At 60.2% G+C, this 55,023-nt stretch carries 57 protein-coding genes (2 of these 57 cut by a window edge); 27 read left to right on the top strand and 30 right to left on the bottom strand.

The window, feature by feature from the left end; translation table 11 throughout:
* The 3 genes in view from greB to AB4N53_RS11470 are tightly spaced (at most 34 nt apart) and all read right to left on the bottom strand, a layout consistent with a single transcriptional unit that may run on beyond the window.
* Positions 1-185, bottom strand: partial view of a transcription elongation factor GreB gene (greB, locus tag AB4N53_RS11480; RefSeq protein ID WP_016770885.1) — the start only. The gene continues 313 nt to the left of window position 1, outside the view; only the first 185 of its 498 coding nucleotides appear in the window; the start codon lies at positions 183-185; its stop codon lies beyond the left edge, outside the window.
* Between the two features lie 34 nt (positions 186-219).
* Positions 220-2,724 carry an ABC transporter permease gene (locus AB4N53_RS11475; protein WP_460120574.1) on the bottom strand — a complete coding sequence of 835 codons (2,505 nt, stop codon included), beginning with the start codon at positions 2,722-2,724 and terminating at the stop codon, positions 220-222.
* Positions 2,724-3,407, bottom strand: coding sequence for an ABC transporter ATP-binding protein (locus tag AB4N53_RS11470; protein WP_016770883.1), 684 nt, complete (start codon positions 3,405-3,407; stop codon positions 2,724-2,726). Before AB4N53_RS11470 ends, AB4N53_RS11475 begins: the two co-directional genes overlap by 1 nt.
* A gap of 10 nt (positions 3,408-3,417) precedes the next feature.
* Here AB4N53_RS11470 and AB4N53_RS11465 point away from each other — a divergent pair, with 10 nt between their 5' ends.
* From AB4N53_RS11465 to AB4N53_RS11455, 3 genes are all read left to right on the top strand, one after another.
* A complete protein-coding gene (locus AB4N53_RS11465; RefSeq protein ID WP_460120573.1) occupies positions 3,418-4,023 on the top strand; it encodes an arylesterase in 606 nt (201 codons plus the stop codon).
* 57 nt (positions 4,024-4,080) lie between these two features.
* Entirely contained in the window at positions 4,081-4,374 is a 294-nt protein-coding gene (locus tag AB4N53_RS11460; RefSeq protein ID WP_039759936.1) for a hypothetical protein, read from the top strand.
* Between the two features lie 195 nt (positions 4,375-4,569).
* Positions 4,570-5,541, top strand: coding sequence for a L,D-transpeptidase family protein (locus AB4N53_RS11455; protein ID WP_024013783.1), 972 nt, complete (start codon positions 4,570-4,572; stop codon positions 5,539-5,541).
* Between the two features lie 126 nt (positions 5,542-5,667).
* On the opposite strand, the gene oprI is transcribed toward AB4N53_RS11455, so the two are convergent.
* The gene (gene oprI / locus AB4N53_RS11450) at positions 5,668-5,919 is read right to left on the bottom strand and encodes an outer membrane lipoprotei OprI (protein WP_003183784.1); all 252 of its coding nucleotides are present in this window, start codon (positions 5,917-5,919) and stop codon (positions 5,668-5,670) included.
* Between the two features lie 640 nt (positions 5,920-6,559).
* On the opposite strand from oprI, the gene AB4N53_RS11445 reads away from it, so the two are divergent.
* Positions 6,560-6,841 carry a GNAT family N-acetyltransferase gene (locus AB4N53_RS11445; protein WP_016770879.1) on the top strand — a complete coding sequence of 94 codons (282 nt, stop codon included), beginning with the start codon at positions 6,560-6,562 and terminating at the stop codon, positions 6,839-6,841.
* A 60-nt stretch (positions 6,842-6,901) separates the two neighbouring features.
* Here the strand turns inward: AB4N53_RS11445 and AB4N53_RS11440 are convergent, their stop codons facing one another.
* Positions 6,902-7,978, bottom strand: coding sequence for a 3-deoxy-7-phosphoheptulonate synthase (locus AB4N53_RS11440; protein WP_016770878.1), 1,077 nt, complete (start codon positions 7,976-7,978; stop codon positions 6,902-6,904).
* 129 nt (positions 7,979-8,107) lie between these two features.
* Positions 8,108-8,551: a PilZ domain-containing protein gene (locus tag AB4N53_RS11435; RefSeq protein WP_039759926.1), complete on the bottom strand. Its 444-nt coding sequence runs from the start codon at positions 8,549-8,551 to the stop codon at positions 8,108-8,110.
* On the opposite strand from AB4N53_RS11435, the gene AB4N53_RS11430 reads away from it, so the two are divergent.
* The 5 genes from AB4N53_RS11430 to cysB all read left to right on the top strand — a co-directional run bounded on the left by AB4N53_RS11430 (position 8,550) and on the right by cysB (position 12,507).
* Positions 8,550-8,936: a thioredoxin family protein gene (locus AB4N53_RS11430; protein WP_460120570.1), complete on the top strand. Its 387-nt coding sequence runs from the start codon at positions 8,550-8,552 to the stop codon at positions 8,934-8,936. The genes AB4N53_RS11435 and AB4N53_RS11430 overlap by 2 nt on opposite strands.
* The gene (locus AB4N53_RS11425; RefSeq protein WP_460120568.1) at positions 8,933-9,889 is read left to right on the top strand and encodes a putative 2-dehydropantoate 2-reductase; all 957 of its coding nucleotides are present in this window, start codon (positions 8,933-8,935) and stop codon (positions 9,887-9,889) included. Before AB4N53_RS11430 ends, AB4N53_RS11425 begins: the two co-directional genes overlap by 4 nt.
* A 22-nt stretch (positions 9,890-9,911) precedes the next feature.
* Positions 9,912-10,817 (top strand): 5'-nucleotidase, encoded by a 906-nt coding sequence (locus AB4N53_RS11420; protein ID WP_039759920.1) that lies wholly within the window; start codon positions 9,912-9,914, stop codon positions 10,815-10,817.
* 98 nt (positions 10,818-10,915) lie between these two features.
* The gene (locus AB4N53_RS11415; RefSeq protein ID WP_016770874.1) at positions 10,916-11,419 is read left to right on the top strand and encodes a universal stress protein; all 504 of its coding nucleotides are present in this window, start codon (positions 10,916-10,918) and stop codon (positions 11,417-11,419) included.
* Positions 11,420-11,532: 113 nt separating this feature from the next.
* Entirely contained in the window at positions 11,533-12,507 is a 975-nt protein-coding gene (gene cysB, locus AB4N53_RS11410; RefSeq protein ID WP_016770873.1) for an HTH-type transcriptional regulator CysB, read from the top strand.
* A gap of 9 nt (positions 12,508-12,516) precedes the next feature.
* Here cysB and AB4N53_RS11405 read toward each other — a convergent pair whose 3' ends face one another.
* Together AB4N53_RS11405 and AB4N53_RS11400 are read right to left on the bottom strand one after the other, a co-directional pair.
* Positions 12,517-12,999 carry a GreA/GreB family elongation factor gene (locus AB4N53_RS11405; RefSeq protein ID WP_042607891.1) on the bottom strand — a complete coding sequence of 161 codons (483 nt, stop codon included), beginning with the start codon at positions 12,997-12,999 and terminating at the stop codon, positions 12,517-12,519.
* A 2-nt stretch (positions 13,000-13,001) separates the two neighbouring features.
* Positions 13,002-13,415 carry a hypothetical protein gene (locus AB4N53_RS11400; protein ID WP_460120565.1) on the bottom strand — a complete coding sequence of 138 codons (414 nt, stop codon included), beginning with the start codon at positions 13,413-13,415 and terminating at the stop codon, positions 13,002-13,004.
* A 125-nt stretch (positions 13,416-13,540) separates the two neighbouring features.
* Here AB4N53_RS11400 and earP point away from each other — a divergent pair, with 125 nt between their 5' ends.
* Positions 13,541-14,683 carry an elongation factor P maturation arginine rhamnosyltransferase EarP gene (earP, locus tag AB4N53_RS11395; RefSeq protein WP_460120563.1) on the top strand — a complete coding sequence of 381 codons (1,143 nt, stop codon included), beginning with the start codon at positions 13,541-13,543 and terminating at the stop codon, positions 14,681-14,683.
* 48 nt (positions 14,684-14,731) lie between these two features.
* Positions 14,732-15,301, top strand: a complete 570-nt coding sequence (locus AB4N53_RS11390; protein WP_003226785.1) for an elongation factor P — start codon at positions 14,732-14,734, stop codon at positions 15,299-15,301.
* Between the two features lie 184 nt (positions 15,302-15,485).
* On the opposite strand, the gene AB4N53_RS11385 is transcribed toward AB4N53_RS11390, so the two are convergent.
* The 4 genes from AB4N53_RS11385 to AB4N53_RS11370 all read right to left on the bottom strand — a co-directional run bounded on the left by AB4N53_RS11385 (position 15,486) and on the right by AB4N53_RS11370 (position 18,771).
* Complete coding sequence (locus AB4N53_RS11385; RefSeq protein ID WP_460120561.1) at positions 15,486-16,496, bottom strand: alpha/beta hydrolase; 1,011 nt, start codon at positions 16,494-16,496, stop codon at positions 15,486-15,488.
* Positions 16,497-16,532: 36 nt separating this feature from the next.
* Positions 16,533-16,952: an organic hydroperoxide resistance protein gene (locus AB4N53_RS11380; RefSeq protein ID WP_007940002.1), complete on the bottom strand. Its 420-nt coding sequence runs from the start codon at positions 16,950-16,952 to the stop codon at positions 16,533-16,535.
* A gap of 331 nt (positions 16,953-17,283) precedes the next feature.
* Positions 17,284-17,739 (bottom strand): MarR family winged helix-turn-helix transcriptional regulator, encoded by a 456-nt coding sequence (locus tag AB4N53_RS11375; protein WP_460120559.1) that lies wholly within the window; start codon positions 17,737-17,739, stop codon positions 17,284-17,286.
* Positions 17,740-17,814: 75 nt separating this feature from the next.
* A complete protein-coding gene (locus tag AB4N53_RS11370; protein WP_460120558.1) occupies positions 17,815-18,771 on the bottom strand; it encodes a LysR family transcriptional regulator in 957 nt (318 codons plus the stop codon).
* A gap of 112 nt (positions 18,772-18,883) precedes the next feature.
* Between AB4N53_RS11370 and AB4N53_RS11365 the strand changes: the two genes are divergently transcribed.
* Positions 18,884-19,630, top strand: a complete 747-nt coding sequence (locus tag AB4N53_RS11365; RefSeq protein WP_460120556.1) for a sulfite exporter TauE/SafE family protein — start codon at positions 18,884-18,886, stop codon at positions 19,628-19,630.
* Here the strand turns inward: AB4N53_RS11365 and AB4N53_RS11360 are convergent.
* Positions 19,620-20,474: a LysR substrate-binding domain-containing protein gene (locus AB4N53_RS11360; RefSeq protein ID WP_172667885.1), complete on the bottom strand. Its 855-nt coding sequence runs from the start codon at positions 20,472-20,474 to the stop codon at positions 19,620-19,622. The genes AB4N53_RS11365 and AB4N53_RS11360 overlap by 11 nt on opposite strands.
* Positions 20,475-20,571: 97 nt before the next feature.
* Here AB4N53_RS11360 and AB4N53_RS11355 point away from each other — a divergent pair, with 97 nt between their 5' ends.
* Both AB4N53_RS11355 and AB4N53_RS11350 read left to right on the top strand, forming a co-directional pair.
* A complete protein-coding gene (locus AB4N53_RS11355; RefSeq protein ID WP_460120553.1) occupies positions 20,572-20,793 on the top strand; it encodes a DUF1127 domain-containing protein in 222 nt (73 codons plus the stop codon).
* A 64-nt stretch (positions 20,794-20,857) separates the two neighbouring features.
* Positions 20,858-22,084 (top strand): winged helix-turn-helix domain-containing protein, encoded by a 1,227-nt coding sequence (locus AB4N53_RS11350; protein ID WP_460120550.1) that lies wholly within the window; start codon positions 20,858-20,860, stop codon positions 22,082-22,084.
* Positions 22,085-22,173: 89 nt separating this feature from the next.
* Here the strand turns inward: AB4N53_RS11350 and AB4N53_RS11345 are convergent, their stop codons facing one another.
* On the bottom strand, positions 22,174-23,520 hold the full coding sequence (locus AB4N53_RS11345; RefSeq protein ID WP_038861070.1) for a class II 3-deoxy-7-phosphoheptulonate synthase: 1,347 nt from the start codon (positions 23,518-23,520) through the stop codon (positions 22,174-22,176).
* A 151-nt stretch (positions 23,521-23,671) separates the two neighbouring features.
* Here AB4N53_RS11345 and AB4N53_RS11340 point away from each other — a divergent pair, with 151 nt between their 5' ends.
* Complete coding sequence (locus tag AB4N53_RS11340) at positions 23,672-24,427, top strand: spermidine synthase (RefSeq protein ID WP_217878617.1); 756 nt, start codon at positions 23,672-23,674, stop codon at positions 24,425-24,427.
* Positions 24,428-24,536: 109 nt separating this feature from the next.
* On the opposite strand, the gene AB4N53_RS11335 is transcribed toward AB4N53_RS11340, so the two are convergent.
* A complete protein-coding gene (locus tag AB4N53_RS11335) occupies positions 24,537-25,328 on the bottom strand; it encodes a crotonase/enoyl-CoA hydratase family protein (RefSeq protein WP_460120546.1) in 792 nt (263 codons plus the stop codon).
* Between the two features lie 420 nt (positions 25,329-25,748).
* On the opposite strand from AB4N53_RS11335, the gene AB4N53_RS11330 reads away from it, so the two are divergent.
* Positions 25,749-27,422, top strand: coding sequence for a DEAD/DEAH box helicase (locus AB4N53_RS11330; protein ID WP_039759894.1), 1,674 nt, complete (start codon positions 25,749-25,751; stop codon positions 27,420-27,422).
* Positions 27,423-27,538: 116 nt separating this feature from the next.
* Here AB4N53_RS11330 and AB4N53_RS11325 read toward each other — a convergent pair whose 3' ends face one another.
* Positions 27,539-28,306: a DODA-type extradiol aromatic ring-opening family dioxygenase gene (locus AB4N53_RS11325; protein ID WP_460120543.1), complete on the bottom strand. Its 768-nt coding sequence runs from the start codon at positions 28,304-28,306 to the stop codon at positions 27,539-27,541.
* Between the two features lie 104 nt (positions 28,307-28,410).
* Between AB4N53_RS11325 and AB4N53_RS11320 the strand changes: the two genes are divergently transcribed.
* Positions 28,411-29,067 carry a thiopurine S-methyltransferase gene (locus AB4N53_RS11320; RefSeq protein WP_460120541.1) on the top strand — a complete coding sequence of 219 codons (657 nt, stop codon included), beginning with the start codon at positions 28,411-28,413 and terminating at the stop codon, positions 29,065-29,067.
* A gap of 172 nt (positions 29,068-29,239) precedes the next feature.
* Here AB4N53_RS11320 and htpX read toward each other — a convergent pair whose 3' ends face one another.
* Positions 29,240-30,127 carry a protease HtpX gene (gene htpX / locus AB4N53_RS11315; RefSeq protein ID WP_460120539.1) on the bottom strand — a complete coding sequence of 296 codons (888 nt, stop codon included), beginning with the start codon at positions 30,125-30,127 and terminating at the stop codon, positions 29,240-29,242.
* Between the two features lie 303 nt (positions 30,128-30,430).
* On the bottom strand, positions 30,431-31,642 hold the full coding sequence (locus AB4N53_RS11310) for a pyridoxal phosphate-dependent aminotransferase (RefSeq protein ID WP_016770856.1): 1,212 nt from the start codon (positions 31,640-31,642) through the stop codon (positions 30,431-30,433).
* A 224-nt stretch (positions 31,643-31,866) separates the two neighbouring features.
* On the opposite strand from AB4N53_RS11310, the gene msrB reads away from it, so the two are divergent.
* The 3 genes from msrB (at position 31,867) to AB4N53_RS11295 (ending at position 33,308) form a co-directional block, all read left to right on the top strand.
* The gene (gene msrB / locus AB4N53_RS11305) at positions 31,867-32,262 is read left to right on the top strand and encodes a peptide-methionine (R)-S-oxide reductase MsrB (RefSeq protein WP_460120537.1); all 396 of its coding nucleotides are present in this window, start codon (positions 31,867-31,869) and stop codon (positions 32,260-32,262) included.
* A gap of 105 nt (positions 32,263-32,367) precedes the next feature.
* Positions 32,368-32,853, top strand: coding sequence for a glutathione peroxidase (locus AB4N53_RS11300; RefSeq protein WP_460120535.1), 486 nt, complete (start codon positions 32,368-32,370; stop codon positions 32,851-32,853).
* Positions 32,850-33,308 (top strand): MarR family winged helix-turn-helix transcriptional regulator, encoded by a 459-nt coding sequence (locus AB4N53_RS11295; protein ID WP_460120533.1) that lies wholly within the window; start codon positions 32,850-32,852, stop codon positions 33,306-33,308. Before AB4N53_RS11300 ends, AB4N53_RS11295 begins: the two co-directional genes overlap by 4 nt.
* Here AB4N53_RS11295 and AB4N53_RS11290 read toward each other — a convergent pair.
* The gene (locus AB4N53_RS11290; RefSeq protein ID WP_460120531.1) at positions 33,292-35,613 is read right to left on the bottom strand and encodes a hybrid sensor histidine kinase/response regulator; all 2,322 of its coding nucleotides are present in this window, start codon (positions 35,611-35,613) and stop codon (positions 33,292-33,294) included. The genes AB4N53_RS11295 and AB4N53_RS11290 overlap by 17 nt on opposite strands.
* A gap of 165 nt (positions 35,614-35,778) precedes the next feature.
* Here AB4N53_RS11290 and AB4N53_RS11285 point away from each other — a divergent pair, with 165 nt between their 5' ends.
* Both AB4N53_RS11285 and AB4N53_RS11280 read left to right on the top strand, forming a co-directional pair.
* Positions 35,779-36,669: an ATP-binding protein gene (locus AB4N53_RS11285; RefSeq protein ID WP_041478431.1), complete on the top strand. Its 891-nt coding sequence runs from the start codon at positions 35,779-35,781 to the stop codon at positions 36,667-36,669.
* The gene (locus tag AB4N53_RS11280; protein WP_039759879.1) at positions 36,666-37,148 is read left to right on the top strand and encodes a GAF domain-containing protein; all 483 of its coding nucleotides are present in this window, start codon (positions 36,666-36,668) and stop codon (positions 37,146-37,148) included. Before AB4N53_RS11285 ends, AB4N53_RS11280 begins: the two co-directional genes overlap by 4 nt.
* Here AB4N53_RS11280 and AB4N53_RS11275 read toward each other — a convergent pair whose 3' ends face one another.
* From AB4N53_RS11275 to AB4N53_RS11240, 8 genes are all read right to left on the bottom strand, one after another.
* The gene (locus AB4N53_RS11275) at positions 37,149-40,094 is read right to left on the bottom strand and encodes an HD domain-containing phosphohydrolase (protein ID WP_460120529.1); all 2,946 of its coding nucleotides are present in this window, start codon (positions 40,092-40,094) and stop codon (positions 37,149-37,151) included.
* 49 nt (positions 40,095-40,143) lie between these two features.
* The gene (locus AB4N53_RS11270; protein ID WP_460120527.1) at positions 40,144-43,785 is read right to left on the bottom strand and encodes a transporter substrate-binding domain-containing protein; all 3,642 of its coding nucleotides are present in this window, start codon (positions 43,783-43,785) and stop codon (positions 40,144-40,146) included.
* Between the two features lie 8 nt (positions 43,786-43,793).
* A complete protein-coding gene (locus AB4N53_RS11265; RefSeq protein WP_460120525.1) occupies positions 43,794-44,420 on the bottom strand; it encodes a response regulator in 627 nt (208 codons plus the stop codon).
* A 393-nt stretch (positions 44,421-44,813) separates the two neighbouring features.
* Entirely contained in the window at positions 44,814-46,142 is a 1,329-nt protein-coding gene (locus AB4N53_RS11260; protein WP_150742504.1) for a deoxyguanosinetriphosphate triphosphohydrolase, read from the bottom strand.
* Between the two features lie 69 nt (positions 46,143-46,211).
* Positions 46,212-47,375, bottom strand: a complete 1,164-nt coding sequence (locus AB4N53_RS11255; RefSeq protein ID WP_460120523.1) for an EAL domain-containing protein — start codon at positions 47,373-47,375, stop codon at positions 46,212-46,214.
* Positions 47,376-47,495: 120 nt separating this feature from the next.
* Positions 47,496-47,834, bottom strand: coding sequence for a hypothetical protein (locus AB4N53_RS11250; protein WP_016770844.1), 339 nt, complete (start codon positions 47,832-47,834; stop codon positions 47,496-47,498).
* The gene (locus AB4N53_RS11245; protein WP_008079909.1) at positions 47,831-48,217 is read right to left on the bottom strand and encodes a phage holin family protein; all 387 of its coding nucleotides are present in this window, start codon (positions 48,215-48,217) and stop codon (positions 47,831-47,833) included. Before AB4N53_RS11245 ends, AB4N53_RS11250 begins: the two co-directional genes overlap by 4 nt.
* 2 nt (positions 48,218-48,219) lie before the next feature.
* The gene (locus AB4N53_RS11240; protein ID WP_016770842.1) at positions 48,220-48,534 is read right to left on the bottom strand and encodes an ElaB/YgaM/YqjD family protein; all 315 of its coding nucleotides are present in this window, start codon (positions 48,532-48,534) and stop codon (positions 48,220-48,222) included.
* 300 nt (positions 48,535-48,834) lie between these two features.
* Between AB4N53_RS11240 and AB4N53_RS11235 the strand changes: the two genes are divergently transcribed.
* Positions 48,835-50,043: an ammonium transporter gene (locus tag AB4N53_RS11235; protein ID WP_460120521.1), complete on the top strand. Its 1,209-nt coding sequence runs from the start codon at positions 48,835-48,837 to the stop codon at positions 50,041-50,043.
* Here the strand turns inward: AB4N53_RS11235 and AB4N53_RS11230 are convergent.
* Positions 50,040-51,752 (bottom strand): cation:proton antiporter, encoded by a 1,713-nt coding sequence (locus AB4N53_RS11230; protein ID WP_460120519.1) that lies wholly within the window; start codon positions 51,750-51,752, stop codon positions 50,040-50,042. The two genes, AB4N53_RS11235 and AB4N53_RS11230, sit on opposite strands and share 4 nt — an antisense overlap.
* A gap of 198 nt (positions 51,753-51,950) precedes the next feature.
* Here AB4N53_RS11230 and AB4N53_RS11225 point away from each other — a divergent pair, with 198 nt between their 5' ends.
* From AB4N53_RS11225 to AB4N53_RS11215, 3 genes are all read left to right on the top strand, one after another.
* A complete protein-coding gene (locus tag AB4N53_RS11225) occupies positions 51,951-52,187 on the top strand; it encodes a glutaredoxin family protein (protein WP_039759867.1) in 237 nt (78 codons plus the stop codon).
* Positions 52,188-52,301: 114 nt separating this feature from the next.
* Complete coding sequence (locus AB4N53_RS11220; RefSeq protein ID WP_016770837.1) at positions 52,302-52,619, top strand: hypothetical protein; 318 nt, start codon at positions 52,302-52,304, stop codon at positions 52,617-52,619.
* Between the two features lie 70 nt (positions 52,620-52,689).
* Entirely contained in the window at positions 52,690-53,580 is an 891-nt protein-coding gene (locus tag AB4N53_RS11215) for a pseudouridine synthase (protein WP_460120517.1), read from the top strand.
* An 82-nt stretch (positions 53,581-53,662) separates the two neighbouring features.
* Here the strand turns inward: AB4N53_RS11215 and AB4N53_RS11210 are convergent, their stop codons facing one another.
* A complete protein-coding gene (locus tag AB4N53_RS11210) occupies positions 53,663-53,884 on the bottom strand; it encodes a YgdI/YgdR family lipoprotein (RefSeq protein WP_016770600.1) in 222 nt (73 codons plus the stop codon).
* A 78-nt stretch (positions 53,885-53,962) separates the two neighbouring features.
* Complete coding sequence (gene mobA, locus AB4N53_RS11205; RefSeq protein WP_460120515.1) at positions 53,963-54,565, bottom strand: molybdenum cofactor guanylyltransferase MobA; 603 nt, start codon at positions 54,563-54,565, stop codon at positions 53,963-53,965.
* Positions 54,566-54,646: 81 nt separating this feature from the next.
* Between mobA and moaB the strand changes: the two genes are divergently transcribed.
* Positions 54,647-55,023: the 5' portion of a molybdenum cofactor biosynthesis protein B gene (gene moaB, locus AB4N53_RS11200; RefSeq protein ID WP_460120513.1), read on the top strand. Its footprint extends 163 nt past the window's final position; the window shows 377 of its 540 coding nt (coding positions 1-377); it begins with the start codon at positions 54,647-54,649; its stop codon lies off the right edge, out of view.

Below are 55,023 nucleotides of genomic sequence, written 5' to 3'. Positions count from 1 at the left end.
TTCTTGCCGTAGGTGTATTCGGCGTTTTCCGAACGATCGCCCTGGGCCGCCGCTTCACTCACAGCCTGGGTGACCTGCGGGCGACGCACATGCCACAACTCATGGAATTCGGCGCGCATCCGCGCTTCACCCTCGGGGGTGATCAGCGCGGTGCCGGCGGTGCGGGGAGGGCGATAACGGCTCATGGCGACTTCTTGTGATTAAGACCGCGTGAGTCTATCAACCCTCGCGCAACACTGTCAGCGGGCTGGCGTTCAGTGCCCGACGCGTGCCGAATACGCCGGCGCCACCGATCAACGCGGCGCCAATCAGCGGTAGCACCAGCAACCACGGATGCGGATGCCATGGCAGGTCAAAGGCGAAGCGGTACAGCACCAGACTCACCACCTCCGAACCGATCGCCGCGAGCAAGCCGCTGACCGCGCCCAACAAACCGAATTCGATCCGCCGCGCCTTGATCAGCAACTGCCGCTCGGCGCCCAGCGCGCGTAACAGCGCACCCTGACGAATGCGTTCATCCAGCGTCGCTTGCAGGCCCGAGAACAGCACTGCCATCCCCGCCGCCAGAACAAACAACAACACATATTCCACCGCCAGGGTGACCTGAGCGAGGATGCTGCGCAGCTGTTCGAGCAATGCTTCTACCTGCAGGATGGTCACCGCCGGGAAGGTCCGCGACAGCTCGACGATCTGCTGATCATGCCCCGGCGCCAGGTAGAAACTGGTCAGGTAGGTCGCCGGCAGATCCTTCAAGGTGCCGGGCTGGAAGATCATGAAGAAGTTCGGCTGGAAGTTGTCCCAGTTGATCTCGCGCAGGCTGGTGACCTTCGCTTCCCGGTTGACCCCGCCGACACTGAACACCATGTGATCGCCGAGTTTGAGTTTCAGGCTTTCGGCAACCTTGCCTTCCACCGAAACCCCCGGCACGTCGTCGGACGGCTGACCGCTCCACCACGAGCCGGCGGTGAGCTTGTTGCCGGCCGGCAGATCCGCCGCCCAGGTCAGGCTCAGGTCACGCTGGATGGCGCGGTCACCGGCCGAGTCCTTGCTGACGATCTGTTGTACCGCTTCGCCATTGATGCTGATCAACCGACCCGGCACCACCGGATACAACGGCGCCGCTTGCGCCGACACCTTGATCAGGTGATCGGCGAAGGCCTGTTTGTCCGCCGGGAGGATATTCAGCGCGAAGTAGTTCGGCGCATTTTTCGGCAACTGGTTCTGCCAGGTGTCGAGCAGTTCGCCGCGCAGCAAGGCGATCAGCGCCATCGACAACAGGATGAGACCGAACGCCAGCGACTGCCCGGCCGCTGCCAATGGATGCCGCAACAACTGGCCCAGGCCCAACCGCCATGGCAACGAGGCGCGGGCCAGCATGCGGCGCAGGCTTTGCAGCAGCAACAAGAGCAGGCCGCCCAGCACCAGCGCGGCGACCACACCGCCGCCGAGCAGGGCGAAGGTCAGCAGCAGGTCGAGGCTCAGACGCCACATGATCAGGCCCAGCGCACCCAACGCCGCGCCATAGACCATCCACGTACTCGAGGGAATCGGCAGCATGTCGCGGCGCAACACTCGCAGCGGTGGCACGCGACCCAGTGCAGCCAATGGCGGCAAGGCAAAACCGGCTAGCGCCACCAGTCCTGTGCCAATCCCGGCCATCGCCGGAAACAGGCCTCCCGGTGGCACGTCACTTGGTAGCAAATCATGCAGCAACGCGAACAGACCCAGCTGCGCCAGCCAACCGAGCAGGGCGCCGCTGACTGCCGCCACCAGTCCAAGCACAGTCAGTTGCAGGCTGAACAGCACCATGGTTTCCCGGCGCGATAAGCCGAGGCAGCGCAGCAAGGCACTGGCGTCGAAACGCCGACTGGCGAAACGGTTGGCCGACAATGCCACTGCTACCCCGGCCAACAACACCGCTACCAGGCTGGCCATATTCAGATAACGTTCAGCCTTGCCCAGCGCACCGCCGATTTGCCGGTTACCGTCACGGGCATCCTGAATTCTCTGGTTTGCAGCAAGGCCCGGTTTGATCAGCTCGCGATAGGTTTCCAGCGCCTGCGTTTCGCCGCGCCAGAGTTCGCGATAACTCACCCGGCTGCCCGGTTGCACCACGCCGGTAGCGGCGAGGTCATCGAGGTTGATCAGCACCCTTGGCGTCAGGCTGTAGAAGTTGCCGGCGCGATCCGGCTCGTAGGTCAGCACGCGGGTCAGCTTCAAGGTCTTCATGCCGACATCGATGCTGTCGCCGATTTTCAGATCCAGCGCGGCCAACAGGCGCGCCTCGACCCAGGCTTCACCGGGTTGCGGTTCGCCGCCGATTTCTTCCTGGGCAAAGGGTGCGGGCGCGCTTTTCAGCTCGCCACGCAATGGATAGGCACGATCGACGGCTTTGATGCTGGACAACTGAATGCCGTTGTCAGTGGCAATGACACTGGAGAACTCCACCACTTGCGCATGATTGAGGCGCAGTTCCGTGCCGCTGCGGATTTGCTCCTCGCGGGCTGGCGAGCTGCCTTCCAGTACCAGATCAGCGCCAAGAAACTCGGTAGCGCGCAGCATCATTGCGCCATTGAGGCGGGCGCCGAAATAGCCGATTGCGGTGCTCGCCGCGACGGCCACCACCAGCGCAAAGAACAACACGCGCAGCTCACCGGCGCGGGCATCGCGCATGAGCTGGCGCAGGGCAAGGCTGAACAGACGCAACAGCGGCAGACGTGCCATCAAGGCTCCAGAGGGGCGACCAGCAGCCCGGCTTCAAGACGGATCAGGCGCCGGCAGCGATGGGCCAGGCGCTCGTCGTGGGTCACCAGCACCAGGGTGGTGCCGCGTTCCTTGTTCAGCTCGAACAGCAAGTCGCTGATGCGCTCGCCGGTGTGGCTGTCGAGGTTGCCGGTCGGCTCGTCAGCGAACAGCACGTCCGGTTCGGCAGCGAAGGCGCGGGCGATGGCTACACGTTGCTGTTCACCGCCGGAGAGCTGGCGCGGCGAATGGGTCAGGCGCTGGCCGAGACCGACGCGCTGGAGCAATTGCGTAGCGCGCTCGCGGGCATCTTTGCGGCCGTCGAGTTCAAGCGGCAGCATGACGTTTTCCAGAGCATTGAGGCTGTCGAGCAACTGAAACGACTGGAAGACAAACCCCACGTGCTCGGCGCGGATTCGTGCACGCTGGTCTTCATCGAGATTGCTCAGGCCCTGGCCAGCGAGGGTGACTTCGCCGCTGCTCGGCAGGTCGAGGCCGGCGAGCAGGCCGAGGAGGGTGGATTTGCCGGAACCGGACGCGCCGACGATGGCCAGGCTGTCGCCCTTGTTCAGTTCCAGGCTGAGTTCGTGCAGGATAGTCAGTTCACCTTCCGCGCTAGGGACCACTTTGCTGAGGTTCTTCGCGGTGAGAATGCTTGCGCCCATGGAGAATCCGATGCGTGTATGGTTTTTGAGTGCTGGCCTGGCCTTGATGTGCATGGCCCAGAACGCAGCGGCGGGTACTGTCCTGATCGTTGGCGATAGTATCAGCGCCGGTTTCGGCCTGGATACCCGTCTGGGGTGGGTGTCGCTGCTCGAGCAGCGGCTCAAACAGGAGGGTTTTGACGATAAAGTGGTCAACGCCTCTATAAGTGGCGACACCAGCGCCGGAGGCCAGGCGCGGCTGCCGGCGCTGCTTGCAGAGCATCAGCCGGAGCTGGTAATCCTCGAGTTGGGTGGCAACGACGGCCTGCGCGGGATGCCGCCAACACAATTGCAACAAAATCTTGCCTCGATGATCGACAGCTCACGCCAGAGCGGCGCAAAAGTGCTGCTGCTCGGCATGCAGCTGCCACCCAACTATGGCAAGCGTTACACCGATTCGTTCGCCGAGGTTTACGGCAAGCTCGCCGAAGAGAAAAACATCCCGCTGGTGCCGTTTTTTCTCGAAGGTGTCGGTGGTCATCCGGACCTGATGCAGGCTGATGGTCTGCACCCGGCTGCCGGGGCTCAGGGCAAGTTGCTGGAAAATGTCTGGCCGACGCTAAAACCGCTGTTATGAGGCTTTTCTAGAGGCAGGCTTTCGGCTAATGTGGCGCCCCCTAATTTGGAGCCCCCGATGCCGCGTCCTGCCTGGTCCCTGTTTGCCTACCAACTGATCGAGCCTGACGAGCAGCTGGACCTGTTCGCCTGCCAGGAAGTGCGAGTGCATCTGGTGACGCGTCAGCTGGAACTCGGTGGCTCGGCTGACCGCACGCTCTGCGGCAGTCTGTTGCCGGCGCAACCGCGCTGGTCGAATGTTGATCGGCGGGTGTTCCAGGATCAGCGCCTGTGCTCGCTGTGCCGGGCGATTCTCGAGTCGCAGAAGCGCGGTACGTCGCCGATCTGGCCTGAGCTGCGATTCGAACTTTAAGATCAAAAGATCGCAGCCTCGTTGCACTCGTCAGCTCCTACAGGGAATGCGTTGCAAATGTAGGAGCTGACGAGTGCAACGAGGCTGCGATCTTTCAGGGCGCGACACGGTCTATCGGCGTGTCTCCCGAATCCCCAGGCCGCAGTGTACAATCGCGCCCTTATACCCTTGATGATCATGCGAAGGATTTTCCGGATGTTGCCGCGCTTTCCTGCCGTCACCCGCTGCCTGTCACTTGCCGCCCTGTGTGTGGCCGGTCCCGTTGCTGCATTGGAGCTTCCCCTGCCACCGCCCGGCGAGGACATCGTCGGCCAGGTGCAGGTGATCAAAGCCAAGTACGAAGACACCTTCGCCGACCTGGGCACTACCTACGATCTGGGCTATTCGGAAATGGTTGCGGCCAATCCGGGCATTGATGCCTGGCTGCCGGGCGCCGGTACCGAGATCGTCCTGCCGACGCGCTTCATCCTGCCGCCGGGCCCGCGTGAAGGCATCGTCATCAATCTTGCCGAATACCGTCTCTATTACTACCCGAAAGGCCGCGACGTGGTGTACACCTTCCCGCTGGGTATCGGCCGCGAGGGTTGGGGCTCGCCGATCGCGCACACGTCGATCATCGCCAAGACACCGAACCCGACGTGGACGCCTCCGGCTTCGATCAAGGCCGAACACGCCGCTGACGGTGATCCGCTGCCGAATGTGGTGCCGGCCGGTCCTGACAACCCGCTGGGGCCGTTCAAGTTCACCCTCGGCACACCGGGCTACCTGATCCACGGTTCGAACAAGAAGTTCGGCATCGGCATGCGCACCAGCCACGGCTGCTTCCGCATGTTCAACAACAACGTGCTGGAAATGGCCGGCATGGTCCCGGTGGGCACCTCGGTGCGCATCATCAACGACCCGTACAAGTTCGGTCGCAGCGGCGGCAAGGTCTATCTGGAAGCGCACACGCCGCTCGACGACAAGGGTAATCCGTCGGTGGTCGACAAGCACACGGCGGTGATCAACGCGATGCTCAAGCGTGAAGACATCACCAGCAACCTGCGCATGAACTGGGATGTGGTGCGTGATGTGGTTGCGGCCGAAGACGGCCTGCCGGTAGAGATCGCCGTGCCGAATACTTCGGCGCCGATGGTCAGCAGTGCGCCGATCGATCTGCAACAGTAAGCGCTGACAGGAAACCCGCCGATGCGAGCAGCGCCGGCGGGTTTTTTAGTGCCCGAAGAAAAGCACCGGGCACAAAAAAGCCGACCCGGAAAACCGGATCGGCTCGATAACAATCCCGAGGGATTATTACTTGCGGCTAGCTTTTTCCAGCATGCGCAGAGCACGCTCGTTAGCTTCGTCAGCAGTCTGTTGTGCTTTTTGAGCAGCAGCCAGAGCTTCATCAGCTTTACGGTAAGCTTCGTCTGCACGAGCCTGGGAGCGAGCAGCTGCGTCTTCAGTAGCGGTCAGACGTGCTTCGGTTTCTTTCGATGCGCTGCTGCAACCGGTAGCCAGAACTGCGGCCAGAGCCAGAGCAGAGAATTTCAGAACGTTGTTCATCGTGTTCCCCTTCAAGGACTTTCAAATTAAGTGGCTGTCTCCTCACGATTGAGGAAATAGCCGGCGTACATACTACCCATTACTTGTAGTAAGTAAACTGACGTAGCGCAAGAAGCAAAAAAAATTGTAGGCGTTGATTCTTTTTCGAGCAACTTTTAACTGCGCTGTATAAAAAATATCCAGCTGCAAGCCCCGGCGTGAGCGACTCAAACGAAAAAAGTTCCCGCCCTCGCGCGCTGTTTTTGCGACTTTGGCTAAAGTCTTTCTAAATGAATTCGTCCACACTTTTGTTCAGGTTCTGCGAAGCGCTTCGCGTATCTTTGTTGATGTTCAGGTGACTTTAAAAAAGGTTGCACGTCTTAAGTCTCAACATTCCCGGCAATGTACAGGCAAGCGGCACGCAAAGATTGTCTTGCGACCGAACATGCGAGCATCGAAGCCCTTGAACGCAAACCGTCCGATGACGAGCGTACCTTGAGCATTTTCGCCAATGGAGCCTACTATTCAGCAGGTGTCAGATTGCGCGAGATCGGTGTGGCTCTTCTCGGTGTCCATCAGACACGGGGTGGCGTAGATGTTCCTTCGCCGGGAAAACATCGGTAAGGTAGGGGTCACAATCCAAGACCCGCGAGGAGTAGTGATGAGCGAGGCGTTGTCCATCCACCATGACCAGGCTGGTCATCAATTCGAGACCACTGTGGACGGTCATCGTGCTTACCTGACCTACATGGATCTGGGCAAGCAGACCCTGGATATCTATCGCACCTTCGTGCCCAATGCCCTGCGCGGCCGTGGCATTGCCGCAGCGCTGACCGAACGCGCGCTGCAATACGCTGAAGAAATGGGCTACACGGTGATTCCGTCATGCTCCTACGTCGAGCGCTATATGGAACGCCATCAGCGTCGCGCCGCGAAGATCTGAACCGCACACACGAAAACGCCGGACAATGTCCGGCGTTTTTTTATGCGCGCAAAACGCAGCTTACGTGCGCTGACGCTTCGGCAATACGTCCTTGAGCTTGGCGTGCATGCTGCGCAAGGTGTTTTCGGTAGCGGACCAATCGATGCAGGCATCGGTGATCGACACGCCGTATTGCAGGTCGGCGAGGTCTTTCGGAATTGCCTGGCAGCCCCAGTTCAGATGGCTTTCGACCATCAGGCCGATGATCGACTGGTTGCCTTCGAGGATCTGGTTGGCGACGTTTTCCATCACCAGCGGTTGCAGGGCCGGGTCCTTGTTGGAGTTGGCGTGGCTGCAATCGACCATGATGTTCGGCTTGATCTTCGCCTTGTTCAGCGCCTGCTCGCACAGGGCCACGCTGACCGAATCATAGTTAGGCTTGCCATTGCCGCCACGCAGCACCACGTGACCATAGGCGTTGCCTTTGGTGGTGACGATCGACACGCCACCCTCCTGGTTGATGCCGAGGAAACGGTGCGGGCTGGACACCGACTGCAAGGCGTTGATCGCCACGGTCAGGCCGCCATCGGTGCCGTTCTTGAAGCCGACGGCCGAAGACAGGCCGGAAGCCATTTCGCGGTGAGTCTGCGATTCGGTGGTGCGTGCGCCAATGGCCGACCAGCTGATCAGATCCTGCAGGTACTGCGGAGAGATCGGGTCGAGGGCTTCGGTCGCGGTCGGCAGGCCTTTCTCGGCCAGGTCGAGCAGCAACTGACGACCGATGTGCAGACCGTCCTGGATCTTGAACGAGTCGTCCAGATACGGATCGTTGATCAGACCTTTCCAGCCGACGGTGGTACGCGGCTTTTCGAAATACACGCGCATGACCAGGTAGAGGGTGTCGGAGACTTCCTCGGCGAGCACCTTGAGGCGATCGGCGTATTCGTGGGCAGCCTTGATGTCGTGAATCGAGCACGGGCCAATCACGACGAACAGACGGTGGTCGGTGCCATCGAGAATGTTGCGAATGACTTCGCGGCCCTTGGTGACGGTGCGCAGGGCAGCGTCGCTCAGGGGGATATCACGCTTGAGCTGATCGGGAGTGATCAGGGTCTCGTTAGAGGCGACGTTTAGGTCGTTGATCGGTAAATCAGCCATCGTTTACTCGTCAGGTCACGGGTGCCGGCCGCCAGCGATCCCCGCGCGGCGGAGCACAGCAGATTTAGCGCGTCGGGGGAGCCGAACCTTAGCGCGTCAGAGGCGGCTCGACAATGGGCAAACCGTGCTTTAGTCCAGCGCTGGCTGCGCAAAAGCCTTGCGCAGGTTGTCGTGGGAGAACTCTTCGGCGTGCTCCTCGACCCATTGCAGGGCCAGCGCCTGAATATCCTGCAAGTCATCGTGGCTATCCTGCATGCGTGAATAGCGTTCGATCTGACACACCTGCTCACCCATTCGCGCGCTGAACAGGGTCTGTTCGTCAGTGAAGGCAATGCCCACCAGATAGCCTTTTTTGCGGCGCAGACACCAGGCCACATAGCCCGGATAGCAGAAGTCGGCATTCAGCGTCGGCATGCGCACTTGCAGTGCAGTGCCATGGCGCCAGGCGCGGTGGTAATTGCAAGCGATGCCGCCGAGGCTGATAGTGTGCAGCTGTTGTCTGGAAATGCATTCAGGCTTGAGTAACGTCAATTCAACCGGCACTTCGTCCGGATGAGGAATGAAACGTCCCATGAGCACAGACTCCCTGTGTCGGCCATCTGACATTGTTTCTCCCAGTATAGTGGTCGAATCCGAGCTGACCGACTTCGACGCCGACCAGCGGCTGCTGGCGATGCGCGGGGTTTCTCTGGTTATCTTCACCAGCGTCGGCTGCGCCAGTTGTCGCTATGCCCGTGAAGTGTTGCCGGGCATGCCGCTGGCGATCGATCGGCTGTGCTGGATCGACGCCGGCAACAACGGCGGCCTGGTCGAGCGTTATCAGGTGTTTCATTTGCCGGCGCTGTTTGTGGTGCGCGACGGTGAGTTCTTTGGTGCGGTGCACGCTCGCCTGACGGTTGAGGAACTCAACCAGGCAGTGGCGCAGGCGCTGGGACGTACAGCAGAGGAGTTGCCATGAGCGAGACAGTCAGCAAACCGGTGGTGGGGATTATCGGTACCGGTGCGATCGGTGGGTTTTACGGGGTGATGCTGGCGCGTGCCGGTTTCGATGTGCATTTCTTGTTGCGCAGCGAATTTTCCGCAGTGGCTGAGCGCGGTTTGCAGATCAACAGTGCGGTGCACGGCCCGATGACGCTGCATCCGGCCAATGCCTATAGCGCCGCCGAAGACATGCCGCCGTGTGACTGGCTGCTGGTCGGCACCAAGACCACCAGTAATGCCGGTCTGGCCCCGGCGATCATTCAAGCCGCTAAACCCGATGCAAAAGTGCTGTTGCTGCAAAACGGTCTGGATGTCGAAGACAGCCTGCGGCCGCTGTTGCCGGATTCGCTGCATCTGCTCGGTGGTCTGTGCCTGATCTGCGTGCATCGCGAAGGCCCGGGGCAGATTACCCATCAGGCCCTTGGCGCGGTCAATGTCGGCTACCACAGCGGCTCGGCCATCGATGAAGTAGCGCGCATGGCGATTGTCGAGGAGGGCGCCGGGCTGTTCCGTGCCGCCGGCATCGACTCTCAAGCGATGGTCAACCTGCATCAGGCACGCTGGCAGAAACTGGTGTGGAACATTCCCTACAACGGACTCTCAGTATTGCTTGGCGCGGGTACTGAAGCGCTGATGAGCGACGCCGACAGCCGCGTGTCGATTCAGGCATTGATGGCCGAAGTGGTGCAGGGTGCCAAGGCCTGTGGTTACGAGATCCCGCCAGGATATGCCGAGTACCTGTTCACCATGACGGAAAAAATGCCCGACTACTGGCCGAGCATGTACCACGACTTTGCACACAAGCGTCCGCTGGAACTGCAGGCGATCTACGCCCGGCCACTGGCGGCGGCGAAAGCGGCGGGGTGCGAGTTGCCGCGCATTGAGGCGTTGTATCGCCATTTGGGGTTTATCGACCGACGCAATAGATAAGTCGGTTGTTCTGGGGGAAGGCATGGCCAATAACATCGATGACAAACTGGTGCTGGCGATTTCCTCGCGCGCCTTGTTCGACCTGAGCGAAAGCCACAAGGTCTACCTGTCGAGCGGCGTAGAAGCGTATCGGCAATATCAGATCGAGCACGAAGACGAAATCCTCGCGCCGGGCGATGCGTTCCCGCTGGTGGAAAAACTCCTGAGCCTGAACAGCCGTCTCGGCCGTGCGCGGGTCGAGGTGATTCTGGTTTCCCGTAACAGCGCCGACACCGGGCTGCGGGTGTTCAACTCGATTCATCATTACGGCCTGGCGATTTCTCGCGCGGCGTTCGTCGGCGGGCGCAGTCCGTATCCGTATCTGAAAGCGTTTGGCTGCGACCTGTTTCTCTCGACTCACGCCGAAGACGTGCGTGCAGCACTGGACGCCGGGTTCGCCGCTGCAACGATTCTGTCCGGTGGCGCCAGTCGCGCCGCCAGTGATGAATTGCGCATCGCCTTTGACGGTGACGCGGTGATTTTTTCCGACGAGTCCGAGCGCGTCTATCAATCCGGAGGGCTGGAAGCGTTTCAGGCAAAGGAGCGCGAGTCGGCGCGTGAGCCATTGCGTGGCGGCCCGTTCAAAGGCTTCCTCGCTGCGCTCAATCTGTTGCAGCGCGAGTTTCCCGATGACGACTGCCCGATCCGCACCGCGCTGGTCACTGCGCGTTCGGCACCGGCGCATGAGCGGGTCATCCGCACACTGCGCGAATGGGATATCCGTCTCGACGAGTCATTGTTTCTCGGTGGCCTGACCAAATCGGCGTTCCTCGAAGCCTTCGCCGCTGACGTGTTCTTCGATGACCAGACCGGCCATTGCGAACTGGCGCGCGAAGTGGTCGCGACCGGCCACGTGCCCCATGGCATCAGCAACGAACCGTCGATCTAGGGCCTTTTTATTCAGGACGTTGCGTCGCACGTCGTACTCGCCAAGGCACTGCTAAGCTGAATCAATCTCCGCCATCGTTGGCTTGCGAGGAGGTCCCGATGATTCGCTCAATGCTGTATGCCACCGACCTCGGTCTGTACGCACCGTTCGTGATGCAGCATGCTCTGGCGTTGGCGCGCACCTTCAATGCCGATCTGTATGTAGTACACGCGGTGGAACCCATGGGGCTGTTTGCCGAGTCGGTGCTGCAAAGCTATCTCGACGAACAGGCATTGAACGAATTTCATAGTCAGGGTCTGAAAACAGTCATCGCCAATATCGAGCAACGGGTGCTCGACAGCTTTCGCGAAGAACTGGGGGACGACGGTGAGCAGGATCTGCAGCGCATTCGCGCGGTGCGCGTGCTGCAGGGCGATCCGTCGCAGGTGATTCTCGATCAGGTGCACAAGCTTTCGGTCGATCTGCTGATTGTCGGCAGTCACAGCCATGGCGTCGGCGCGGAAACACCGTTGGGGCGCACGGCGGCGCGGGTCCTGCAATTGGCCAAGGTGCCGGTTTATCTGGTGCCCTTGATGGAGCGCCGGCGGCGTGAGGATCGCTGAACCAGGAATAATGGCGTTTTGATAAAAAAGTTCTAGATTTATTATTCAAACCATTAATATAGTTATATACCGTCGCTGATGCCCGTGGCGTCTACCTGCTTTGAGGGATTGATATGAAGCTTCAACAACTGCGCTACATCTGGGAAGTGGCGCACCACGACCTCAACGTTTCCGCTACCGCTCAAAGCCTGTACACCTCGCAACCGGGTATCAGTAAGCAGATCCGCCTGCTGGAAGACGAACTGGGCGTCGAAGTCTTCGCCCGCAGCGGCAAGCACCTGACCCGCGTCACCCCGGCCGGCGAGCGCATCATCACCACCGCCGGTGAAATCCTGCGCAAGGTTGAAAGCATCAAGCAGATCGCCCAGGAATTCTCCAACGAGAAAAAGGGCACCCTGTCGATCGCCACCACTCACACCCAGGCCCGTTACGCGCTGCCGCCGGTGATCAGCAATTTCATCAAGCAATACCCGGACGTGGCGCTGCACATGCATCAGGGCTCGCCGATGCAGATCGCCGAAATGGCCGCTGACGGCACCGTCGATTTCGCCATTGCCACTGAAGCGCTGGAGTTGTTCGGTGATCTGGTGATGATGCCGTGCTACCGCTGGAACCGCTGCGTGGTCGTACCCCACGGCCACCCGCTGACCAAGCTGCCGAAGCTGACCCTCGAAGCGCTGGCCGAATACCCGATCGTTACTTACGTGTTCGGTTTCACCGGCCGTTCCAAGCTCGACGAAGCCTTCAGCCATCGCGGCCTGACGCCTAAAGTGGTGTTCACCGCTGCTGACGCCGACGTGATCAAGACTTACGTGCGTCTGGGTCTGGGCGTGGGCATCGTCGCTAAAATGGCGGTCGATACCAAACTCGATAACGACCTGGTGGTGCTGGATGCCAGCGAGCTGTTCGAGTCGAGCATCACCAAGATCGGTTTCCGTCGCGGCACTTTCCTGCGTGGCTTCATGTGCGACTTCATCGAGAAATTCGCCCCGCACCTGACCCGCGAAGTCATGGCGAAGGCCATTCAGTGCCACAACAAGCAAGAGCTGGAAGAGCTGTTCGACGGCGTTGAACTGCCCGTTCACTAAGCTCCCGCTTCAGAGCACCTCGGTGACAGCAAACTGTTGCCGGGTGCCCGCCACCAGAATCTCCACCTCATCGCCCTCGAACTTGCCCAGCAGGCTTTTGCCCAGCGGCGAGCGCGGGGTGATGACGGTGATCGGCTGACCCACCACGTCGACTTTCAGTCCCGCCGCATCCGGCGCCAGAAACAGCCATTGCTCGCGACCCTTTTCGTCCTCCAGACCGAGCAGGGCGCCGACTTCGATGCCGCGATTTTCATCGTAGGCACGCAACGTCAGGTTCTGGCACAGCGCCAGTGACTGACGAATCTCCTCAACCCGTTTCGCCTGACCCGCCGCCAGATACGACGCTTCCAGCCCCAGCGTGTCGTACTTGTTTTCGGCGATATTTTCTTCGTGGGTCGCGGTTTCGTAAGCGGTTTGCGCGGCGCGTTCGGCGATGTCGAGGTCGATGCGCAGCTTGTCGAGAATCAATTGGTGGACGCTGTGTTTGTTCATGATCAATCGCAGAATTGCAAAACGTTGGCGCGGCTCTTTTCGGTCGGCGCGGTCTGGTCCTGCTGCAGCCAGAACTGGCATTTCGGATTGGACGCATTGCGCGAATTGGCGCGCGCCTGATCCAGTCGGGCTTGCTGTTCATTCTTGCGCAGGTTTTCTTCGTACTGTTGGAACATTGGCGTTGGCGGCGGCGCAACGTCTGGCTGTGGCTGGATGGTTGCTGGCGGATTGGTCGATTGCTGCACCGCTTGAGCCACCTGGGCCAGTTGCTCGGGGAAGATGAAGCGCGAAAACAGCCAGCAGGTCAGCGCAATGGCGAGGAAGCCCAGCCACAGGCCCAGCGCAATGCTGCCGGTCAGCTGCAGCACGCTAAGCTGAACAGGCAATGGACGACGCGAATTCGGGCGATAGGGCATGGCGGCCTCCTGGCGGATGGTTGCGGGCAAGTGGCGATTGTCGCACGAAGATTAATCGCCGTCGGCTCTTCTGCGCGAGCGCATTTATGCGGACAATCGAGGTTTTTTGCCAACGGGAGAACGGCATGCCTGAAGCGAAACCCCGCTGGGATATTTTCTGCACCGTAGTCGACAATTATGGCGACATCGGTGTGACCTGGCGCCTGGCCCGGCAACTGGTGGCCGAACATGCCTTGCCGGTGCGCCTGTGGGTGGATGATCTGCGCGCGTTCGAGCGCATTTGCCCAGAGATCGATATCGATCTTGCGCAGCAGTGGCAGCAGGGGGTCGAGGTGCGTCAGTGGCCGAGCGAATGGCTGCACGCCGACGCTGCCGATGTCGTCATCGCCGCCTTCGCCTGTCAGTTGCCCGCCGACTACATGGACAGCATGGCCGTGCGTGAAACGCCACCACTGTGGCTCAACCTCGATTATCTCAGCGCCGAAGACTGGGTCACCGGTTGCCACGGCTTGCCGTCGGTGAAATACAAATCGGTGCAGAAGTTCTTCTTCTTTCCGGGCTTCAAGCCGGGCACCGGAGGCCTGCTGCGCGAACGCGGACTGCTCGAACAGCGTCGGCAGTTTCAGCAGGATCGGCCGGCCCAGCGACATTTCCTGCAAGCCTTGGGTATCGATCCTGCTCCGAACGCGCAACTGATCTCGCTGTTTGCTTATGAAAACCCCGGGTTGGCCAGTTGGCTGGATGTGCTGGCGGCCGATGCACGGCCGACCCACCTGCTGGTGCCCGAAGGGCGGATTCTCGGCGATGTGGCGCGCTGGCTGGAGGTGGACACCCTGGCGGTCGGCGCGATTCACGTGCGCGAGTCTCTGACCGTGCAAGTGCTGCCGTTCGTCCGTCAGGACCAATACGACCATCTGCTGTGGTGCTGCGATTTCAACGCGGTGCGCGGTGAAGACTCGTTCGTTCGCGCGCAATGGGCGGGGCGGCCGATGCTGTGGCACATCTATCAGCAGGACGACGACATCCATCTGGACAAGCTCGATGCTTTTCTTGCGCTCTACACTCACGGCCTTTCGCCCGCTGCGGCGCAGGCGATGAACGGTCTGTGGCGAGCGTGGAGCGCCGGGCAACCGATCGGCGAGCACTGGCTGGCGGTGCGAAATCATTGGCCTGAACTCGAGGAGAACGCCGAAGCATGGTGTCTGGAACAGGCCTTGCAGGCTGATCTTGCCACGGCGCTGGTACAGTTTTATGTAAATTGGATATGATACGCGGCCTAGATTTTTGTAAATCCCATCCAAATTCGGATATTCGCAATGAAAACTGGTAAAGAACTCAAACCCGGTACCGTGATCCGTATCGACAACGATCCTTGGCTGGTTCAGAAAGCTGAATTCACCAAGTCGGGCCGTAACAGCGCGATCATGAAGACCAAGCTGAAGAACCTGCTGACCGGTTACAAGACCGAAACCGTTTACGGTGCGGACGACAAACTGGACGACGTGATCCTGGATCGTAAAGAAGCCACCCTGTCGTTCATCAGCGGTGACACCTACACGTTCATGGACACCACTGACTACACCATGTACGAACTGAACGCCGAAGACATCGAAAGCGTTCTGCCTTTCGTTGAAGAAGGCATGACCGACGTTTGCGAAGCCGTGTTCTTCGAAGAGCGTCTGGTTTCCGTAGAACTGCCGACCACCATCGTGCGTCAGGTTGACTACACCGAAGGTTCCGCTCGCGGTGACACTTCCGGCAAGGTGATGAAGCCTGCCAAACTGAAGAACGGTACCGAGCTGTCGGTTGCCGACTTCATCGAAATCGGCGACATGATCGAGATCGATACCCGCGAAGGCGGTTCCTACAAAGGCCGTGCCAAATAAGCACTGCTTTTTGCGGAAAGAAAAAACCCGACCATTGAGTCGGGTTTTTTTGTGCCTGCGCTTTGCGTTTCACACCGATCCGATGTGGGAGCGAGCCTGCTCGCGAATGCGGTGTGTCATTCAATCAAGCGCTGTCTGACTGGACGCTTTCGCGAGCAGGTTTGCTCCCACAATGGGACTGTGGTTATTTCAAGTGTTGCTTCAGTTCTTCAGACGCCTGCAACATCGCCGAACGCACCGCCGGTACCTGGCTGACCACGTTGAGCAAACCGTAATCGTGGATCATGCCGTTGTAGCGCACCGACGTTACCGGAACCCCGGCCTCATCGAGTTTGCGCGCATAGGCTTCGCCTTCGTCACGCAACACGTCGGCGCTGGCAGTCTGCACCAGTGCAGGCGGCAGACCTTTGAGTTGCGCGGTGGTGGCGCGCAGTGGTGAGGCGTAGATCTCGTTGCGCTGCCTGGCGTCGGTGGTGTAGTTGTCCCAGAACCACTTCATCATGTTGCGGGTGAGGAAGTGCCCTTCGGCGTACTGGTTGTACGAACCGGTGTCGAAGTTGGCATCGGTCACCGGCCACAGCAACACCTGGAATTTGATCGCCGGTGTGCCTTTGTCCTTGGCCATCAGCGCTACCACTGCGGCCATGTTGCCGCCGACGCTGTTGCCGGCCACGGCCAGGCGCTTGCCGTCGACATTGATCTCTTTACCGTGTTCCGCCACCCATTTGGTCGCAGCGTAGGCCTGGTTGATCGCCACCGGGTAATGCGCTTCCGGCGAAGGCGTGTAATTGACGAAGACCGCCGCTGCCCCCGAACCGACCACCAGATCGCGCACCAGACGTTCGTGAGTCGGGAAGTCCCCCAGCACCCAGCCGCCGCCGTGGAAGAACATGAACACCGGTAGCTCACCCTTGGCCCCGGCCGGCCGGACGATGGTCAGGCTCAGCGGTTGACCATCGACCTGGATGGTCTTCTCGCTGACATCGGCTTTGGGCAGCGTCAGTTTGACCCCGGACTGCGCGCCGACCAGCACGGCGCGAGCATCCTTGGGCGACAGTTGCTCAATCGGCTTGCCGCTGCCTGAATTCAGCGCATCGAGGAATGCCTGGGTGTTGTGTTCGACGTCACCGGCAAAAGCGCTGTGCACCGACAGGGCGAGAAGGGTACCGGTCAAGACTTTGCTGAAAGTGTTCATGTTCAATTTCCTTGTTCGGGCCGGGGGCTTGAGTGATTACACGGTCACGTGCAGGCGCACATCGACGTTGCCACGGGTGGCGTTGGAGTACGGGCAGACCTGGTGAGCGGCGTCGACCAGCGACTGCGCGTCGGCTTGTTCCAGACCCGGCAGGCTGATGTGCAAATCGATGTCCAGACCGAAACCGCCAGGGATCTGGCCGATGCCGACATGGGCGGTAATCGACGCGTCGTCAGGAATCTTGCGCTTGGTCTGGCTGGCGACGAATTTCAGTGCGCCGATGAAGCAGGCCGAGTAACCGGCAGCGAACAGTTGCTCAGGGTTGGTCGCCGCGCCGCCAGCACCGCCGAGTTCTTTCGGGGTGGCCAGTTTGACGTCGAGTACGTTGTCGCTGGAGATCGCACGACCGTCACGGCCGCCAGTGGAAGTTGCGATTGCGGTGTAGAGAGTTTGCATGGTGTGAGCCTCATTGGTTGTGGTTTTGCGCGCTAATTGTTTGCGCGCTAAGTAGGTGTGAAGAGAATGTATAGCGCTAATGTTTAGTGCGCAAGATAAATTTTCGAAAAGAAGCGCGTTTTGCTTAAAGGCAGGGTATGGAAGGGGAGCGTGAGGCTTGATTTAGAGCGCTTGGCGAGGAAATTCAGGCGTGAAAAATATTTTTTGTTGGCGTTGAAATCAGTGTGGGAGCGAGCTTGCTCGCGAAGGCGCCGTTTCAGGCGACATCCGCTTCGACTGATGCACCGCTTTCGCGAGCAGGCTCGCTCCCGCAGGGGGGATGTGGTGGGGCTTAATTCAGGCTGTCTTGCAGATGTCCGCGCAGCGCTTGCAGCTCGGCCTGCAACTTCTGCAGACGCTCCAGGGTGAAACCACTGGCGCCAAGAATGCACTGCGGCACGCTCTGTGCCTTGTCGCGCAAGGCGCGGCCCGCTGCGGTCAGTTCGACAATCACCACCCGCTCATCTTCACGACTGCGGGTGCGGCTGAGCAGGCCTTCGGCTTCCAGGCGTTTGAGCAATGGCGTCAGGGAGCCCGGATCGGTCAGCAGGCGTGCGCTGATTTCTCCGACAGTCAGACCGTCCTTCTCCCACAACACCATCATCGCCAGATACTGCGGATAGGTCAGGCCCAGCGCCTGCAACAGCGGCTTGTAGACCTTGGTCATCATCAGCGAGGTCGAGTGCAGGGCGAAGCACGCCTGATTGTCGAGGAGAAGGTCGTCGCAGTTGTCGCTTTCGGAAGTCATGTCAAAGCCTTGATCGTTGATCGTTTTTTAATCTAGCGCTCGAATCTTTAAGGCGCCAGATAAATATGTCCGGTGTCAGTGCCGGGCGAATTGCCGTTGCAACGCCAGATCCCATGGCGGCACCGGGCTGAAGCGGCTTTTCAGGTATTCCAGCAACAACCGACTGCGCGAATGGACCTGCTGTTCCATGCGCAGCGCGTAAATGCCGGTGGACTCCGGCGGCGGCAGGCCATTTTCACAAAACAGCGGCACCAGTTCGCCACGCAGCAGGTATTCGCTGGCCAGCCAGGTTGGCAAGTGTGCGACGCCCAGACCCGCCGCCGCGCCACACGCAAGGGCTTCGGCATTGTTGGCGCTCAGGCGCACCCGCGATGGCCGGTGCAGTTGCATTTGTCCGTCCACTTCGAATTTCCAGGCAAAGGGCGGCGCAAGGCCTTCCCAGTCGAGCCCGTCGTGTTCACTCAACTGCGCCGGATGCTCAGGCACGCCACGCTGCTTGAGATAGTCAGGGCTGGCGCAGGCCACGCGGACCATGCTCGCCAGTGGCGTGGCGACCAGGCGCGAATCAGCCAACTGCCCGGTACGCAGCACCAGATCGACCTTGCCCAAGCTGCTGCCGGCCATGTCGCTGAAGCTGTCGATCAGATGCATCTGCACATCCAATCCCGGATACAGCAAGAGAAAGTCGGCAATCACCGGCGCCAGATGTCGCCGCCCGAAGGCTGCTGGCGCATCGATGCGGATCAGGCCTCCCGGTGCGCTGCTCAACGACACCGCCTCGGCACGCGCCAGTTGCAACTCGGCGATGATCCGCCGCGCCCGTTCGGCAAAGGCCAGTCCGGCCGAAGTCGGCAGTACGGCGTGGGTGCTGCGTACGAACAGCTGGCTGCCAACAGCACTTTCCAGGCTGTCGATGCGTCGCGCCACGGCGGAAGGTGTCAGCGGATGACGGCGCGAAGCGGCAGAAAAGCTGCCACTCTCCAGCACATCGAGGAACAGACCGAGTTGATCGGTCAATTGATTGGGATTCATGCGAAACCACGCTTGTGCAAAATCGGCACAGCCATTGTGCGTTGCTGTGCGTTTCCCCGCTAGGCGCGAGTGCGTAGCATTGGTTGCCTGTCGTTAGAGGATTACCGTTGTGATGGATTTTCTGTTGTACCTGCTGTTCGGCGCTGCCCTTGGCACATTGGGCGGGATCTTTGGCATTGGCGGTGGCTTGATTGCGATTCCGTTGCTCGGCGTGTGGTTTGGGCTTGATCAACAGATCGCCCAAGGCACGGCGCTGGTGATGGTCGTACCGAACGTGATGCTGGCGCTGTGGCGTTATCACCAGCGCATTCGCATCGAATTGCGCCACGCACTGCCGCTGGCGGTGATGGGTTTCTGCTTTGCCTGGCTCGGCTCGATCTGGGCGGTGGGCATCGATGCGCAGACCATGCGCATCGGCTTTGTTGCCTTTCTGGTGGCGCTGTCGGCTTACAACCTGTTGAAGATGTTCGGCCCGCGCCCAGCGCCGACTGCCGAGATGCGCTATTCGTGGCCGTGGCTGGGCGTGCTCGGCGCCGCCTCGGGAACCATGGGCGGTTTGTTCGGCGTCGGCGGCGCAGTGGTGGCCACACCGGTACTGACCAGCCTGTTCGGTACCAGCCAAGTGGTCGCTCAAGGATTGTCGCTGGCGCTGGCCCTACCGAGCACCGGGGTCACACTGGTGACTTACGCCGTACACCACGAAGTAGACTGGATGATCGGCCTGCCTCTGGCGGTCGGTGGTCTGCTCAGCATTAGTTGGGGCGTGAAAGTGGCCCACGCCATGCCGGAAAAAATTCTGCGTGGGCTGTTCTGCGGGTTCCTGGTGCTGTGTGCGGTGATGCTCGCGTTTAAAGTTTGAAGCCCTCGACGATGTGCTCGGCCAGGCACTCGGTGATCGGCGACGGATTATTCAGATTGCGGATCAGCATGATGCTCGCCTCGGGCAACAGCGGCAGATCTTCAGCGGCGCCGAGGATGCGCATGTCCGGGGTGATCAGGCTCTCCAGTTGCGCGGTGATCGCCAGCCCCGCGCTGACCACGGCCATCAGCGCCGACAGGCTGCTGCTGTTGTAGGCGATGCGGTAATCGCGGCCCATCGCGTCCAGCGCATTGCACGCCCACAAGCGGCAGAAACAATCACTGTTGAACATCGCCAAGGGCAGCGGCGTCTGTTCGTGAGCGCTGAAATTCTGCGCCTCGGCCCAGACAAAGCGCTCCTTGCGCAGCAACTGGCCGATCTCGTTGCCCGGTTCACGGGTGACGATCGACAAATCCAGATCGGTGCGTTGCAGCAACTGTTTGCTTGATTCGCAATGCACCTCGATCTGGATCAGCGGATAGAACTGCGCGAACCGCGACAGGATCCCCGGCAGAAAACGCATCACATAATCATCCGGCGTACCAATGCGCACGGTGCCGACCATGTGCGGTTCGCGCAGGGTGTTGAACACCTCACTGTGCAGTTTGAGTATGCGTCGCGCGTAACCGAGCAGCACCTGGCCCTCAGCCGTCAGCCGCACCTGACGGCCATCGCGCTCGAACAGTTGGCGCTGCAACACGTCTTCTTCCAGGCGTTTCATCTGCATGCTCACCGCCGACTGGGTACGGTTGACCATCTCGCCAGCACGGGTGAAACCACCCTGATCGGCAATCGCGACGAAGGTGCGCAGGACATCGGTATCGATACTGGGGTAGGCGGACAATTGATGAATCTCCGTGATGCATGCCATCAGAAACATTCGTTGGATTGATCTTAGCGCCGGCGCGAGACTTGAGCCATCCACAAAAGGAGGCAAGACGATGAAAGGTCAAAGAGAGTATGTGAACGAAGAACAGCTGGCCGGCCATGGCCATATCGTGTCCGATCTGCTGCACAAATTCAGCCGTTGGTATGAGCTGCACCGCGAGCGGGAAATGCTCGCCGGTCTGAGCGATGAGGCGTTGAAAGACATCGGCATCAGCCGCGCCGATGTCGAACACGAAACCGTGCGGCCGTTCTGGGACGACCCGATGCATAAATGATGAGGCCATCGCTACACAAACCCCTTTCAGGTGAGGTAGGTTGCGAGCAGACATGGAGGAATAAATGCCCGCGACAGTGTCCTTTTCCCTCAAACAGGCGCGACGTCTGGCGCTGGCTGCCCAAGGGTTCAACGGGCGCCAGCCGCCGAACGTCAACGCCAATCATCTGAACCGGCTGATCGAACGGCTGGGCCTGCTGCAAATCGATTCCGTCAATGCCGTGGTGCGCTCGCACTACCTGCCGCTGTTTTCCCGTCTCGGTCCCTATCCTTCCGACTTGATCGACCAGGCTGCCTGGAGTTCGGGGCGTCGGCGCACGCTGTTCGAATACTGGGGCCATGAGGCGTCGTTGCTGCCTCTGTCGATGTTTCCGTTGCTGCGCTGGCGCATGCAGCGCGCCAGACGCGGCGAGGACATCTACCAGCAATTGGCAAAGTTCGGTCGCGAACAACAGGACACCATTCGCCGCGTGCTGACTTCGGTAGAGGAGCGGGGCGCATTGGGCGCGGGCAGTCTGTCGACCCGCGAGGACAAGGCCGGGCCATGGTGGGACTGGAGCGCTGAGAAACATGCACTGGAATGGTTGTTCGCCGCCGGTGAGGTCACAGTGGCGGGGCGACGCGGTTTCGAGCGCTTGTACGATTTGCCCGAGCGGGTGATCCCGGCAGAGATTCTGCAGCAGCCCGTGCCGGACGAGGCCGAAGCGCAACGCAGTTTGCTGTTGCATGCGGCGCAAGCATCGGGCGTTGGTACGGAAAAAGACTTGCGTGATTATTTTCGCCTGAGCCCTGCGGATGCGCGGCCGCGTCTGGCGGAACTGGTCGAGGCAGGGCATTTGCAGATGTGCGAAGTCGGCGATTGGCGGCAGATTGCCTATTGCCTGCCGGAGCCCAAAATCCCGCGCAAGGTCATTGCCAGTGCGCTGCTGTCGCCGTTCGATTCGCTGATCTGGGAGCGCAGCCGCACCGAGCGCCTGTTCGATTTCCGCTATCGCCTGGAAATCTACACACCGCAGCCCAAGCGGGTTTACGGCTATTACGTGCTACCGTTTTTGCACAACGAACGCATCGCCGCGCGGGTTGATTTGCGTGCCGAACGGGCAGCGCAGCAGTTGGCGGTGCATGCGGTGCACGAAGAAGAGCCAGGGCTGGACGAGGAGGGGATGCTGGCGCTGGCGCTGAATCTGCGGCGGATGGCGGGTTGGTTGGGGCTTGAGCGGGTGCAGTTGAATTGTCAGCGCGAGAGTGCGGTACGGTTGCGGAGGGTATTGGCGCAGATTGAGGGTGCCTGAGCCGGTCCTTTCGCGAGCAGGCTCGCTCCCACAGGGAAATGCATTGCAAATGTGGGAGCGAGCCTGCTCGCGAAGGGAGGCGACGCGGTCTAGCGCCGGACTTGCTTCAGAGTCTCGGCAATCAAAAACGCCAATTCCAGCGACTGATCAGCATTCATCCGCGGATCGCAGTGGGTGTGATAACGGTCGGACAAGCCATCCTCGGTAATCGGCCGTGCGCCGCCGATGCACTCGGTGACGTTTTGTCCGGTCATCTCGATGTGAATGCCGCCGGCATAGCTGCCTTCCGCTTCGTGCACCTGGAAGAACTGCTTCACCTCGCCAAGGATCTGCGCAAAATCGCGGGTCTTGTAGCCGCTGCTGGCCTTGATGGTGTTGCCGTGCATCGGGTCGGAGCTCCACAGCACTTGCTTGCCTTCGCGCTGTACTGCGCGGATCAGTGCTGGCAGGTGATCGCCAACCTTGTTCGCGCCCATCCGTGCGATCAGGTTCAAGCGGCCCGGATCGTTGTCCGGGTTGAGCACGTCGATCAGACGGATCAGATCATCAGGGTTCATGCTCGGGCCGACCTTGACGCCGATCGGGTTGTTCACCCCGCGCAGGAATTCGACATGCGCGCCGTCGAGCTGGCGGGTGCGGTCGCCGATCCACAGCATGTGCGCCGAGCAATCGTAGTAATCGTTGGTCAGGCTGTCGCGGCGCACGAAGGCCTCTTCGTAGTTCAGCAGCAACGCTTCGTGGGCGGTGAAGAAACTGGTTTCGCGCAGTTGCGGCGAGCTGTCCATGCCGCAGGCGCGCATGAACGCGAGGGTTTCATCGATGCGGTCGGCGAGGTGGCTGTACTTCTCGGCCAGCGCCGAGTTGGCGATGAAATCCAGGTTCCACTTGTGCACTTGATGCAGGTCGGCAAAGCCGCCCTGGGCAAAAGCGCGCAACAGATTCAGGGTCGCCGTGGACTGATGGTAGGACTGCAGCAAACGCTCCGGATCCGGCACGCGGCTCTTTTCGTCGAAGCCGATGCCGTTGACGATATCGCCACGGTAGGCCGGCAGGGTCACGCCGCCGATGGTCTCGTCGTTGGCCGAACGCGGCTTGGCGAACTGACCGGCCATGCGCCCGACCTTGACCACTGGGCAACCGGCAGCGAAGGTCATGACGATTGCCATTTGCAGCAACACTTTAAAGGTGTCGCGGATCTTCGCGGCGGAGAATTCGGCGAAGCTTTCCGCGCAATCGCCGCCCTGCAACAGAAACGCGCGACCCTGGGTAACTTCTGCGAACTGGCGGCGCAGCTCGCGCGCTTCGCCGGCGAACACCAGCGGCGGATAGCTGGCCAGAGTCTGCTCGACCTGGCGCAGGTGCGCGGCGTCGGGGTATTGCGGTTGTTGCTGGATCGGCAGGGCGCGCCAGCTGTCAGGGCTCCACGGTTGGCTCATCACGGTCTCGAAGTTCGTACGCAGGGAAGCGCCATGTTAGCAGCAATTAGTGCGTGACCTGCTCCCGCCCCATCGCCGACAATCGCCGCTTTGCCACGGCCCCACAGCGGTGCCATCGCGTCACCGCGCCCGGTGACCATCAGGAGACGAAATGACTGAGGAGCGCGTCGAGCATCTGCTCGCCGAAGTACAGGATGAGTTCGGCGTGATTCGCGTGCTGGAAGTGGCCGATTACCGCTTCCTCGAGTTCGGCGATGCGATCGAGCAGAGCTGCGTGTTCACTGCCGACCCGAGCTGGCTGGAGTACGACTACACCCGCGCCATGCTGATCGGCGCGCTGTGCCACGAGCAGCCGGAGAGCGCGCTGTTTTTGGGTTTGGGTGCGGGCACGCTGACTCAGGCTTGCCTGAAGTTTCTGCCGCTGGAAGACGTCGAAGCCATCGAACTGCGCCCGGACGTGCCGCGCCTGGCCATCGAATATCTCGGCCTGGATGACGATCCGCGTTTGTACATCCGCGTCGGCGATGCGCTTGAGTTGCTGCCGACTGCCGAGCCGGCGGATCTGATTTTCGTCGACCTCTATACCGATGTCGGCCCCGGTGTCGGCCATCTGGCGTGGAGTTTTCTCGGTGATTGTCAGAAGCGCTTGAATCCGGGCGGCTGGCTGGTGATCAACCAGTGGGCCACCGACGACGGCAAACCGCTGGGCGCGGCGTTGTTGCGCGGGCTCTATCACCGACACTACTGGGAGTTGCCGGTGAAGGAGGGCAACGTGATTCTGATTGTCCCGGCCGATCTCGATCAGACGCTGGACATGCAGGCGCTGACCCAACGGGCCGAAGCGCTGGCGCCGCAGTTGGGGTATTCGTTGCAGTCGTTGATCAACGCGATTCGCCCGGCGACGTAAGTCGGCAGTACCGCCCCCTTCGCGAGCAGGCTCGCTCCCACATTTGAAATGCATTCTCCCTGTGGGAGCGAGCCTGCTCGCGAAGAGGCCCTGACAGGCAGCAGATTCTTCAGATGCCTTTGAAGATCCCAGGACGCCGCTCCACCAACGACCGCACCCCCTCCCGGGCATCTTCCGTGGCCAGCAACTTCTTCACTAGCGCCGGTAACGCCTGCGCCGCCGCTGTCTCACCGTCATAGCGCGCCTGTCGCGCCGACAGCAAAGTTGCCTGCACACCCAACGGCGCCTGCCGCGCAATCCGTTCGGCTAGCTCAATCGCCCTTGGCAGCAAATCCTCACTGGCCATCACTTCCTGCACCAGGCCCAGATGCAACGCATCGTGGGCATCGAACTCATCGCCGGTGAGCAACCAGCGCATCGCATTGCCCCAGCCGGCGATCTGCTGAAAACGCAAAGTCGCACCACCGAAAGGAAAGATCCCACGCTGGACTTCCATCTGCGCGAAGCGAGTGTTGCTCGCGCACAGGTTGATGTCCGCCGCCAGCATCAGCTCGATGCCGATGGTCAGGCAGTAACCCTGCGCGGCGACGATGACCGGTTTGCTCACTCTCGGGCCGACGAAAACACCCCAGGGATCGCAACCGCCGCTCGGAACCTGCCAGCCTTCGGCCAGTGCGGCGCTGGCATTGACCAGATCGAGCCCGGCGGTGAAGTGCTCGCCGTGGCCGAATACCACGGCGACCCGCGCTTCGCCGTCGGCTTCGAACTCGCCGTAGGCCAGGCTCAGGTCGTTGAGCAGGTCGATATCGAAAGCGTTGCGCTTGGCCGCCCGATCGAGGCCGATCAGGTGCACGTGACCACGACGTTCTCGGCTGACGCGCCCGGCGCAGGGCTGATTCATGACGAAATCCTCGAGCAGGAAGGGCAGGGTGCGCGGCGCTTTGCCGCAGGTCGGTGAACCGTTTAAGCGTCATCGCCCGCAGGGCCGGGCCTTTGCAAAATAGACCGTTGCGCGATTATCCGCAAAACCCCGTTACACGGCGGTGACACACCGATAAGGGCCACAAAAAAAGCTCCCTTTTCGGGCGAAATCCGGTATAGTGCGCGCCGGCCTTTAACCGGGCCGCGTTTAGGTAGCGCATTTCCCGAAGTCAGCTTCGGCTGCACGTCCGCATTGCGGGCTCTTCCTTGACGATTCATCTTCATTCATTCGTTTTCGCAAATCCCCGCCGACAAAGCTGCCAGGGCGACTCTTGAGTCTCAACACGGCATGCGCAGCTTTGGAGCATGGGTCTTTGCGGATGCACTTAGAGGCAGACCCATGACCCAGGAAACCGGCGGATTCGCCGCTTTTAATCTCAACCCGAATATTCTTGCAGCCGTCGCAGCGACCGGCTACGAAGAGCCTTCGGCGATTCAGCAGCAATCGATCCCGATCATCATGGCCGGCCAGGACATGATTGGCCAGGCGCAAACCGGTACCGGTAAAACCGCCGCGTTCGCACTGCCTATTCTGCACCGCATCGATCCTGCCAAGCGCGAACCGCAAGCCCTGATCCTTGCGCCAACCCGAGAGTTGGCGCTGCAAGTAGCAACCGCTTTTGAAACCTACGCCAAGCAAATGCCAGGCGTTACGGTCGTGGCCGTCTACGGCGGCGCGCCGATGGGCCCGCAACTCAAGGCAATCCGTAATGGCGCACAGATCGTTGTCGCCACTCCGGGTCGTCTGTGCGACCACCTGCGTCGCGACGAGAAAGTCCTGTCGACCGTGAACCATCTGGTTCTCGACGAAGCTGACGAAATGTTGAAGCTGGGCTTCATGGATGACCTGGAAGTCATCTTCAAGGCTCTGCCAGCGACCCGTCAGACCGTTTTGTTCTCGGCGACCCTGCCGCAGTCGATCCGCGCCATTGCCGAACGCCACCTGCGCGATCCGCAACACGTCAAGATCCAGACCAAGACCCAGACCGTTACCGCGATCGAACAGGCTCACCTGCTGGTTCACGCTGACCAGAAAACCTCGGCCGTGCTCAGCCTGCTGGAAGTCGAAGACTTCGACGCATTGATCATGTTCGTACGCACCAAGCAGGCCACTCTGGACCTGGCCAGCGCCCTCGACGCCAAAGGCTACAAAGCCGCCGCGTTGAACGGTGACATCGCCCAGAACCAGCGTGAGCGTGTGATCGACTCGCTGAAAGATGGCCGTCTGGACATCGTTGTGGCGACAGACGTTGCTGCCCGTGGTCTCGACGTTCCGCGTATCACTCACGTATTCAACGTTGACATGCCGTACGACCCAGAGTCCTACGTGCACCGTATCGGTCGTACCGGCCGTGCCGGTCGCGAAGGTCGTGCGCTGCTGCTGGTGACTCCGCGTGAGCGCCGCATGCTGCAAGTGATCGAGCGTGTAACCGGGCAGAAGGTTGCCGAAGTACGTCTGCCGGACGCTCAGGCAGTTCTCGATGCGCGCATCAAGAAACTGACCAACAGCCTGTCGCCGCTGGTGGGTGATGCCGAATCGACCCACGGCGAGCTGCTTGATCGTCTGACCGCTGACATCGGTTGCACCCCACGTGCACTGGCCGCTGCGCTGCTGCGCAAGGCTACCAACGGTCAAGCACTGAACCTGGCGGCGATCGAGAAGGAACGTCCACTGGTGCCGAACAACGCACCGCGTGGCGACCGTCCTGAGCGTTCCGGTGATCGTCCTGATCGTGGTGACCGCGAGCGTCGCGCGCCAATGCCATTGGGCGAAGGCCGTGCTCGTTGCCGTACCGCGCTGGGTGCGCGTGACGGTATTGCTGCGAAAAACCTGCTGGGCGCCATCCTCAACGAAGGCGGTCTGGCCCGTGAAGCGATCGGTCGCATCCAGGTGCGTGACAGCTTCAGCCTCGTCGAGCTGCCGGAAGAAGGTCTGGAAAAGCTCCTGACCAAACTGAAGGACACTCGCGTGGCCGGTAAGCAGCTCAAGCTGCGTCGCTACCGCGAAGATTGATCCGCCCTTGGGTTGATTGATCGCACATAAAAAATCCCCGACTGGTTCGGGGATTTTTTTTGCCTGTTTATCGGGCGACACAACACTCTGTGGGAGCTGGCTTGCCAGCGATAACGTCAGCCGAAGCGATAAATATCCATACCCAGCGCACCCATCGTAAAGCCCTGATGCGCCACGTTGAAAACCCCTCCGGCAGCGCGAGCAAAATACAACGGCAACAAATGCTCATCACTCGGGTGGCTACGCACCGCATTCGGCGCCTGCTGGCGATAATCATGCAGCGCCGTCTCATCGTCAGCGGCCAGCTTGTCGATCATCCAGTCACGAAACTCACGTGCCCACGGTTCAATGCTTTCCGGCCCGGCATGCCAGTCCAGCTCGCGCAGGTTGTGGGTAATGCTGCCGGAACCGATCAGCAGAGCGCCTTGTTCACGCAGGCTCGCCAGCGCACGGCCAACCCGCGTCTGCAACGCCGGCCCGCCACGACTCGGCAACGAGACTTGCACCACCGGAATGTCGGCCTGCGGATACATCAACGACAGCGGCACCCAAACACCATGATCGAACGGTCGTTGCGGATCGAGCCGCGCTGGCAAGTCATTGGCGTTCAGCAGCTCAGCCACTTCGGCGGCCAACTGCGGATTGCCCGGTGCCGGATATTGCACGTCAAACAGCGCTCGGGGAAAACCGCCGAAGTCGTGCCAGGTGTCCGGGTGCGGATGGCTGCTGACCAGCAGTTCCTGACTTTCCCAATGTGCCGAGACGATGACGATGGCTTTGGGGCGCGGCAGTTCGGTGGCCAGTCGCGCCAGTGCCGGGCCGCTGGCACCGGGTTCCAGCGCCAGCATTGGCGAGCCGTGGGAGATAAACAGGCTGGGCAACATGGACGGGCTCCTGAACGATTAAGATGAGCCATCTTCAGCCATATCATCGATCTGAATCTAATATAAGTTTCTGCGGTTTTTCATCGGTTTTTCGGGAGTGATCCATGCAGCCTGAGTTTTGGTACAAGAAATGGGATTCGAACCAGATCGGCTTTCATCAGCCCGCAGCCAATCCGTACTTGCAGCGCTACTGGTCTGACCTGGCGATTGCACCGTCGGCGCGTGTGCTGGTGCCGCTGTGCGGGAAAAGTCTGGATTTGCTTTGGCTTGCCGGGCAGAGGCATCAGGTGCTCGGGGTGGAGCTGTCGGAACGGGCCGTCGAGGATTTTTTCGTTGAGCACAAGATTGAACCGCAAATCAGCGAGCAGGGCGCATTCAAGGTGTATCGCAGTGATGCCGTCGAACTGTGGTGCGGAGATTTTTTTGCGCTGACGGCGGAAGATGTCGCCGATTGCACGGCATTGTATGACCGCGCCGCGTTGATTGCCTTGCCGGACGCGATGCGCCAGCGCTACACGGCACATCTGCAGCAGTTGCTGGCGTCGGGAATGAAAGGGCTGGTGATTACCCTGGATTACGATCAGTCGCAGATCCCGGGACCGCCGTTTGCGGTGAATGATGATGAGGTGCAGCGGTTGCTGGGCCAGGGGTGGCAGGTGGAGAAGCTGGAAGAGCGGGATATTCTGGCTGAGAGCCCGAAGTTTCTGCAGGGCGGGGCTGACTGGTTGGTTGAGCGGGTTTATCGGGTTTCTGCCAGATAGTTTTCTGTCAGCAGCTCCGGCGTCTTCGCGAGCAGGCTCGCTCCCACAGGGGAATGCATTTCAAAGGTGGGAGCGAGCCTGCTCGCGAATGGGACTTTGCTGACAACGCATGATCTGAAGAAACAAAAAAAGGCCCGCATCGCTGCGGGCCTTCTTTTTCACTTCGGTCAAATCAACCGTGACGACGCAGTGCGTCAATACGTTCTTCCAGCGGCGGGTGGCTCATGAACATGCGGGCGAAGCCCTGTTTGATGCCACCGTTGATGCCGAAGGCATTCAGGGTGTCGGGCATGTGCACCGGCAAGCCCTGTTCGGCGCGCAAACGCTGCAGCGCCCCAATCATCGCGCTGGTACCGGCCAGGCGGGCGCCGGCTTCGTCGGCGCGGAATTCGCGCTTGCGCGAGAACCACATGACGATCGCGCTGGCGAGGATGCCCAATACCAGCTCGGCGAAGATGGTCGCCACATAGTAGGCGATGCCCTGGCCTTCTTCGTTCTTGAAGATCACCTTGTCGACGAAGTTACCGATGATCCGCGCGAAGAACATCACGAAGGTGTTCACCACGCCCTGGATCAGCGCCAGCGTGACCATGTCACCGTTGGCGACGTGACCGATTTCGTGGGCCAGTACGGCTTTCACTTCATCGGGCGAGAAACGCTCGAGCAGGCCTTGGCTGACCGCGACCAACGCGTCGTTCTTGTTCCAGCCGGTAGCAAACGCATTCGCTTCGTAGGCCGGGAAAATCCCGACCTCAGGCATCTTGATCCCGGCTTCGCGGGACAGTTGCTCGACCGTTTGCAGCAGCCATTGCTCATGACGGGTGCGTGGCTGGCTGATGATTTGCGTGCCTGTGCTCATCTTCGCCATCCACTTGGAGATGAACAGCGAGAACAGCGAGCCGGCGAAACCAAAGACCGCACAGAAAACCAGCAGCTGACTGAGGTCGAGGTCGACCCCGTTGGCCGCCATGAACCCGTTGAAGCCGAACAGGCTCAGGGTGATGCTGGCTATCAGCACGACCGCCAGGTTAGTGGCCAAAAACAGCAGGATGCGCATCATGGTTGTAGAACTCTCCTCAAGCTAAAGATGTAGCGTACTGCGGGGTATATAAGGTGCGGCACCGGGCTATTCAACCGAGTGACTATTTCAAACTGTGTCCTACAGCAGTTTCCTGAGGGAAAAGAAAATTCCCACCCTCTATTCCGATACAGCCGACACACCCTTTCGCCCCGCGCGCATTAGGTCGGACAGGCCTTAACGGCTCGCATCGCAAGTGTAGAAGGGCTGCAAAGGTGCGGAACAAAGATGTGTTGCTGAATCAGACAGTGCGCAACGGGCAATCCGTTGCGCACTAGTGGCTTATTACTGGCGGTAGGACTTGAGGAAGTTACCGATACGGCCGATGGCCATTTCCAGATCATCGACGCGCGGCAGGGTGACCACACGGAAGTGGTCCGGCCACGGCCAGTTGAATGCCGTACCTTGCACTACCAGCAGCTTCTCGGAGAGCAGCAGATCAAGAACGAATTTCTCGTCGTTATGGATCGGGCACACCTTCGGGTCGATCTTCGGAAACGCGTACAGCGCGCCCATCGGCTTCACGCAGCTGACCCCGGGAATATCGTTGAGCAACTCCCAGGTGCGGTTGCGCTGTTCCAGCAGGCGACCCTGAGGCAGGACCAGATCGTTGATGCTCTGATAGCCACCCAGCGCGGTCTGGATCGCGTGCTGGCTCGGCACGTTGGCGCACAGGCGCATGTTGGCCAGCATGTCGATGCCTTCGATGTAGCTCTGCGCGTTGTGTTTCGGCCCGGAGATGGCGATCCAGCCGGAGCGGAAACCGGCCACGCGGTAGGATTTCGACAAGCCGTTGAAGGTCAGGCAAAGCAGGTCCGGCGCCAGCGAAGCGGTGCAGATGTGCACGGCATCGTCATACAGGATCTTGTCGTAGATCTCATCGGAGAACACCACCAGGTTGTGCGCACGGGCGATTTCCAGCATGCCCAGCAACACTTCCTTCGAGTACACCGCACCGGTCGGGTTGTTCGGGTTGATGATCACCATGGCCTTGGTGTTCGGGGTGATCTTGGCCTTGATGTCGGCCAGATCCGGGAACCAGTCGGCGCCTTCGTCGCACAGGTAGTGCACGGCGTTACCGCCGGCGAGGCTGACGGCAGCAGTCCACAGCGGATAATCCGGGGCTGGCACCAGCACTTCGTCGCCGTTGTTGAGCAACGCCTGCAGCGACATCACGATCAGCTCGGAAACACCGTTGCCCAGGTAGATGTCTTCGATGCCGACGCCTTCAACCTGCTTCTGCTGGTAGTACTGCATGACCGCCTTGCGCGCGCTGAACAGGCCTTTGGAATCGCTGTAGCCTTGCGCGGTGGGGAGGTTGCGGATCACGTCCTGAAGAATTTCGTCCGGCGCTTCGAAACCAAACGGCGCCGGGTTGCCAATGTTCAGCTTGAGGATGCGCTGGCCTTCCTCTTCCAGTCGTTTGGCGTGCTTGAGCACCGGGCCGCGAATGTCATAGCAGACGTTGGCGAGCTTGTTCGATTTGCTGAACTGCATGGCGATGTGATCCCGAAAATGAACGATCCAGGCGGCAAATGGACAACCGTACTGGGATTGCTGCGTCTTCGCACAGGCGGAGGTCTGGCGCTTTTGCGCTCAGAATCCGTTTGAATGCGCCCGGTCTGGCTGCCAGACTGGCGCGTGACGAGGCGCAATCATACGTGCCGCCCGATCCGTGGAAAAGGTACAGATCGGGCTTTTTCAGCTGCTGAGGTGTGATGATGGAAAAGTTGCAGAAAACCCTGGAAGAGTGGAAGGCCATGCTCGACCCCGAGCAGTACAACGTCTGCCGTCTGAGTGCCACCGAGCGCCCGTTCTCGGGCAAATACAACGACACCAAAACCGACGGTGTCTACCACTGCGTCTGCTGCAACGAGCCGCTGTTCGATTCCAACACCAAATTCGACTCTGGCTGCGGCTGGCCGAGCTTCTATGCGCCGATCGGCGAAAGCGCGATGACCGAAATTCGCGACACCAGCCACGGCATGATCCGCACTGAAGTGAAGTGCGCGCGCTGCGATGCGCATCTGGGGCACGTGTTCCCGGATGGCCCGCCGCCGACCGGGCTGCGTTATTGCATCAACTCGGTGTGCCTGGATCTCGAGCCCCGCGAGTAACGAACAAGGCGACAGGTTTTGTCGCCTTTGTTTTGGTTAATTGAATTGCACACAATTCAATTGCTCGTTATGTTTGCGACTTCCTGATGATTGCGGAGCCGACCCATGAGCGACAACCTGCTGAATATCCCTTGCACCACCATCCAGGGTGAGCAAAAAACTTTGGCTGACTACGCCGGCAAAGCCGTGTTGGTGGTCAACACGGCGAGCAAGTGTGGCTTCACTCCGCAATACAAAGGCCTCGAAGAACTCTGGCAGACCTACAAGGACCAAGGGCTGGTGGTGCTGGGCTTTCCTTGCAACCAGTTCGGCAAGCAGGAGCCGGGCAACGAGGGCGCCATCAGTGAGTTCTGCGAACTGAATTTCGGTGTCAGCTTCCCGCTGTTCAAGAAGATCGATGTCAATGGCGCCGATGCTCATCCGTTGTTCGTGCAATTGAAGAAGCGCGCTCCCGGCGTGCTCGGTTCGCAAGGCATCAAGTGGAACTTCACCAAGTTCCTGATCGGCAAGGACGGCCAGTTGGTCAAGCGTTTCGCGCCGACGACCAAGCCGCAGGACCTGAGCGGCGAGATCGAAGCACTGCTCAAATGAGCCAGCGGGGTGACTCGCTGAAGCTCGACAGCCAGTTGTGCTTCAAGCTGTACGCGGCCTCACGGGCGGTGACTCGCGCCTATAAGCCGATGCTCGATCAGTTGGGCCTGACCTACCCGCAGTATCTGGCGATGCTGGTGCTGTGGGAGTGGCAGGACGCTGCGCCGGAGCAACCGACGGTGAAAGCCCTGGGCGAGCGTCTGGCGCTGGACTCGGGCACGTTGACGCCGTTGCTCAAGCGTCTGGAGCAGATTGATCTGGTCCAGCGCAGGCGCTCGGCACGTGATGAACGCGAAGTGCATTTGAGCCTGACGCCTGCCGGAGCCGCATTGCGCGAGGAGGTCGGGCCGCTCAAGGTGCGCCTGCTGTGCGACAGCGGTGTGGATCTCGACCGGCTCAATGATTTACGCGCCGGCCTCGATCACTTGCTCGGGCAGATCAAAGCGCTGTCGTAGTCGGCATCCACTGATCGAGCAACGCCGCGAGTTCTTCGCGGCGAAACGGTTTGGCCAGATAGTCGCTCATGCCGGCCGCGCGGCAACGTTCGCGTTCCTCGGACATGGCATTGGCGGTCAGCGCGACAATCGGCAGATTCGGCCAGCGCCCGCTCTGGCGAATCTGCCGACTGGCTTCATAGCCATCCATCACCGGCATGTTGCAGTCCATCAGCACCAGATCGAAATCGGCAAACTCCAATTGATCCAGAGCCTCGGCACCATGGCCCGCCACCACCACGTCGCAGCCAAGCTTGCCGAGCATGCCTTTGGCGACCAACTGGTTGACGGGGTTGTCCTCGACCAGCAGCACCTTGCCACGACGCGCGGAAGGCGAGGCGTCCGCTTGCGATTCACTGAGGGTGTCGACATCCGGTTGCAGAATCCGCCGCAGATGCTGGTGCAGCGCATTGCGCGCCAGCGGCCGGGCTTGCTGTTGCAGTGGGGCGAGGGCGGCGGCTTCTTCGCTGGGCAGAAAACTGCCGTAAGCCGTCACCAGCAAGATCGGCGCAGTGATGCTCGGGCGCAAACCGAACAGGCATTCCGGGCAATCGGTGATCACCACGTCGGGATTGAGGCCCAGCCGCGAATCGTCGATGGTGCGTTGCATGTACTCCAGACCCCACACGGGCAAAAAGCTTTTCAGCAGCTCCGCCAGACCGCTGCTGGCAGCGGTGATCGCCAGAACCTTGCCGCGTAACGGCTCCGGTACCAGCGCGCGAGTGTGAGAGGGCAGTGGCAGCTCGGCACAGAATTGGCTGCCAAAACCGCTTTCCGAGCTGATGGTCAGGCGACCTTGCATCGCCTCGCAGAGGTTGTACGTCAGCGCCAGACCCAACCCGGTGCCGCCGTATTGCCGGGTGATACCAGCACCGGCCTGAGTGAACGGCTGGAAGATTTTCACCTGCGCTTCCTGGGCGATGCCGATGCCGGTGTCGCAGACTTCGATACGCACGCCGCCCTTGTGTGTCGACAAACGCACATCGACCCGACCGAAGCGGGTGAATTTCAGCGCATTGGACAACAGGTTGCTGACGATCTGCCGCACCCGGGTCGGGTCGCCCAGCACCAGCGCCGGGAAGTGCGGCTCGATCAGACAGGTCAGCTCGACGCTCGGCGCGGCGTTCTGCGAGAGCAGGTTGGCGGTGTCTTCGATCAGCGAACCGAGGTCGAAGGGGATGTTTTCCAGCTCCAGTTGCCCGGCGTCGAATTTCGACAGGTCGAGAATATCGTTGAGCAGTTCCACCAGCACCTTGCCCGAGTCGTGAGCGATCGACAGTTGCTGCTGCTGCTCAGCGTTGAGCGGGCCGTCCAGCGACAGGGCGATCATCCCAAGCAAGCCATTGAGTGGCGTGCGGATTTCATGGCTCATGTTGGCCAGAAATGCCGAACGCGCTTCGGCCATGTCCAGCGCGGTGCGGCGGGCGACTTCGAGTTCTTCGTTGGATTGGCTGAGGCGGGCATTGATTGCTTTCAGCTCGGCGGTGCGCGCCGAGACGATGTCTTCGAGTTGCGCGAGGTATTCGGTGAGACGGTTTTCCGCTGTGCGCCGTTGCTGGATTTCGGTGGCGATGTTCTCGAATTGCTGGTTGGCAACTTTGACCAGTACGCCGATTTCATCGTTGCCGTGGCCGGCCGGGCACTCGAGCGTGGTCGGCTCGGCACTACGTGGATCGCGGCCGCTGAGCTCGCGGATGACTCGCACCAGCGGCTTGGTCAGCATCACGTAGAACAGCGCCAGGAGAATCCCGGTCAGCAGCAGGCTACGGGCGAAACCGTTGAGCAGGGTGACTTCGGCGCGGCGCAGGAAGCGACTGCCAAAGGCATAGGTGTCGACTTCCAGTTTGAGCACGCCGAGGGATTCGTTGGGCAAGTGGTCGAGGTACAGTCGATCTTCGAAATGACGCTTGGCGCCGAACAGGAAATCGCTGATCAGCCGATAATTGCTTTGCAGTTCCGGGCGTTTGACATTGGCCAGCACGGTATCGTTGTTGTCGATCAGTTGCGCGGCGATGATCGCAGGCGAGCGGAGCAGGCCCAGGGTGAGTTCCTGCGCGAGTTCGGCGTCGATGTTATAGGCGATGCGCGAGGCCGGATTGTGGCTGATTTCCAGCAGCGCGAGGATTTCCCGGTTGATGGACGCGTCTTCGCTGGCATAATCGATGCCGATCTGCAGCAGACTGAGCAGGGTGCCCAGAATGAACCCGACCAGCACGGTAAGCCTGGCTTGCTTGTATGACAGCCGGTGGGTGAATTTGATATCCATGGGGTGTTGAACCACTTCCGTTTCCCTTCGCTGCTCAAGCATAGTCGATCATGTATGGATACCGAGGTTCCCGAATCGCCTTGTAACAAGGCTTGCTCGGGCAATTCTATCTGCGCAGGTTCGCTGGATCGTCATCATCACTGTGAAAGTGCCCGAGGAGAAGACGTGGATTCCCGATTGAATGCTTTTCTTGAACGCGCCGAGTCGGTTCTGGCGCGAATCGAACCACTGTTGCCGGCACCGCGCCCTGTCATTGACTGGAACACTTGCCTGGCCGCGCGCTGGCAGCGTGACGGGCGCAGCGGTTATCTGCTGCCGCTGGAAGTCAGCCTCGACATGCGCCTGTCGGACCTGATCGGCGTCGACCGTCAGCTGGAGCAGTTGGGGCGCAACACACAACAATTTCTCGATGGCATGCCGGCCAACCACGCCTTGCTCTGGGGCTCGCGCGGTACCGGCAAGTCCTCGCTGGTGCGTGCGTTGCTTGCCGAACACGCTGGCGCGGGCCTGCGTCTGATCGAGATCGAACGCGATCACTTGGCTGACCTGCCACGCGTGGTCGAGCAAGTCGCCAAATTGCCGCAACGTTTCGTGTTGTTCTGCGATGACCTGTCGTTCGAGTCCGGCGAAGGCGACTATCGCGTGCTGAAAAGCGTGCTCGACGGTTCGCTCGAGCAGGCCCCCGACAACGTCTTGCTGTACGCCACTTCCAACCGCCGCCACCTGGTGCCGGAAAAGGAAAGCGACAACGAAAACTGGAAGCGCGTCGACGGCGAACTGCACCCGAGCGAAGCGGTGGAAGACAAGATCGCCCTGTCTGACCGTTTCGGTCTGTGGCTGTCGTTCTACCCGTTTACCCAGGAACATTTTCTCAACGTCGTCGAGCACTGGATCGGCCAGTTGGCCGCCAAGGCCGGCCTGAGCTGGCAGCGCGACGAAGCACTGGACATTCTCGCCGTGCGCTGGGCCACCGGCCGCGGTAATCGCAACGGACGTTGCGCGTATCAATTCGCCCGCTACTGGGTGGGACTGAAATTGCTGGAGCACAAGGCATGATTGATTTGCAACACAGCGGCCAGGGCCTCGAAGGCTACGGTATGTTGGCCGCGCAACTGGAATCGCTACTGGCGGACGAGCGCGATTTCATCGCCAATGCCGCGCAGTTTTCCGCGTTCCTGTTCAACCAGCTCGATGATCTGAACTGGGCCGGTTTCTACCTCAATCGCAACGAAGAACTGGTGCTCGGCCCGTTTCAGGGCCAGATCGCTTGCGTGCGCATCCCGTTCGGGCGCGGTGTTTGCGGCGCGGCGGCTGCCAGCCTGCAAACCCAGCGCGTCGAGGATGTACACGCGTTCCCTGGCCACATCGCCTGCGACAGCGCGTCCAACAGCGAACTGGTGGTGCCGTTGGTCAAGGACGGTCGCCTGATCGGCGTGCTCGACCTCGACAGCCCGAAGCTGGCGCGTTTCGGCGCCGAAGATCAGGCCGGCATCGAGCAGTTGGCAGCGATTTTCCTGCGCCTGACCGACTGCTGATCAACCGCTGAGGCCAGCCTTGTGCATCAGGCTGGCCGTGTCCACGCTGTCGATTTGCGCGGGATCGAGAAACCGCGTTGCGTACTGCATGTACACCCCCTCGTTGATGAACAGGCCAAACAGTGGTGCATCGATGTGCGCTTCACGGCACATGGTCGCCATGATCCCCAGCGCCTCGCTTAACGACTTGGCTTTCTTGTAAGGGCGATCGGCAGCAGTCAGCGCTTCGAAAATATCGGCAATCGCCATCATCCTCGCCGGCAGGCTCATCTCCTCGCGTTTCAGCCGTTTCGGATACCCGGTGCCGTCCATTTTTTCGTGATGGCCGCCGGCGATCTCGGCAATGCTGTCGAGGTGGCCGGGGAAGGGCAGGTGGCTGAGCATCATGATCGTCTGCACCATGTGATGGTTGATGATGTAGCGCTCTTCACGGGTCAGCGTGCCACGGGCGATCTTCAGGTTGTACAACTCGCCGCGGTTGTATTTGTACGCGGGCACATCGAGTTTGAAGCCCCAGGGGTTGTCTTCCGGAATCAGCTCGTTCTGGTTGCGTTCGATCAGGTGCTCGGGTTTGTCGGCCAGCAGCCTTTCGCTGACGGGTAACGCAGGCGCCGGCGTTTTTGCCTGACGGCCGTTTTCTTCCCAGGACACACCGAGGCGATCGTCGAGTGTGCGCATCCAGGTGCGCTTGGAAAGCCGGTCAAGGCGTTGCAGATCGGCCTCGGCCATGGCCTCGCCACCGAGATTGCAGCGGGCGACAAAGGCAAAATCTTCATCCAGCGTCAGCAACTCATGGTCGCGCGAGCGGGCCAGCGCCGCTTCGTCTGCGCCGCTCGCCAGCGTCTGCCAGTAATTGATCCATACGTCACGCTTGAGCACTTCGAAGCGGGTGCGGATTTCGTGGATGCGGTCGTTGATGGTCTCGAGTTTGGTGGCTTTGTCGACCACGTATTCCGGCGTCGTGACCTTGCCGCAATCGTGCAGCCATGCGGCGATGTGCAGCGCCTCCCAGTCATCTTCACTGGGCTGATAGGCGCTGAACGCCGGTTCCTGGCTGGCGGCGGCAGCCTGGGCGAGCATCAATGTCAGTTCCGGCACTCGCTGGCAATGGCCGCCGGTATATGGGCTTTTGGCGTCGATTGCGCTGGCGAGCAGTTGGATGAACGCGTCGAGCAGTTGTTTCTGCCGAGCTTGCAGGCGCTGACTTTCAATGCTGACCGCCGCCGCGCCCGAGACTGCTTGCAAAAAGGCGATGCGGTCAGGCCGCAGCTTTTCCAGGTCGCTCGGCGCGCCGCTGTCATTGACCAGCAGAATTAGCAGGCCGATGGTTTCGTCGTGCTGGTTGTGCAGGCGGATACCGATCAGATGAATGCGCGGTGATTCCATGGCCAACAGGATTTTCTGCAAGTCGCCCGCCTGATCGAAGCCCAGGTGGCTGACCACATTGTTGGCGCTGACCAGTTGTTCGAACCAGGCCGGCCCAGTGTTCCTGTGCAGGTCACGCCCCTGAATATTGAACGCCTCCAGTGCCTGGGGCACGCCGTTGATGATCAGACCATAAGGTTCCATGCGCGCACCGTCAGCTTCGCGCAGGTAGATCAGACCGGCCTGCGCCTGGGCGATCTGCACGGTTTCGAACAGCACGCGCTCGAGCAGCGGGGCAAATCGCGTTTCAGCGCACAGACTGTCGGTGATCCGGAAGAAGCTCCCCAGGGTTTCCTTCATCCGCGCCATCGACAAGCTCAATTGATCGACTTCCAGTACGAGGGAGCGTCGCGCCAGCGGAAAATTGAAGTCGAAGCTGCGGATCGCATCGGCTTCCTTGACCAGTGCGTGCAGCGGCTTGACCAGAATCCGCGAAATCACCCAGCCCAATGGCAGGCAGAGCAAGAGGATGGTCAGGGTAATCAGTGCTGCTTGCCAGCGCATGCGGAATGCATCCACCAGTAATTCGTCTTCCGGCACCAGCAGCGCCAATTGCAGACCTTTCGGCCCGCCTTCCTGAATGCTCGTGCGCGCAACAATCCATTGTCGACTGTTGACCTGCAGACGCTTGTCGTTGTTCTCAGTGCTCAGCAGCGCGCTCAGCTCCGGGCTGAGATCGGCCGCTCTGGCGAGCCGCGCGGTGCGGTCATCGACGATCAGGCGACTGCTGTCGGGATAAGCCACGGCATTGCCATCGGCATCGTACAAGGCGATTTCGGTCGACGCGGTGACCCGATGTTTGTTCAACGTCGTCGACAACGCGGCCAGCGTCAGGTCGGCACCGATCACGGCATGCTCACCGGCGCGTCGGGCCAGGGTGGTACCGACGTTATGGGTGGAGAAGAATACGTAAGGCTCGGTGGTGATCTGCCCGGCCTGTTGCAGGGCCTCGCTGAACCAGTTTCGGCTGCGCGGATCGTACGCTTCATCTGGATGCTCGCGCCGGCTGATCAACGACAGAGCCTGATCAAAGAACAGTGATTGCGAGCGTACGGCGCCTTGCGGGTCGTGCTCGATGCTCCAGACCTGGTATGCCGCCGCGTCCGGCGCCTGCAACTGTGCTTTGATCGCCGCAGAGCGCAGTGCCCGCACCATGAAGAAGTCGCCACTGGCATAACCCAGATACAGCGACGCCAGTGCCGGGTTGTCGCTGAGTGACTGGCTGAAGGGCTTGAGCAAAGACAGGCGTTGCTCGAGATTGCCAGTATGGGTGGCCGGGGTGTCTGCCAGCAGGCTCAGCAGGTTGCGGATCGGCTGATAAGTCGCCTGCAAGTCGTTGCGTACGTCCTGTTCGATGCGATCAAACAGTTTCTCGCTGCTCGACAGAATGATCTGCGTGGTCTGGTGGTAATTGAACAGGCCCAGCACCACGCCCGTGAGCAACAAGAGAAAGGTGAACATGACGCTGATGTGCACGTGCAGCGGCAACCGGCGTTGCTCGGGGCGCAGTGGGCTGTGCATTGCAGGCTCTCCATGAATGTTTAACTCACTGCTCAGCGCCAAAGCATAGTTAAGACTCGCTCAATGTGCCTTGGTCGGCCAGGGACAATTGATTCTGCAGGGCCTGTTCCAGTTCGAGCATTGCCTGACTGGTTGCCGCCCAGCGGCGGGCTATCTCCTGCGATGCGAAGGCTTGCTGGCAAGCTTCCTCGAGGGCGTCGCAACATTCGATCAACCGTGCGGCCTGGGCGATGCGTGCCGCGCCCTTGATCTTGTGCGCAACCACGGCCAATGCTTCGCGATCATCTTCGGGCGACAGAGTGAGCAGTTCCTCGCGGTCGAGACGGCTGCTTTTAAGCAGTTCCGCGAGCATGCGACGCGTCTGCGCCGGGTTGCCGCCGGTCAGCACGCTCAGACTTTGCAGGTCGAATACCGGCGCGGGGGAGTTCGGTGTGATTTCATCGATCCACTGCCCGAGCAGGGTCAGGCTCAAGGGTTTGAACAGGCAATCGTTCATGCCGGCAAGTTTGCAGCGCTGGATTTCTTCAGGCTGGGCATTGGCGGTGAAGCCCAGCACGGTGCACGGCGGCCGGCGGTTGTGCAGTTCCAGTTGGCGTATCGCGCGGGTCATCTCATAGCCGTTCATCAAAGGCATGTTGCAGTCGACGATCACCAGATCGAAATGCCCTGACTTCCATAGTTCGAGGCCGCTGCAGCCGTCCTCGGCGAGGCTGAAGCGATGACCGAGAAATTCCAGTTGCTGGCACATCAGCAGGCGATTGGCGGGATGATCGTCGACGACCAGTACGTGTAATGGTGTTGTCGCGGTCTTGATCAACGGTTCGCCTTGCTGCGCTTTGATCTTCGCCGGCAGGCTGTCCAGTGGCAGCGACACGCAGACTTGAGTGCCGATGCCGGGCTGGCTGCTCAACTGCAGCTGCCCGCCCATCATTTCGCACAGGTTACGACTGATGACCAGTCCAAGCCCCGCGCCGTTTTTGGCTTGCCGGCTGCCGTTTTCCGCCTGTGCGAAAGGTTCGAACAAACGCTGTTGGTCCTCGGCACTGATACCGGTACCGCTGTCCTGCACGGTCAACTGCATCAAGGTGCGTCCGGGGGCGTCCGACGTGAGCATTTCCAGGGTAATCCGCACATGCCCGTGTTCGGTGAATTTGATGGCATTGCTGACCAGATTGGACAGCACTTGTTTGAAGCGCAGTGGGTCCAGGTGCACATCTATGGCCGGATCCCGAGGGTTGAAGACAGTTTGCAAGGCGAGATTCTTCTGTCGGGCAAGACCGTCGAAGATGCGCGCAACGGAATTCACCGTGTCTACCAGATTGATCCATTCCGGACACAGGCCAAGGCGCCCGGATTCGATGCGCGCTATGTCGAGAATGTCGCCGATCAACCCCAAGAGGTCCTTGGCCGAATGGTAGGCGGTGTCGATCGACGCGCGATCAGGATGGTGCGGATCGATACGTCTTAGGGTCAGTTCGAGCATCCCGATCACGGCATTCATCGGCGTACGTATTTCATGGCTCATGGTCGCCAGAAATGTACTCTTGGCCCGATTCGCCTCGTCCGCCCGCTCCTTGGCCGCGCGCAGCTCATCGAACAATTGGCGGCGTTCGCTGATGTCGATCCAGCCGCCGATGATGCCTTGGACCGCGCCGCTGGAGTCGCGATAGGGAAGAATCCAGTGATAGATGGTCAGGCGCCGGTTGCCGATATGCAGCGGCCGGTCAAGTATCAACGGAGTGCCTTCGGCGATGACTCTCTGGTAATCGGCATGGAATGCCTGGGCTTCGAAGGCATTGCTCAGCGTGCCCTGCATGACACCTTTGCCAATGATGTCCTCGCGCCGGGCATTGAACGCTTCGAGATAACTGTCGTTGCAACTTTGCAGAAGACCCTGCCGGTCACGGACATAGATCGGATGCGGTGTGCCATTGACCAGCGAGCGCATGAATTCCAGTTGGTCGCTCAATGCACGTTCGGCGGCCTGGCGCTGTTTGATCTGATGACGCATGTAGGCATTCCAGGTCAACAGCAATAGCAGTACCAGGGCAGCGGCGGCGACCACTTGATAGAACAGGCGCTGGTAGTTTTGCCAGATGTTCTGCGAGGCAGTGGAATACCCGCGCCAGCGACCGTTGATAACGCCGAGTTCTTCGGGGGCGATGCTCAATAGTGCCTTGTTGATGATCGAGGCCAGTTCAGTATTGTCCCGGGCGGTCGCCAGCGAGAAAGCGGCCTGGTCGGTGCCGATCGTGGTGGTGATCTGCAACGGCCGATCAAAGATGCGCGAAGAGATGAAGTAGTTGGCAATCACCAGCGAATTCACCGCACCCTCGACATGGTTTTCGGCAAGCATCGACACGGCACTGAACGTGTCGGGCGTTTCGATCAGTTCGATGCCCGGAAAATTCTCGTGCAGATAAGCAACCAGAGGATTGCCTTGAGCGATCGCCAGTCGCTTGCCTTTGAGTTGGGCCAGATTGGTCGGACTGTCGGCGCTTTTGCGGGTCAGCAGTACGTAGGAATTTTCCAGATACGGGCGACTGAAACTCAGGTTTTTTTCACGTTCGGCGCTGGGCAGCAGGGCGGCAATCAGATCGGCCTTGTGGTTGTCGATCTGCCTGATCATTTCTGCATCGTTGCGGCTGCGCTGAATTTCGAAACGCAGGCCCGTACGCAAGCGGATCAGCTCGAGCAGGTCGGCACTGATGCCACGGAAATTGCCGGCGCTGTCGAAGAAGGTCAGTGGTGCGTAAGCTTCATTGACCACCACGCTGACGACGGGATGCTGCTTGAGCCAGTTCTCCTCACGATCGGTCAGCTGGAGTTTACTGTCGGTGAGCAGCAGGTCGCTGCCGGCGCTCCAGCGTTTGGCGATGTCATCGCGCTGGCTGCGCGGGATCGCTGCAAGCACTGTGTCGATAATGCCCAATAACTGTGGATTGCCGCGCCGCACTGCGAAGCTGAAGCCATGGGCTTCCTGCTTGCCGAAGTTGGCCATGCGCACATTGTTGAGATAGCCCTTGTTGATCATGTAATGGGTGGAGAGGGTGTCGCCGAGAAACACATCGGCCTGATCGAAGGCCACCGCGTTGATTGCGTTCTGATAGGACGGATAGCAGGTGATCAGCGCCTTGGGATAGATCGCTCTGATCTCGGGCAGCGGCAGGTAGTGATAGACCATGCTCAGGCGCAGGCCCGCCAGACCTTCGGTCAAAGAGCGGGTTTCGTCCTCGCGCGTCACCAGCACCGGCTGATCGACTGCATAGGGAATGGAGAGCGCCAGGTTGGCGTTACCGGCTTCGTATCCATTGGCTGTGCCGAGCAAGTCGACCTGGCCATTGATCAATGCGCTGATTGCGGCGTCGCGTGAGGCAAAGCGTTGCACCCGAACCGGCAAACCGGTGGCCTTGCCGATAATCCCGGCGTAGTCGGCGGTCAGTCCCTCGTACTCCGTACCGCTGACGGTCATGTCGAACGGCGGATAGTCAGGTGCAGAAGTTCCCAGAATCAATTCTTTGCGTGTCTGCAGCCACTGCCGTTGGACCGGCTGCAAGGCAACCGGAATGGCTGCGGTCGCCCGGCTGAGCAAGGCGTAGTCCGCTGATTCGCCCGGCATGGCAGACGCGTTGGCGCTCAGGCACAGACCTGCGCTCAAGGCGATTAGATAGTCCTTCAAACGGCTGGGCATGCGGGGTCTCACACGAGTGCGTTGCGTTTGGCCATTTCGATAAGTTCTACAAGGGACCTGGCCTTGAGTTTTTGCATCAGGCGCTTTTTGTAGGTGCTTACGGTCTTGTTGCTCAGAAACATGCCCTTGGCGATTTCCTTGTTGGTACGTCCCTGGGCAAATAACTGCAACACCATTAATTCGCGATCGTTGACGGCTTTGAATAACTCCAGCTCGGTGTACCTGATATCGTCACTGCGAACCGGATTGAGCGCCTGGCTGGGGAAATAGTTGTAACCGGAAAGTACCGCTTTAATTGCGCTGACCAGTTCGCTCAAGTCTTCCTGTTTACAGACATAGCCCGATGCTCCCGATTGCATGCAACGGATACCGAACAGCGTAGGACACTGTGCGGTCAGAATAAGGATCTTGAAATTCGATCCCATACTATTGAAACGCGCCAGTACTTCCAGGCCGTCCAGCTTGGGGATACTGATATCGAGAATGACCAGGTCGGGCATGCATTCACGGACCATTTGCATGGCATCAACTCCGTTATCCGTCTCACCGACGACCTTGTAGCCTTCATGTTCCAGCAACATTCGCACGGCGAGACGGATGACCGGGTGATCGTCCACAATAAAAACGGAGTTCATAAATAGAGTCCCATGCAAGCATGAATAAAGCGCGCACCTTAGCTCAGTTGAATGAACACTCGCATGGACTGCCGGGGGCTCCACTACGCTATCGGATTAATCCTACGCATAATGAAGAATCGGACTACGTTGAAATTAGGTTTGACGTAAGGAAGTGCGCGGTCGTTGCTGGCTATTAGCGGAATCTGGTTCCTTGGCTAATATCGATCTCCATTATTTGCATGTGTTTAAAGTTGTGTTTAACCCACGCTGTCTGTTTTATCTGATTACTTGACGATAGCCCGACTGCATCCAGCGAGAGAAAGCACAATCCACTTGAGGTTTGTTCAGTCGGGCCGCAGAACGTCACCGTATTTGGCCGGCCCGATCAGCAGCAGGCCAGATACGGCGCGATCAGTGACTTGAACGCCCGGTCATTTCCAGTGCCATGTCACTGGCGTAACTGTCGGTCATGCCGGCGATGAAATCGATCATGCGCAGAAACGAGCTGTGCAGCGAGCCCTGCGGATCCGGCGCATTGTTGCCGAGCAGATCGAGGATGCGCCGACTCTTGAACGACGGCGTGCGGCCGTTGTGTTGTTCCAGTGCAGCGCCGCAGAACGAATTGAGCAGAATCTCCAGCGTGGTATAGGCGCCGATCTCATGCAGCGTCTTGCGTTTGTCCTGGAAGATCTTCTTGCGCGCGATGTCCTTGGCATTCAAGACGCAACGCTTCGCCGGCCCGTGCATGTGTTCGACCAGGTCGCCGTGCAGCGTGCCCGCGAGCAGGGCGTCCTGCTGTTCGACAAATGCCCGCGCTGCCGCGTTGGTCAGGTGCTCGATGGCTTTGCCGCGCAGGATCGCCAGTTTGCGCCGCCGAGAATCCTGCGGGCCGAGCTGGCGATAGGTCTCCGGCAAGTCATCACCGACCAGACCGAGCAGCAGCGATTCGACTTCGGCGTATTCGAGCAGCTCCATTTCCAGGCCGTCTTCGAGATCGATCAACGCGTAGCAGATGTCATCGGCGGCCTCCATCAGATACACCAGTGGATGGCGTGCCCAGCGCTGATCTTCGAGCTGCGGCAGGCCTAGCTTGTGGGCGATCTGTTCGAGCAACGGCAGTTCGCTCTGGTAACAACCGAATTTATGTTTCTTGTAGCCAAGAGAGTCAGCGTGGCGCGCGGTCCACGGGTACTTCAGATAGGTGCCCAGGGTTGCGTAGGTCAGGCGCGTGCCGCCATCGAACTGGTGATATTCCAGCTGCGTCAGCACCCGAAAGCCCTGAGCATTGCCTTCGAAATTGAGGAAGTCACCACGCTCGGCGTCGCTCATGCCGTCTAGCCAGCCGCGTCCGGCGGCCTGTTGAAACCAGTGGCGAATGGCGTCTTCGCCGGAATGGCCGAATGGCGGGTTGCCGATGTCATGCGCCAGGCAGGCCGATTGCACGACCATGCCGAGGTCGGCCGGGTCGCACCAGTCTGGCAGCGCGCTGCGCAAGGTTTCACCGACACGCATGCCCAGCGAGCGGCCGACGCAGCTGACTTCCAGCGAGTGGGTCAGGCGGGTGTGAATGTGATCGTTGCTGGTGACCGGATGCACTTGAGTCTTGCGCCCGAGGCGGCGGAAGGCGCCGGAGAAAATGATGCGGTCATGGTCTTTGTGAAAGGGGCTGCGGCCGAGTTCTTGCGGGCTGTGCAGCGGCTTGCCGAGGCGTTCGCGGTTGAGCAGGGTAGGCCAATCCAAGGCTGATTCTCTCCGTCTGGTGACTGATCGCCCTAGCTTCCCGGTTCGGCCCGGCGCCTGCAAGCAGAACTACAGGCCTGCCGCATCGATATCGATCAACAACAGCCGTTCACCGTTATCGAAGAACTGTCCGGCAGTCAGGCAATACTGGTTGCTGGTGGCATCGCGATAGGTGTTGGACAGGGTCAGGCGGCGTTCTTCCCAGCCTTCGGCCAGCAGATGATAGAAGTACGGTCGCCACGACCAGTTGTGCCCCAGATAGCGATCATCGGCGAACCAGCCGTCATGGCGCCATTCCAGGTTGGGCGTCAGCTGCGTGCCGTGCCGATCGCACTGATAAAAGCGCAGCAGCCAGGGAAACGCCTGCAATTGTGGCAACGCACTGAGCGGTGCGCGGGCCTGCGCCCATTGCTGCAGGATCGCCATCAACTCGCTGAGCTGCTGACGCATTTGCATCAGCCGCCCGCGCTCGCTGAGTTTCTGTTTCACGTAGCGTTGCCGCAATTGCGCGAAATGCGCGACGAAGGCATCCGTAGCGAAGAACTCTTCCTGCGCCCGGGCGAAAAGAAATCCCTGTACATAGCGTGAGCCGCATTCCAGCGCGAAATTCAGCTGCGCCTCGGTTTCGACGCCTTCAGCGATGATCCAGCAGCCGGTTTTTTCGGCCATCTGCGCAAGTGCTTTGACCACGTCACTGCTCGGGCCGCCGAGGGCCGCTGCCTGAAACAGACGCATGTCGAGCTTGAGAATGTCCGGTTGCAGGGCCAGCACCCGATCCAGCTGCGAATAGCCGGCGCCGAAATCATCGATGGCGATTCTTGCTCCAGCCTCGCGGTAGCGCCCGACCACGTGGGCCAGGCGTTCACTGTTACCACCCAGTTCGGTGATCTCGAAAACGATGCGCTGCGGATCAACCTCGTGTCGCGCCAATTGCTTGAGACTTGGCAGCGCTTGGTCGCTGCGCAGGCGGCTGATCCAGCGTGGCGACATGTTCAGGCTGAGAAACCAGTCCGCTGGGGCTTCATGCAGACGACTGAGGGCGTGGTCACGGATCTGTCGATCGAGACGGCGCAAGGCGGTGGCCGGGGTCCGTGGGTCGGCGAACAATGGCCCGACCGATGTCAGTTGACCATCGCTCTGGCGCAAGCGACCGAGTGCTTCGACACCAGCAATGCGGCCGGTGGCGGTATCTATGAAAGGCTGAAAACAGGCGAGCGGTTGCCCGTCGATCACGGCAAGTCCTTAATCTTGTTTTTGGTTTGGCCGCGTTTGCCGGATAGGCACGCGGGATTGAATCTCCCGATAAGGAGATTCATCCCGGCGCTATTGCAAGAATGTAGCCAGATGGGCGCTTCAGCGTTTGCCCGAGCTGTGCATGACCAGCCTGATCAGCGGTCCAAGCGTCGTGCCCAGCCGCAGCAGTCGCGTCAAACCGCCACCACTGCTGCGTTTCGAGCCTTTGCCAGTGAGGAAACCCAGCAGCGTTACCGCCGCCACGCCCCACAACGGCGCGTGCTTGATGCCGAAACCGTCCTGCACGTTCTGCTTCATGCCGCGCATGCGCTGCAACGGTTGCAGCACTTGCGCGGTTTCGTGACGGATTTCCTGACGGTGCATTTCCATGCGCAGGCGGATCAGAGCCTTGCGCATTTCCCGACGCGAGCTGTTGTGTGGAAGTTCAGGCAGGCTCATGGCAACAGGCGCTCCCGGTCGTTGGCCAGCTCTTCGAGCGTGCCGTGGAAAGGCGAGGACTCATCGAAAATCGCCGCTTTGAGGCGCAGGCCACAGAAGATCGACGCCAGCGTATAAAACACGCACAGGCCGATGATCGCTGCCAGGCGGTAAGTGTCCCAGAAGATGATCATCACCAGCGTCGACAGGCCTACGAGCAACAGCAAGGCAAACACCAGCGCCAGGCCGGCGAACAGCAACAGGCTGACGGTGCGTGATTTCTGCTCCTGCAATTCGATGCCGAACAACTCGACATGGCTGTGCAGCAGGCCCAGAACGGCAGCGCCGAGGCGACGCGTGGAGGAGGCAGTGCCCGCAGTCGGGCCGGATTCACCGATCGACATGATCAGCGCCGAGTGGCCAGCAGGCCGATCAGAAAGCCGACGCCGGCAGCGATGCCCACCGACTGCCATGGGTTGGCCGACACATAATCTTCAGTGGCGGTGACCGCCGCCTGACCGCGTTCGCGCAGCGTGTCTTCAGTCACTTTCAGGGTTTCCCGGGCGCGCAGCAGGCTGTCATGAATCTGTGCTCGCAGCTCATCGGCCTGATCACCAGCGAGGGTCTTGGTGTGCTCGAGCAAGCGCTCGGTATCGGCGACCAGAGTCTGGAAGTCGTTCATCAGGATTTCTTGAGCAGTCTTTGCCTTGATGCTGGCCATTGGTGGATCTCCGTAGGTGGCTTTGAAGCGTTCGAGTATGAGCCTTGCGCGAAGGTTCAGTGCAAATGCCTGGTACAACTTTTGCTGTGTCGTGGTGCGTCGCCCGGGATGTGTGCGCTGTTGCCGGGCGTCCCAGCAGAAAAACTCTAATTCATTTGCCCGTGGTTTGTGACCGGACATCGATCTATGCGCCAAACCAGTTCATCAACCCTGCCGTTGCATGACTGGTGAGTCTTGATTTGGTGCATGAAATGCCCGCATGAACCGCTTTGGTGCCTTCAGCCTTGGGTCTGCCTCCTCATGGAAAATCTGCAAAGCGCTGTGGATACACTGGTTCACAGCTCCAATACATTGTTCATCCTGATCGGTGCGGTGATGGTTCTGGCGATGCACGCCGGTTTCGCCTTTCTGGAAGTCGGCACGGTCCGGCAGAAGAACCAGGTCAATGCACTGGCGAAAATCCTCAGCGACTTCGCCGTCTCGACCCTGGCCTATTTCTTTATAGGCTATTGGATCTCTTATGGCGTCACCTTCATGCAACCGGCGGCGGTGCTCACGGCTGACCATGGCTATGGATTGGTGAAGTTTTTCTTTCTGCTGACCTTCGCTGCCGCCATCCCGGCGATCATTTCCGGCGGCATTGCCGAACGCGCGCGTTTCGTCCCGCAGTTGTGCGCGACGGCGCTGATCGTGGCGTTTATCTATCCGTTTTTCGAAGGGCTGATCTGGAACGGCAACTTCGGCTTGCAAGGCTGGCTGACGGCGCAGTTTGGCGCGGCATTCCATGATTTCGCCGGCTCGGTGGTGGTGCATGCCATGGGCGGTTGGCTGGCGTTGGCCGCAGTGCTGTTGCTCGGCCCGCGCAACGGGCGCTATCGCGATGGACGTCTGGTCGCGTTTGCGCCGTCGAGCATTCCGTTTCTGGCACTGGGCTCGTGGATCCTGATTGTCGGCTGGTTCGGCTTCAACGTGATGAGCGCGCAGACGCTGCAAGGTGTCAGTGGCCTGGTCGCGGTCAACTCGCTGATGGCCATGGTTGGCGGTACCGTCGCGGCGTTGATCGTCGGGCGCAATGACCCGGGCTTTCTGCACAACGGCCCGCTGGCCGGTCTGGTGGCGATCTGCGCGGGATCCGATCTGATGCATCCGGTCGGTGCGCTGGTGACAGGGGCAATTGCCGGGGCCTTGTTCGTTTGGTGCTTTACCGCTGCGCAAGTCAAATGGCGCATCGACGATGTGCTGGGTGTCTGGCCGTTGCATGGCTTGTGTGGCGTATGGGGCGGGATTGCCTGCGGCATCTTCGGCCAGACCGCGCTGGGTGGCCTGGGCGGCGTCAGCCTGATCAGCCAGTTGATCGGCACTGCGCTCGGCGTTGTGGTGGCGCTGGTTGGCGGCTTCGTCGTCTACGGCGCGATCAAGGCATTGCATGGGCTGCGCCTGAGTCAGGAACAAGAGTATTACGGCGCCGACCTGTCGCTGCACAAGATCGGCGCGGTGAGTCAGGACTAGATTTCCTCATCATTGGCTCCGGGATAGAAACCGTGGAGCAGGCGATAGCGATCGATGCGCACTTGGTCGACCTTTTCCTGCACTTTGTGCGCGGGCAAGCCGAGCATGATCAGCGCGTGTGAAGCGAGCATCAGGCTCGACTCCAGAAGCTCCGGCACCACCTCGGTGGCGCCGGCGGCTCGCAACTCGGCCGATTGGCTGTCATCACGGGTGCGCACCAGAATCGGCACTTGTTGATTGAGCCGGCGGGCTTCACGAAGAATGCGCAACGCCACATCGCTTTGATCCACGGCAATCACCAATAGCCTGGCGCGCAACAGGCCTACGGCAGTCAGCAGCTCGCCGCGCGCCGAGTCGCCGTAATGCACGTCGCTTTCCCCGGACGCGGCTTCCTGCACCCGCACCGGGTCGTTGTCCAGCGCGACATAGGCTTGGCCAGCGTTGCCCATGAAACGACCGATGGACTGGCCGACGCGACCGTAGCCGCAGATCACCACATGCTGATCGAGGTCGGCGTTGAGCGCGCTGATCTGCTCGATCTGCGCCTCCTGATTAGGCTTGCGATGCAGCACGGCGGCAATGCGCGGCGCCGCGCGCAAAAGCAGTGGCGTGAGCAGCATCGAACAGAACGTCGCCGCGAGCAGCAGGGCGCCCGGTTCGGCCGGCAACAGGCTGTTCTGCTGCATCTGCGCCATCAGCGCAAAGCAGAATTCGCCGCCCTGCGCCAACGCCAGACCGCTGCGCCATGCGGTTTCGCTGTCACTGCCGCGCCATTTCACCAGCAGCGCCACGACGATGCCTTTGATCAGCATCAGGCCGAGGGTCAGGGCGACGATCAAAAGGCTGTGGCTGACGAACAATTGCAGGTCGATCAGCATGCCGATGCTGACGAAGAACACCCCAAGCAGGATGTCGCGGAACGGCCGGATGTCGGCCTCGATCTGGTGCCTGTAGTGGCTTTCCCCGAGCAGCATACCGGCGAGAAAAGCGCCGAGGGCAGGCGACAGGCCCAACAGGTGTGTGAGCCAGGCAGTCAGCAGCACGATCACCAGCGCCAGCAGGACGAACAGCTCGGGCGAGCGCGAGGCCGCCACTTCGTGAAACAGTCGTGGCAGCAACCAGCGGCTGGCAAGCAGCAGGCCGAAGAACAGCAGCACGGTTTTCCCCAGCGTCAACGGCAAGGCCCAGTACCAGGCCTGCTCGCTGGTGCCGGCGAACACGGGGACCAGCGTCAGCAGCAACACCGCGACCACGTCCTGAAACAGCAGTACGCCGACCGCATTCTGGCCGTGGCTGCTGAACACCTCACCGAGACTGCCCAGCTCCTTGGTTACAATCGCCGTGGATGACAACGATAAACCGGCACCGAGCAACAGTGCCGGCATCAGCGGCATGCCCAGCGCGATCAACAGTGTGCCGAGCAACGCTGTGCTGAGCAGCACTTGCTGACTGCCGAGGCGAAACACCACCTGACGCAGCGCAATCATCTTTGACAGGGAAAATTCCAGGCCCAGCGAGAACAGCAGAAACACCACGCCCAGTTCGGCGACATCCGGCAGATGTTCGCTCTCGTTGACCCAGTCGAAAGCGTTCGGCCCGACCAGCAATCCCACGCACAGGTAACCCAGCACCGGCGGTAGTCGCAGGCGCCGGAACAGGGCAATCACCACCAGGGATGAGGCGAGGATGATCAACAGATTTGCAAACACGGGACACTCCGCTGTCAGGGCGTTGGCCTCTGAAGCGTAGAGGCAAAAAGTCAGCGAGGATGGCGCAATTGCAATCTGCGCCGAATGATTTGCGTCAGGATTTTGCGCCGGGAGCGCTGGGCCCTTTGGGCGGCGCTGGGTCGACGAGGGTTTGGTGGCGTCCTAGAATGGGCTCACTTGTTTTCCGGTAATGCCGCCATGCCTCCAGAATGTCAGCTGTTCGGCACCCTCGGGTGCCATCTGTGTGAAGTCGCTGAAGCTGAACTGATGCCCTTCGTCGAGCATGGTTTGCTGGTGGAACTGGTGGACATTGCCGAAGACGAATCGTGGTTTGAAAAATACAGCCTGCGCATTCCGGTACTGCGGCGCATCGACACTGGCGCGGAGCTGGACTGGCCTTTCAGTGCCGACCAGGTGGTGGCGTTTTTAGGTTGATGGGGTTGTGCCTGGATGCCTCCGCTGGTCGCGGCAACCCATCCTTGCGTTGGCGCTCGCTGGTTTCTTCGGTTACTGTATGTCCATACAGCAATCGAGTCAGAGGGATTAACCGTGGTCAATGTCGAACAGTTGAAGAGCAGCGTTAACCGGATGTCGGTCGACGTGGTGCGCGAGGCCGTCCTCGAATTGCGCCTGGACGGGCTGGTCACGGAAGGCAAGACGCCGTTCAACAAGCTGCATTTCAATACCTGCTTTGCCGAGATCGAAGCGTTGTTTCAGCGCGCCGGTTATCACAAGCAGCTGGATGTCGTGGGTTATCAGGGTTTGCTGTACGCCTTGTACGATCCGGGTCGTTGGGAGGCGGTCGATGTGTTGCGCTGGCTGAAGGAGTTCACCGAAGCGGCGGCCCTCAAATCGATTCCGGCCTGATCAAACTGCGCTAGGTGGCTTTGCCTCACTGTTGGATAATGCCGGCCTGCATTGAGGACTTCTGTTTCGTATGACCAGCCCCGTATTTTCCGCTGCGCACAATCAGGCCAGCACGTTGTATTTGCCGCCCGGTTCCTGGCTGACGGTATTCGATTGCCTTTGCGAGCACTTCAGTGCCATCGGGCGGGAGCAATGGCTCGACCGGATTGTTCGCGGCCGGGTGCTGGATGCGCAGGGCCAGCCGATTGCGCTGGACTTGCCGTACAAGGAAGGTTTGCGCATTCATTACTTTCGCGAAGTGCCGGACGAGAAGCCGATTCCGGTGGTCGAATCGATTCTTTATGCCGATGAGCATTTGGTGGTGGCCGACAAGCCACATTTCCTGCCGGTGACGCCGGCAGGGGAGTATGTCGAACAAACCCTGCTGCGGCGGCTCATCCGTCGGCTGGACAATCCGCATCTGGTGCCGCTGCACCGCATCGATCGGCACACTGCAGGGCTGGTGATCTTCTCGGCCAATCCGCAGACCCGCTCGGCCTATCAGTCATTGTTTCCAACCCGGCAGATCGACAAGCGCTACGAAGCGATTGCCCCGGCGCTGCCCGAGCTTAATTTCCCTTTGGTGCACAAGAGCCGCCTGGTTGATGGCGAGCCGTTCTTCCGCATGCAAGAAGGGCCCGGCGCCAGCAACACCGAAACGGCGGTGGAGGTGCGTGAGAAAAATGGTGATCTGTGGCGCTATGGCCTGTATCCCGTGACGGGCAAGAAGCATCAGCTGCGTGTGCACATGACGTCGCTGGGAGCGAGTATTTGCAACGATCCGTTTTATCCGACCGTATTGAAAGATGTCGTGGACGACTACACCAATCCGTTGAAGCTGCTCGCCCAAGGGCTGCGCTTCGTTGATCCGGTGACGGGCGAGGCACGAGAGTTCGAGAGTCAAATCACTTTGCAGTGGTGAAGCTGAACCCGCTTTTCGAGCGCCCATGAAAAAGCCCGCATGACAATGCGGGCTTTTCTGTATCCGGTATCGACGCGGAACCTTACAGCTCTTTAACGGTGCGAACCTGATCCTTGTTGATGCGGGTCTCTTTGCCGTCCAGCTGCTGGAACTCGTAGAAGCCCGAATCATCATCGTATTTCGGGGTGTCGACGGCCTGGATTTCGCGACCGTCATTCAAGGTGATCACTGTCGGCGAGGAGCAACCGGCGAGGGTTGCCAGGCCCAGTGCGAGCATGAAAGTGGCGAGGGTCCGTTGAGTCATGAGTGTGTCTCCGAATGGGAAATCTTCTGGTTACTGAGCTTGAGACGTAAACAAGGCTTGAGAGTTCCTTGGATAATGTCAGTCTGACACAGTGTTGTGCAGATGTAACAATTCGGGGGTGTTGAGGTTGGCCAGTCGCGGGTCGTTTTCAGGGCATTGCAATGCGATGGCGTCGAGACTGCGCATCACCCGACCAGGGCTGCGCTCGCCTGCATTCCAGGCTGCTTCGAATGCGGGCAACAGCGCCACGGGGATCACGCACAGCAGTGGTTCCCAATGCTCGCCGTGGCGCAGCATTAAAGGTTTTTCACGTTGCTGGTCGGCAGTAATCAACATGTCTTCCAGCAACGCCTTGTCGATTCGCGGCACATCACACGGCAACACCAGCAAATGCGCATGGCGCGCCGCTTTCAGTCCTGCACGAATACCGGCCAGCGGCCCCGGAAAGTCGCCCTCGTCATCCATGACCAGTTGATCGGCAAACGTGGCATAACGCTCGCGATTGCGGTTGCACGAGATGATGAGATCGTCGGTCAGCGGCCGTACCTTGCGCTGCAGATGCGCTATCAACGGCTCGCCGTGCCACTCGATGAGCCCCTTGTCCTGACCGCCCATCCGTTGGCCGCGTCCACCGGCCAAAAGCAGGACGGAGCATGGTGGCAACGGGCTGTTCAAGGGCATGACGACTCTCCAGAGGGGCGGCAGAAAAATGAGCCGCTGTGATATAACACCGGGCTGTTTCCCCTACAACTGGAAGAGCCTATGAAAGCCAAGGCTGATGTACCTTTCGTGCCGCTCAATATTGCGGTGCTGACTGTCAGCGACACCCGGACCCTGGAAACCGATACCTCCGGACAGGTCTTCGTCGATCGCTTGATCGCGGCCGGCCACGCGCTGGCCGAGCGGGTTCTGCTTAAAGATGATCTCTACAAAATTCGCGCGCAAGTCGCCAACTGGATTGCCGACGATGTGGTTCAGGTCGTGCTGATCACCGGCGGCACCGGCTTCACCGGGCGTGACAGCACACCGGAAGCGGTAGTGTGCCTGCTCGACAAACAGGTCGACGGATTCGGCGAATTGTTCCGCCAGATCTCCGTGGCCGATATCGGCACTTCAACCGTGCAGTCCCGTGCCCTGGC

Source organism: Pseudomonas sp. H3_E04 (assembly GCF_054668915.1).
Note: the sequence above shows the minus strand (reverse complement) of the source record. Positions and strands in the feature narration are given on the sequence as shown.

Bases quoted from the DNA above. Each gene is read 5' to 3' on its own strand.
- AB4N53_RS11475 (WP_460120574.1), bottom strand. From the start codon at position 2,724: ATGGCACGTCTGCCGCTGTTGCGTCTGTTCAGCCTTGCCCTGCGCCAG.
- AB4N53_RS11470 (WP_016770883.1), bottom strand. From the start codon at position 3,407: ATGGGCGCAAGCATTCTCACCGCGAAGAACCTCAGCAAAGTGGTCCCT.
- AB4N53_RS11465 (WP_460120573.1), top strand. From the start codon at position 3,418: ATGCGTGTATGGTTTTTGAGTGCTGGCCTGGCCTTGATGTGCATGGCC.
- AB4N53_RS11460 (WP_039759936.1), top strand. From the start codon at position 4,081: ATGCCGCGTCCTGCCTGGTCCCTGTTTGCCTACCAACTGATCGAGCCT.
- AB4N53_RS11455 (WP_024013783.1), top strand. From the start codon at position 4,570: ATGTTGCCGCGCTTTCCTGCCGTCACCCGCTGCCTGTCACTTGCCGCC.
- oprI (WP_003183784.1), bottom strand. From the start codon at position 5,919: ATGAACAACGTTCTGAAATTCTCTGCTCTGGCTCTGGCCGCAGTTCTG.
- AB4N53_RS11445 (WP_016770879.1), top strand. From the start codon at position 6,560: ATGAGCGAGGCGTTGTCCATCCACCATGACCAGGCTGGTCATCAATTC.
- AB4N53_RS11440 (WP_016770878.1), bottom strand. From the start codon at position 7,978: ATGGCTGATTTACCGATCAACGACCTAAACGTCGCCTCTAACGAGACC.
- AB4N53_RS11430 (WP_460120570.1), top strand. From the start codon at position 8,550: ATGAGCACAGACTCCCTGTGTCGGCCATCTGACATTGTTTCTCCCAGT.
- AB4N53_RS11435 (WP_039759926.1), bottom strand. From the start codon at position 8,551: ATGGGACGTTTCATTCCTCATCCGGACGAAGTGCCGGTTGAATTGACG.
- AB4N53_RS11425 (WP_460120568.1), top strand. From the start codon at position 8,933: ATGAGCGAGACAGTCAGCAAACCGGTGGTGGGGATTATCGGTACCGGT.
- AB4N53_RS11420 (WP_039759920.1), top strand. From the start codon at position 9,912: ATGGCCAATAACATCGATGACAAACTGGTGCTGGCGATTTCCTCGCGC.
- AB4N53_RS11415 (WP_016770874.1), top strand. From the start codon at position 10,916: ATGATTCGCTCAATGCTGTATGCCACCGACCTCGGTCTGTACGCACCG.
- cysB (WP_016770873.1), top strand. From the start codon at position 11,533: ATGAAGCTTCAACAACTGCGCTACATCTGGGAAGTGGCGCACCACGAC.
- AB4N53_RS11405 (WP_042607891.1), bottom strand. From the start codon at position 12,999: ATGAACAAACACAGCGTCCACCAATTGATTCTCGACAAGCTGCGCATC.
- AB4N53_RS11400 (WP_460120565.1), bottom strand. From the start codon at position 13,415: ATGCCCTATCGCCCGAATTCGCGTCGTCCATTGCCTGTTCAGCTTAGC.
- earP (WP_460120563.1), top strand. From the start codon at position 13,541: ATGCCTGAAGCGAAACCCCGCTGGGATATTTTCTGCACCGTAGTCGAC.
- AB4N53_RS11390 (WP_003226785.1), top strand. From the start codon at position 14,732: ATGAAAACTGGTAAAGAACTCAAACCCGGTACCGTGATCCGTATCGAC.
- AB4N53_RS11385 (WP_460120561.1), bottom strand. From the start codon at position 16,496: ATGAACACTTTCAGCAAAGTCTTGACCGGTACCCTTCTCGCCCTGTCG.
- AB4N53_RS11380 (WP_007940002.1), bottom strand. From the start codon at position 16,952: ATGCAAACTCTCTACACCGCAATCGCAACTTCCACTGGCGGCCGTGAC.
- AB4N53_RS11375 (WP_460120559.1), bottom strand. From the start codon at position 17,739: ATGACTTCCGAAAGCGACAACTGCGACGACCTTCTCCTCGACAATCAG.
- AB4N53_RS11370 (WP_460120558.1), bottom strand. From the start codon at position 18,771: ATGAATCCCAATCAATTGACCGATCAACTCGGTCTGTTCCTCGATGTG.
- AB4N53_RS11365 (WP_460120556.1), top strand. From the start codon at position 18,884: ATGGATTTTCTGTTGTACCTGCTGTTCGGCGCTGCCCTTGGCACATTG.
- AB4N53_RS11355 (WP_460120553.1), top strand. From the start codon at position 20,572: ATGAAAGGTCAAAGAGAGTATGTGAACGAAGAACAGCTGGCCGGCCAT.
- AB4N53_RS11350 (WP_460120550.1), top strand. From the start codon at position 20,858: ATGCCCGCGACAGTGTCCTTTTCCCTCAAACAGGCGCGACGTCTGGCG.
- AB4N53_RS11345 (WP_038861070.1), bottom strand. From the start codon at position 23,520: ATGAGCCAACCGTGGAGCCCTGACAGCTGGCGCGCCCTGCCGATCCAG.
- AB4N53_RS11340 (WP_217878617.1), top strand. From the start codon at position 23,672: ATGACTGAGGAGCGCGTCGAGCATCTGCTCGCCGAAGTACAGGATGAG.
- AB4N53_RS11335 (WP_460120546.1), bottom strand. From the start codon at position 25,328: ATGAATCAGCCCTGCGCCGGGCGCGTCAGCCGAGAACGTCGTGGTCAC.
- AB4N53_RS11330 (WP_039759894.1), top strand. From the start codon at position 25,749: ATGACCCAGGAAACCGGCGGATTCGCCGCTTTTAATCTCAACCCGAAT.
- AB4N53_RS11325 (WP_460120543.1), bottom strand. From the start codon at position 28,306: ATGTTGCCCAGCCTGTTTATCTCCCACGGCTCGCCAATGCTGGCGCTG.
- AB4N53_RS11320 (WP_460120541.1), top strand. From the start codon at position 28,411: ATGCAGCCTGAGTTTTGGTACAAGAAATGGGATTCGAACCAGATCGGC.
- htpX (WP_460120539.1), bottom strand. From the start codon at position 30,127: ATGATGCGCATCCTGCTGTTTTTGGCCACTAACCTGGCGGTCGTGCTG.
- AB4N53_RS11310 (WP_016770856.1), bottom strand. From the start codon at position 31,642: ATGCAGTTCAGCAAATCGAACAAGCTCGCCAACGTCTGCTATGACATT.
- msrB (WP_460120537.1), top strand. From the start codon at position 31,867: ATGGAAAAGTTGCAGAAAACCCTGGAAGAGTGGAAGGCCATGCTCGAC.
- AB4N53_RS11300 (WP_460120535.1), top strand. From the start codon at position 32,368: ATGAGCGACAACCTGCTGAATATCCCTTGCACCACCATCCAGGGTGAG.
- AB4N53_RS11295 (WP_460120533.1), top strand. From the start codon at position 32,850: ATGAGCCAGCGGGGTGACTCGCTGAAGCTCGACAGCCAGTTGTGCTTC.
- AB4N53_RS11290 (WP_460120531.1), bottom strand. From the start codon at position 35,613: ATGGATATCAAATTCACCCACCGGCTGTCATACAAGCAAGCCAGGCTT.
- AB4N53_RS11280 (WP_039759879.1), top strand. From the start codon at position 36,666: ATGATTGATTTGCAACACAGCGGCCAGGGCCTCGAAGGCTACGGTATG.
- AB4N53_RS11275 (WP_460120529.1), bottom strand. From the start codon at position 40,094: ATGCACAGCCCACTGCGCCCCGAGCAACGCCGGTTGCCGCTGCACGTG.
- AB4N53_RS11270 (WP_460120527.1), bottom strand. From the start codon at position 43,785: ATGCCCAGCCGTTTGAAGGACTATCTAATCGCCTTGAGCGCAGGTCTG.
- AB4N53_RS11265 (WP_460120525.1), bottom strand. From the start codon at position 44,420: ATGAACTCCGTTTTTATTGTGGACGATCACCCGGTCATCCGTCTCGCC.
- AB4N53_RS11250 (WP_016770844.1), bottom strand. From the start codon at position 47,834: ATGAGCCTGCCTGAACTTCCACACAACAGCTCGCGTCGGGAAATGCGC.
- AB4N53_RS11245 (WP_008079909.1), bottom strand. From the start codon at position 48,217: ATGTCGATCGGTGAATCCGGCCCGACTGCGGGCACTGCCTCCTCCACG.
- AB4N53_RS11240 (WP_016770842.1), bottom strand. From the start codon at position 48,534: ATGGCCAGCATCAAGGCAAAGACTGCTCAAGAAATCCTGATGAACGAC.
- AB4N53_RS11235 (WP_460120521.1), top strand. From the start codon at position 48,835: ATGGAAAATCTGCAAAGCGCTGTGGATACACTGGTTCACAGCTCCAAT.
- AB4N53_RS11225 (WP_039759867.1), top strand. From the start codon at position 51,951: ATGCCTCCAGAATGTCAGCTGTTCGGCACCCTCGGGTGCCATCTGTGT.
- AB4N53_RS11215 (WP_460120517.1), top strand. From the start codon at position 52,690: ATGACCAGCCCCGTATTTTCCGCTGCGCACAATCAGGCCAGCACGTTG.
- AB4N53_RS11210 (WP_016770600.1), bottom strand. From the start codon at position 53,884: ATGACTCAACGGACCCTCGCCACTTTCATGCTCGCACTGGGCCTGGCA.
- mobA (WP_460120515.1), bottom strand. From the start codon at position 54,565: ATGCCCTTGAACAGCCCGTTGCCACCATGCTCCGTCCTGCTTTTGGCC.